This is a genomic window from Achromobacter sp. 01N37 (genome assembly GCF_056399725.1).
Window position 1 is genome coordinate 1 of the sequence record NZ_JBFTRX010000023.1, and the last position, 55,909, is coordinate 55,909.

Here is a 55,909-nt window from a genome sequence, read left to right on the forward strand (position 1 = left end):
CCCGTCCTCCGGCCCCCAGCCCCCAGCTCGCGACGCCTGGCCGCGCTTGCGCGGCAAGCGCGGCTTTTCTCCAGGGTCGCCACTTTTTTGCGTTCAATGTCACAGAATGGTCCGGTGCGCCGTCTTAACAGTAGGATCAACCTACTTGCGACGCCGCCCAAATGCCGCCACCCCTCTCCGACTCCCCCGCCATCCGCCCGGCCATCCCGGCCAATGGCCCGGCCGCCCCGGCCAATGGCCCGGATTCCCTGGCCGACAGCTTCGCCACCAGCTATGCAGGCGTCATGGCGTTCATCGCCGTCGCCGTGGAAGGCAACTTCGCCAAGGCCGGCGACCGGCTGGGCATCGGCCGGTCGGCCGTCAGCCGCAGTGTGCAAAAGCTGGAAGATCAACTGGGCATCCGGCTCTTCGTGCGCACGACGCGCAGCACGTCGTTGACTGCCGAGGGCCAACGTTTCTATGACGAGTGCCATCCGGGCGTGGGCCAGATCATCCGGGCGCTGGACGACATGCGCGACCTGCGTGAGGGGCCGCCCTCGGGGCAATTGCGCGTGTGCGCCACGGTGGGCTTCGGCCGCAAAGTTGTTGCGCCGCTGCTTCACGGATTCCGGCAGGCCTACCCGAACATCTCGGTCGAGCTGTTGCTTGACGATGGGCCAACCGACTTCACCACCGACCGCGTCGACGTGTCGTTCCGCAACGGCCGGATGGAAGACAGTCGCGTGATCGCCAAGAAGGTGATTCCGATGCCAATGATGTTGTGCGCGTCGCCCGCCTATGTGGCCAGGCACGGTCTGCCAGACAGCGTCGAAGCCATCGCCGGCCATCATGGCGTGAACTTTCTGTTCGCGTCGGGGCGAGTCTACGAATGGGAATTCAAGGTGGGCGGCCAGTTGCGCAAGGTGACGCCGCCCGCCATGCTGACGTTCAATGATGCCGATCTGGTGCTGCAATCGGTGCTGGACGGCCACGGCATTGCGCAAATGGCGGGCTACCAGGTCTGCGATCACTTGCGCGCGGGCAGCCTGGTCGCCTGCCTGCCGCAATACGCGCCGGATGACCGCGGACATTACCTGTGCTTCCTCAGCCGCGAACACTTGCCGGCGCGCATGCGCGTCTTCATCGACTACATGACTGACGGTATCCGTGCGCAGGACACGCAGATCAGTTCCTCGGCCACTGCCTTGGGCATGACGGGGCGCGTGCCTGACGCTACTTTTTTGCGCCCGACCGGCTGAACCAGGTTTCGAAGTTGATCTTGCCCAGCCACGGACCGGGGCCTGGCACTAGCGTGTCGTCGTCGAGCAAGGCGCCGAAATAACGGGCGCCGGGGTCTGCCCGCACGTTGCGCGCGTCGCCGGTTTTACGCAGGTAGCGCTGGGCCAGCTCGGCCAGGCGCACCCGTTCGGGACCGGCGATTTCCACCGTGCCGTTCACCGGCGCCGCCAGCGTGGCGTCAGCCATGGCCAGGGCCACGTCGTCGGACGCGATCGGCTGCACGAAGGCGGGTGACAGCAGCACGTCGTCGCCCTGCGTGCCCGATTGCACGATGCCGCCCAGGAATTCAAAGAACTGCGTGCTGTGGACGATGGTGTACGGAATGCCGGCCGCGACGATCAGCGCTTCCTGTGCGATCTTGCCGCGGAAGTATCCGCTTTCAGCCAGGCGGTGCGTGCCAACCACCGATAGCGCGACGTGGTGCCGCACGCCGGCCCGGGCTTCTGCCGCCAACAGATTGCGCCCCGAAACCTGAAAGAATTCCAGCACGGCCTTGTCTTCGAACGAGGGCGAGTTGGCCACGTCGACCACCGTGTCCACGCCCGCGAGCGCTTCATCCAGGCCTTCGCCGGTGATCGTATTGACGCCAGTGGCCGGCGACGCAGCCGTGGCGTCGTGGCCGCGCGCCGTGAGCAGCTTGACGAGTTTGGCGCCGATCAGGCCCGTCCCGCCGATAACCAGGATTTTCATGATGCGTCCTTAGTTGAACGTGGCCTTGTCCAGGCCGTACGCCTTGTCGGCCGATCCGGGGACGGTCCGGAATGCGACGTTCAGGCGATTCCAGCCATTGATCGCCATGACGGCGAAGCTGAGGTCCGAGATTTCCTTTTCGGATAGCTGGGTCCGGACGCGCTCATAGATGTCGTCGGGCACGCCCTGCGCGCCCAGGGTGGTCAGCGCCTCGGTCCACGCCAGGCAGGCGCGTTCGCGCGGCGAGAACTCGGTGGATTCACGCCAGATCGCAACATGGTGCAGGCGCAGTTCGCGTTCACCGTGGATCTTGGCCTGCTTCACATGCATGTCCAGGCAGAAGCCGCAGCCGTTGATCTGCGAGGCGCGGATCTCGACCAAGTCCAGGATGGGCTGCTCGATGGTGCCCGACTTCAAGAGCATGCCGAATTCGACGAATTTCTTGAACAGCTCGGGCGATTGCGCGAAAGCGTTTAGACGTTGACTCATGGTGACTCCCTCGATGGATTTGCGTGTCCCGGCAATGCTGGGCTGGGCGCGGCGCGTGTTTGAACAACGCCCAAATCGTAGGTGCGCAGGGAAATCAGGGGTAGGCCCGGCCAAGGGACCATGATGTTGCCGCATTGGCAACAATCGTCGGGAAGGCGTCGGCCCGCAGCGGTTCAAGCACGCTTTGCGCCGACGCGGATGGGCTTTACGGCCGGAAGAACGCCGTGGGCGTCATGAGCCGGTTTTCCTGGCGGATCAGATAGCCGGCGTCGGCGCTCTTGGTCAGGTAGGTGGCCCAGTCGGGGTCTTTCTGCAGCGCCTGGCGCTTGGCTTCGCGGTCGGCGGCGCTGTCATAGACCCAGATGTGCATGTAGCTGTTGACGTCGCCTGTCTCGGTCTGCATGTAGGCCAGGGGTTTGCCGAGGTGACGGCTTTGCACTTCATAGCCGTGCTCGGCATAAAGCGCCAGATGCTTCCGGATGGTGCCGGCGCGGCAGGTGTAGGTACGTACGTCGTAAAGCATGGGGTTTCCTTAATGAGTGTTGCGAAGGGGGATCGTCATTCGGCCGTGGCCCCGGACTGTTTCACCAGCACGCTCCAGCGCGCCACTTCCTGGTTCACGTATTGCTGGAAGGCGGCATGGCCGTCGCCGACGGGGTCGGCGCCCAGCCCTTTCAGCTTGTCCTGCACGGCGGGGTCGGCCACGCCCTGGGTGATGGCCTGCGACAGCTTTTCCACCACGGGCGCCGGCGTGGCCGCGGGCACGAAGAGGCCGAACCAGGAGCGGGCATTCATGGCCGGGTAAGACGTTTCGGAAAACGCCGGCACGTTGGGCAGAGAGGCGTGGCGCTGCTGGCCCGTGACGGCGATGGGCGTCAGGCGGCCGGCTTGCACCTGCGACAGCACTTCGGGCAGGTTCGCGAACATGATCTGGACTTGGCCGCCCATCAGGTCATTGAGCGCTTGCGAACCCCCTTTGTAGGGCACATGCGTCATCTGCGCGCCGGCCAGCGAATTGAACTGCGCGCCCGCCAGGTGCGATGCCGTACCGGTGCCGCCCGAGGCGTAGTTCACGCGGTTGCCGTTGGCCTTGGCGTACGCGGCCAGCTCTTCGGGCGTCTTGGCCGGCACCGACGGGTTCACCACCAGCAGCAAGGGCACCGACGCCAGGTTCGACAAGCCTGCGAAGTCGCTTGTCAGGCTGTAGTCCAGCTTGTGATACAGCGTGGAATTGATGGCGTGGCTGGACGTGGCCATCAGCAGGGTGTAGCCGTCGGGTTCAGCGCGCGCCGCCATGACGGCGCCGATGTTGCCGTTGGCGCCGGCTTTGTTCTCCACCACCACCGGCTGGCCCAGGCGGGTGGCCATGGATTGCGCCACGGTGCGCGCAATGACGTCGGTGGCGCCGCCCGCGGCGAAGGGCACGATGATGCGCAGGGGGCGTTCGGGATAGCTGGCGGTGGCGGCGGGCGATGCCGCGAACGATGTGGCGCTAAGGGTCGCGGTGGCCAGCATCGCGGCTGCGGCCAGCCGCCGCAGGGGCGGCAGGGGGGTATTCATAGTCTCTCTCCAGTATTGGATATTTTTTTATGTGGGCGCCGCGCGCCGTGCTTGCGGCTGGCGCGCGGCAGTCCGATCCTGGACTTCAGGATGCGGCAAGTTGCGCCTTTTCGCGCAAGCTGGTCAGGGTGGACCGAGGCGTGATCACCTCGGGGTCCAGGCTGAGTTCGATCAGATAGGGAGAACCGCTGTCCAGCGCCCGCGTCAAGGCGGGCGCGAAGCTCTCGTGGCTGTCGACCCGTTCGGCGGGCACGCCGAACGATTCCGCATAGGCCACGAAGTCGGGGTTGCAGAGGTCCGTGCCGATGGTCCGGCCCGGGTAGTTCACTTCCTGGTGCATGCGGATCGTGCCGTACATGCCGTTGTTGAACACGATGAAGACGATGGCCAGGCGGTGTTGTTTGACGGTGGCCAGTTCCTGCGACGTCATCAGGAAGCAGCCATCGCCGGCCAGGCAGACGACCTGCCGTTCGGGGTGGCGCAGCTTGGCCGCAATGGCGGCTGGCACGCCGTAGCCCATGGCGCCGCTGGTGGGCGCAAGCTGGGTGCGGGGATGGCTGAAACGGTAGTAGCGATGCGCCCAGGCGCTGTAGTTGCCCGCGCCGTTGGTGAGGATGGCGCGCGCATCCAGCGCCTCGCGCAGGGCGACGATGACACGTGCCGGGTCCATGCGCAGAGAGTTTGCGGGCGGTTCCGTGTAGCGCAGGTAGCTTTGCCGCAGCGCGTCGAGCCAGCCTCGCCACGGGGCCGCGTCCAGCGGAGCCTGTCCGGCGGCCGCATCCGCGAAGGCGTCCAGCCCCGACGGTATCTTCAAGGTGGGCTGATACACCCGGCCCAGCTCTTCCGGGCTGGCCAGCACATGGATCAACGTCTGCTTGGGCACGGGAGATTGCAGCAGCGTATAGCCGCCCGTCACCATTTCGCCCAGGCGCGCGCCCACCGCCAGGATCACGTCGGCGTTGCGCACGGCGTCGGCCAATTCCGGATTGATGCCGATGCCCACTTCGCCCACGTACTGCGGATGGTGATTGTCGTACAGGTCCTGGCGGCGGAACGAGCACGCCACGGGCAAGCCGTTCAAATTGGCAAAGCGGGCCAAGCTGTCCAGACCCGCGCCAGTCCAGCCCGAACCGCCCACGATCATCAGCGGCCGCCGCGCGCCGGCCAGCAGGGCGCGCATGCTGGCCATGGCATCGGGCGCCGGGTGCGCCTGCGGAAACTGGATCGTCCCGCAGTCCTGGGACGCGGCCAATTCGGTCAGCATGTCTTCGGGCAGCGCCAGCACCACCGGACCGGGCCGGCCTGACATCGCCACCGAGAAGGCGCGGTTCATGTATTCGGTGACACGCGCGGCGCTGTCGATCTGCGCCACCCATTTGGTGAACTGCCCAAACATGCGCCGGTAGTCGATTTCCTGGAACGCCTCGCGCTCCACCATGTCGTTGCCTACCTGGCCCACCAGCACGATCAGCGGCGTGGAATCCTGGAACGCCGTCTGTACGCCGATGCTGGCATTGGTGGCGCCGGGGCCGCGCGTGACCATGCAGATGCCAGGCCGGCCCGTCAGCTTGCCGTGCGCTTCGGCCATGAATGACGCTGCGCCTTCGTGGCGGCAGGACACCAGGCGGATTCGCTCGCGTTCCGTGTACAGCGCGTTCAGCACGTCCAGATAGCTTTCGCCAGGAACGCCGAATACGGTGTCCACGCCGTGTTCCAGCAGCGCGCGCACCACATGTTGGCCGCCCGTCATCAATGTTGGAGTGTCGTTCATCGCAGTTTCAATCAGGCCGCAAAGCGGCGGGTTGGGTCTGGATGAACTTTACGCAGCCCAATGCCGGGCACGTTAGGACAGATCAGAGCTTGTCTTGCACTTTTCCGCGGATACGCCCGGCGCGGCCGTTAGCCGATGGGTCGGTCGTACTTCTTGCGGAAATCGCCGGCGGTGCAGCCGGTGTGCTTCTTGAAGAAGCGAGCAAAGTAGGAGGGGTCTTCGAAGTTCAGTTGGAATGCGATTTCGGCGATGCTCAAGCCCGTATTGCTCAGCAGGCGTTTGGCCTCGAGCGCTATGCGCTCTTGCACCAGCTGGCTGGCGGTGCGCCCCATGCTGCGCTTGACGGCCTCGTTGAGCTGGCGTTCGCTTACGCATAGCGCGTCGGCGTATTGGCGGATGGCGCCGAACGTCAGATAGTGTTCCTCGATCAGCATGGTGAACCGCTTGGCCAGCGAATAGCTGGGGCCGGCGGCGGTCTCGCGCTCGTCGGCCGGGTAAAGGCGCCGCAGCTGCGTCAGCAGGATCAGCAGGTAAGAGCGGACCACGTCGAAGCGCCCGGTCTGGCGGTGGCGCGTTTCGCGTTCGATTTCATTAAGCAGCGGCAGCATGCCGTCGTGCTGCTCGCGTGACAGATAAATGGCGGGCGTGCCGCCCGCCAGGTGGAAGAAGGGAAACTTGGCGATGTCGTCCGCGCGCGGGAACATATGCGCGAAGAAATCCGTGCTGATGTTCAGCACGTAGCCGCGCGGCTTCACGGAAGACGTCCAGGCGTGGATCTGGCCGGGCGACAGGAAGAACACTGAGTGGTCGCGCACCTCGTGCTGCTCGAAATCCAGCATGTGGGTGCCGCTGGCCTCGCTCATCCAGAGCAGGTGGTAGTAGCTGTGCCGGTGCAGAAAGCCGCGCGGAATATCGTCGCGATCTTGCAGGCGCACGAGATCGAAATAGAACGAACCCTCGCCCGAAAAATCGGTGGATTCCAAGGTGGGAAACGGTTCCGGGTAGGACGTATGCGTGCCTGCGGACAAGCTGGAGTCTCCTTGACGGCGCGCGGGGCGCTTATTGCGGCGCAGGCGGCCGTTTCGGCAGAGGATAGTCGAACGTGATGTCGTTCGAGACGATCGGCTGGGCAAGATTGCCGGGGTCGGTCAGCACGGCCGCCGCGCGGTATTTGCCGGGCGCAAGCGCAGGCAGGAACGGAACGTTGCTGTAGCCGTTGTCGTTCACCAGGTAGGCTGGCTTGCCGTTTTCGCCCGTGGCCCAGACGATCGGGTCGCGGGCAAAGCCCAGCGGGTTGGCCGGGTGCAGGGTGTCGCCCTCGCGTTGGTATAGCGGGTGCACGATGCGGTCGCCCTGCGCATTGGTCAGCAGCAACCAGATGCGCGGCGCGTTCAGGGCGACGGGGGCGTCACCGTTGTTGGCCACGCTCACCATGAACAGGCCGCCGTCTTCGCTCTTCCAGTCGGCCAGCGTGTCGGCAAGATCCAGCGCCAGGCCGCCTGGGGAAGATGGCGCCGCAAGCTGATGCTTGTCCACGCGCAGGTCGCCATAGCGCACCCATTTCAGTACGTCGCCCGCCGTCTTGCTGGCGTAGCGCACTTGCAGCCAGTCGGGCGCACGGATGGCCACGACTTCCAGGTGTTCGCCTTCGGCGGCAGTCATGGCGGGCCGGGCGTTGACGTCGGGCGTGTCGTACAAGTCCAGCTTGCTGACCGGCACGGTGCCGCCTTCCAGCGGCGAGCCTTCGCCTTCGATCTCGATGCGTGCGGTGGAACCGTCTTCATTGAAGCGGTAAGTGAGTTCGGCGGCTTCGCTCTCCAGACCGAACAGCGCTTGGGTGGTCCATGACGTGGCGCGCACCGTGCCGTTAGGACGCAACACGTATTCCTCGAAGCCATTGCTGGCGGCTCCATAGCGACACGCCACGTGGATCACGGCCTGCTTGTCGTCGATCACCGGGTTCACGAAGCCCCGGCAAGGGCTCGTCGGGTCGGGATGCGCAATTTCCTGGAAGGTGCCGCTGTCGGGCCGATACAGGAACAGGCGGGCGAAGATTTGCGTGCTGCCGCCGCTTTGCCCCAGCACCAGGTCGCGGTAACCGTCGTGGTTGATGTCCACGGATTGCATCTGGTCGACGGCCTCGTCGAAGCTGCCCAGCGTTTGATCGGGGCCATTGCCCACGCGCACGGTGGCGTGTGGCGCGTCGCCGCCGCTGATCTTGACGACCGCCGACAGGCCGGCCTTGATGGGGTAGGGAAACTCGCGCGGGGCAGATTGGGCAAGCGCGACCTGGCTTGCTGCGCCCAGCGCGGCCAGAGCGGCCGCAAGCAAAATTCGTTTCACCCGCTTCTCCCACGCTTCGATTTGAGTGGGGCAATATACCGCAGCCCATTGCGGGAAAACGAGTAGTGCTTGGCGCGGGGCGGGCCGGCATCCTGAGTAGAATTGATCGTTGGCTGTTGTCCACGCTTATCGAATTTGCGCCGAGCCTTTGCGCGTCAGTCCGCCATGAACCTTCCCTTTCCTATTCGCCAAGAATGTCCGCCGGGCGCCTGTCTGTGCGACCGCGACCGGCTGCTGGCTGATCCGGCGGCCGACGTGCGCATCCTGCGGCTGACGAAGGAAGAGGAAAAGCGCCTGGTCGCGCGGCTGGAAAACATCCGCAGCCTGGAAGACCTGCGCGCCATGCAGGGCCGTATTCAAGATCAGCTGGGTATCGTGATTGTGATTACGCCCAGCGACAACGAGGTGCGCACGTCGCGCGGGATTTCAATTCAGCTGGAAGAGGCGCCCGGCCTGTGCCGCAAGACGCGCACCGCGCTGCCCGCCGCCATTCGGCGCGGCTTCGATAACACCCCGGAAATTGTCTACGCGCTGTTGAACGAACGCGACCTGCTGAGCGGTACCTGATCAGGACGTCTTGCCGGGTTCGCGGCACGGCACAAGCGGTGTGACGGCGGTGGGTGTACGGCCCGCTTCGGGCCGGGTCGCCAGTTTTTTGGCCCCGCGCACGGGGTAGCTCAGCAAGACGGCGGCGCCGGTTTCCAGCTTGGGAGACGTGGCCGATCCATAAGCCACCGTCCAGCCGCGCACAGCCAGCGGCGCCAGCGTGTATTGCAGGGTCGTGCCGTGCGTCACATGCGCGACCTTGCCGGCGAACAGTTCCTGCTGAGGGGTTTCCGTGCCGTCCACGACGGCGTAGGTGACGATGCGGTCCAACGCGGCCGATTCCTCGTGCCGCGCCAGGATGGCGGTTTTGTATTTGCCGTGGGGGATGTCCGTCAGGCTGACGGTGAGCGTATCGGTCGCCTGGCCTGCGGTGTCCAGGCGGACACCCATGACGTCGACGCGGGCAAGTGTGGCCTCGCCCGTGTTGCGCACCCGCACGCTGTACTGCCCCGATGTGCCCGTGACCGTGCAGACTTCCACGCCGGAAGCGCTGGGGGAAGCCTGCGCAGGCCCTGCGGATAGCAGGGCCGCCAAAGACAAGGTCAGGGCAGGGACAGTTCGGGTGGGCACGGCACGCTCCTCTTGGGAGGCAGCGTGCCGGGTGGCGCGTTGCCTGCGTTATTACACCACTTGGCGGGATTGGGCCGCAGCGGCCTGCTCGCGCTTGCCGTTCAGCCAGTTCAGGATCAGCGCCAGCACCAGCAGGCCGGCGATGACAAAGCCCCAGACGATCCAGCCCAGCACCGAGATCAGTGTGCCCAGGCCACCCGCGAACGGCAGGACCTGGTTCAGGCTTTGGGCGGCCCACACCAGAGCGCCTTGCAAACCTTGCAGCCAGGCCGGGTCGAACCAGCCTGCGGCCCACGCGGGCGCGACCCATTGGGACGTGTCCAGCGCAGCGCCCGGCACCTGCGCCGTGGAGATGGTTGACAGGACCCAGTTGGTCAGTTGCAGCGTCAGCGCCACCAGCCCGGTCCAGAGTGCAGCAAGCACGGCGAAAGCGAGCCAGATGAATTTTTTCATTGCAGTGGTACTCCGAGATTCAAAAGAGGGTCCACGATAAAGCGGATTCTATTTCCGAAAAACCAGAGTGGGTGTGACAAACATTAAGAAAAAACCGAAGTCTTAGCGTGGGCGAGGATGGTTTGGACCAAGGGATGGTGCTGGCCGCGGCGGTTGCGGATGGCGTGAATCTCTTCTTGCACGTCGTCGCACCGAGCCAGCGGACGCAAACCGCGCAGCAGGCCGATATCGTCGCCGCCCAGCCGGCTAAGCGGGAAAACGCCCAGTCCGCGCGCGGCAAATACCGACATCAGCGCGCTGTCTTCGAATTCTCCCACCACATTGGGCAGCACGCCGCGTTCGTTGAACCAACGGTCCAGCGTCTGGCGCAGCACCGAGTGCCCGGTGGGCAACAACACGGGCAGGCGCTCCAGGCAGCGCGGGAAGTCCTGCGTGTCGGACTTGCGCACGAGCTTGGCAGGGCCGTACCAGTCCACGGGGGACGACACCAGCCGGTCGCTAGTTAAGCGCAGGTTGGGGTTGGCGGGCGCGCCCTGGCCAGCCAGCACCAAGTCCAGGTGGTGCTGGGCCAACTCGCCCAGCAGTTCTTCCACTTCGCCTTCATGGCAGGTCAGGCGCAGGTCGGGGGTGTCGAGCACCGGCCCCAGCAGCGCGTGCGCGGCCAGCTTGGATATCCCGTCCGACAAGCCCACCGACAGCCGGATGACCGGTTTCGTGGCCGCCGCGCGCACTTCCTGCGGCAGCGTGTGGCCGATCTGAAATATTTCTTCGGCGCGCGCAAAGGCCGCCTTGCCGGCATCCGTCAGCGCCACGCCCCGGCCCGCCGGCTTGAGCAGTTGATGGCCCAGGTTTTTTTCCAATTCACGCACTTGCGCGCTGATGGTCTGGATGGCCATGTCCAGCCGTTCAGCGGCCCGGGAAAAGCCGCCTTCCTTGGCGACCATCCAGAAGTAATACAGGTGTCGGTAGTTCAGCACGATGGGGCTCACTTCGGTTTTTCCGAACCTTAACTCACTTTCAGGCTGATTTCTCGGTTAGCCCAAGATCCGGATGATGGGCACCTTCGAACACAGCGGGGCATTCATGGACACTTTGATCACCTTCTTCATGGCCGATTTTCTGGGGACACCGACCTGGAGTTGGCTGCTATTCATCGGCATCGTCGTGAGCTTGCTGGTCTTTGACCTGGGCGTGCTGCACAAGGAAGACCGCGAAATCGGCGTGCGCGAAAGCCTGCTGCTGTCTGCCGGTTACATCAGCGCCGCGCTCTTGTTCGGCGCCTGGGTCTGGTGGCAGCTGGGCGCCACGAGCGGCATGGCGTACTACACCGGCTTCATGATTGAAAAATCGCTGTCGATGGACAACGTTTTCGTGATTGCGCTGATCTTCAGCTTCTTCGCGATTCCGCGTCAGTACCAGCATCGCGTGTTGTTCTGGGGCATCCTGGGCGTGATCGTGCTGCGCGCCATCATGATTGGTTTGGGCGCTGCGCTGGTTAGCAACTTCGGCTGGCTGCTGTATCTGTTTGGCGCGTTCCTGGTGTTCACGGGCATCAAGATGTGGATGATTGCCGACCAAACGCCGGATATCGCCACCAACCCGATCCTGAAGTTCCTGAAGCGCCATATGCGTGTGACGGAAGGCCTGCGCGGTAACGCGTTCGTAGTGACCGAGACCGACCCGGCCACGTCGAAGAAGGTGCGTTTTGCGACGCCGCTGCTGCTGGCCCTGGTGCTGATCGAGTTTGTGGACCTGGTGTTTGCGGTGGACTCCGTGCCGGCCATCTTCGCCATCACGACCGACCCGTTCATCGTCTACACCAGCAACATCTTCGCCATCCTGGGTTTGCGTGCGCTGTACTTTGCCCTGGCTGCCATGATTCACCGCTTCCATTACCTGAAGTACGCCCTGGCGCTTGTCCTGGTGTTCATCGGTACGAAGATTTTCCTGGTGGGCTTTATCGGCAAGGTGCCTGCCGTGATCTCGTTGGGCGTGACGTTCAGCTTGATCCTGGGCGGGGTGTTGTTCTCGCTGTGGAAAACCCGCTCGGCGGAACTGAAGACCCAGTAATCCTGCTTGAACTTGCAACCCGAAACCCGCCGGCTTGGCCCCGGCGGGTTTTTTCTTTCCGTGAAAGACATATTTATTGAATATGAATAGGCACCTATTTCTATATTTGTAATATGGATAAGCCAGGCGTAGAGTTCAGCCGTACATCGTCGTCCGGCAAGGAGCCGTCATGAGCAACAACAGTTGGTCCGCCAAGCAATACTCCGCTTTTGAAAACGAACGCACCCGGCCGGTGCGCGATCTGGTGGCGGCCGTGCCGAATGACGCGGTCAAGGTTGCGGTGGACCTGGGGTGTGGCCCGGGCAATTCCACTGAGGTGCTGGCCAGCCGCTACCCGGACGCGAAGGTCACGGGTATGGACAGCTCGGAAGACATGGTCCTGGCCGCCCGCAAGCGCCTGCCCGCGCTGGAGTTCGAACTGGCCGATATCGCCACCTGGAATCCGCCGCAACAATACGACGTGATTCTGGCGAACGCCGCGTTGCAATGGGTGCCTGACCACGCCACGCTGTATCCCCGGCTGGTCAGCAAGCTGACGCCGGGCGGCATCCTGGCCGTACAAACGCCCGACAACATGGAAGAACCCGCGCATCGCCTCGCACGCCAGGTGGCTGGTGAAGCGCCGTGGGCCGCGAAAACGGGCGGCGTGAAGCACCCGCCGCGCCACAGCGCCGCCTGGTACTACGAGCTGCTGAAGCCGCATTGCGGCGTGCTGGACGTGTGGCGCACCACGTATCACCACCCGCTGGCGGGCGCTGCGGCCGTCGTTGAATGGTTCAAGGGCACCGCCCTGCGGCCATACCTGGACACGCTGGACACCGCCGAGCAGGCCAGCTTTCTGGCGCGCTATCAGGCGTTGATCGCCGAGGCCTATCCGGCGTTGGCCGACGGCACGGTGCTGCTGCCATTCCCGCGCCTGTTCATCGTGGCGGGGCCGAAGCAGGCGTAAGTGCGCTGCGCAACGTGGGCAGAGGCCGTCAAGCCGGCGGCCCTTCGGACTTGTCAGCGAAGTATCGCGCCGGCGTCTTGCCCAGCGTCTTCTTGAACATCGTGATGAAGGCGCTGACGGATTCATAGCCCAGGTCGTCGGCGGTGCGCTGCACCGACACGCCCGCCGACAAGCGCTGCAAGGCCAGGATCAGGTGCAACTGCTGGCGCCAGCGTCCGAAGCTCATGCCGACTTCCTGCTGCACCAGCCGCGCCAGCGTGCGTTCGCTCATTGCGACGCGCTTGCCCCATTGCGCCACCGTGCTGCGGTCGGCGGGGTCGGCGTTCAACGCGCTGGCGATTTCGCGCAGGCGGGGGTGATCGGAAAGCGGCAGATGCAGATGTTCGGCGGGCATGCGCCGCAATTGTTCGATCAGCACATCGGCCAGCTGGCGGTTGGCGGGCGTTTCCATGTCGGGTTCAGACAACGCGGACAAGTGCACGATCAGCTCGCGCACCAGCGGCGTGATCGTCAGCGTGCAGCAGTGGTCCGGCAGGCCGGCCACGTCGGCCGGCACAAACAGAAAGCACACGCTGGCATTGGCGGTGACGCGATTGCTGTGCGGCATGCCGCCCGGAATCCACACGCCACATTGCGGCGGCACCATCCACAACCCTTGCGGCACCGAGCACGTCACGCCGCCGCGCAGCGCCAGCACCAGCTGACCCATGTTGTGGTGATGCGTGGGGGATTCGTTGTCCCGATCCGCCGCATTCACCGGCATGGCGAAGGTGCGCTGCGTGGGGGAATCGGTATTGAAAGGAGTGGACGGGATGGGGTTCAGGCGCATCGGAAGCCGCGCGTAGTGAGCCACGCTTAGGGTTGGCAGGATTTAAGGATAGTTTGTCATTGTCTCGAAATTCGGTAAAGCCGCGCGTGGGTAAGCTGGGCGGCATGACTCGAAATCCCTCTCCCTCTTTACGTTCCGGCAGCCGGCTGGTGTGGCTCCTGCTGGGCATTCTTTGCATCGCGATGGCGTTGCGCGCGCCGGTGACAGGCGTGGCGCCGCTGATCAGTATGATCCGCGAACAGCTCGGCCTGTCTTCGACGGCGGCCGGCATGTTGATTACCTTGCCGCTGTTGGCGTTTGCGGTGGTCTCGCTGTTTGCTGCGGGGCTTGCGCGCCGCTTCGGGCTGGAGCGCACCTTGTTCGGCGCGCTGCTGCTGATTGCCGCTGGCATCGTTGTGCGCATACAGGGCGCGGCGTGGGGCTTGTATGCGGGCACGGCGATCATCGGTGCGGGCATCGCCATTGGCAACGTGTTGCTGCCCAGCCTGGTCAAGCGCGATTTTCCGCAACGCGTGGCCGGCATGACGTCGGCCTATGTGTTGACGATGGGCATCGCGGCGGGCGTGGCGTCGGCTATCGCGATTCCGCTGGCCAATTTGTCGGCGGACGGCTGGCGCTTTTCAACGCTGTGCTTGTTGGTGGTGCCGGTAGTAAGCATGCTGCTGTGGCTGCCGCAGCTGGCGCAGCACACGGCGCCTGCGTCCACCACCACGCACGCGCCGCACGGCGGCCGTCTGTGGCATTCGCCGCTGGCGTGGCAGGTGACCTTGTTCCTGGGCATCAACTCGTTTGTGTTCTATGTGGGCGTGAGCTGGCTGCCTGCCATTTTGCGCGACGCGGGCTATTCGGCGGAACGCGCGGGGTCGCTGCATGGGCTGCTGCAATTGATGTCGGCGGGTCCGGCGCTGTTTATGGCGCCCGTGGTGCGCCGCATGAAGGATCAGCGCGGTGCGGCGTTCTGCTCGGCCGCGGCGTCAGTCGTTGCATTCACCGGCTTGATCGTGGCGCCCGGCTGGGCCACGTTGTGGATCGTGCTGCTGGGCTTGGGCACGGGCGGCGGCATCATTCTGGGCTTGGCGTTTGTGGGTCTGCGCGCCAGCCATGCGCAACAGGCGGCCGCGTTATCGGGCATGGCGCAATGCGTCGGCTATCTGTTCGCCGCCACGGGCCCCGCGCTGGTGGGGGCCATGCACGACCGTCTGGGCGGTTGGGGCGTGGCGTTGGGCGTGTGCGCGGCCTTGTGCGTGGCGATGGCCATCATCGGCCTGTACGCGGGCCGCGCGATTCAGATCGGCGGGTTCCGCGCGCATTGATGCGGGCGGTGATTACGGCCCCGGCTCCGCATGCGCCTTCCATAGCTGTACCAGCGTGTCGGGCGCATCGGCTTCAGGTACATCGAAACTGATGGCCGTTCCTTCGTCGCGGTCCATCACGATCTCGATATGAAAGTAGCGCTGGTCGCCGCCTGCCTGCCCGCATTCAGGCACCGCCAACGGGGCTGCGCGTTGCAGCACATCGCACACTTCCTGGCGCACGCCGGGCGGGCAGGTGGCCAGATTGATGCTGCGCGGCTGCGTCAGGCCAGGCAGATACGCCACGCCGCCTTCGCGTGTCAGCCGCACCAGCAGCGCAAGATCCAAGGAGGGCAGTTCGATCATGTCAGGACTCCTACGGCGGCCCAGGCTTGTTTGACCGCGCGCTGCATGGCGGCGTCAAAGCGTTCGGTGGCCACGGTGACGGTCAGCGCGGCGAAGGTCTTGAAGTCGGCGTCGTGACGCAGCCGCTTGTCGCACAAGGTGTCGTACCAGACGCGCCCCGCGCTTTTCCACGCAGGGCCGTCCAGCGTTGTGGCGGCCAGGAAAAATGCGCGGTTGGGGATGCCGGAATTGATGTGGACGCCGCCGTTATCGCGTGGCGTGTCGACGTAGTCGCGCATGTGCGCGGGCTGCGGGTCTTTACCCAGCACCGGGTCGTCATACGCGCTGCCGGGTTCTGACATGGAGCGCAGCGCGCGAGCGCTGACTTTTTCTGTGAAGAGCCCCGCGCCCACCAGCCAGTCTGCCTGGCGCGCGGATTGCCCCAGGGAATATTGCTTGACCAGTGCGCCAAAGACATCGCACAGCGATTCGTTCAGCGCGCCAGATTGGCCTTGGTAGAGCAAGGCGGCTTCGGCGTCGATGACGCCGTGCGTGAGTTCGTGGCCGATGATGTCCACCGCAACGGTGAAGCGGTTGAACACTTCACCGTCGCCATCGCCAAACACCATCTGCGCGCCGTTCCAGAACGCGTTGTCGTAGTCATCGCCGTAATGCACGGTGCCCACCAGCGGCAGGCCGTGGCCGTCGATGGAATGGCGTTTGTAGATGTCCCAGAAAAGCTTGYAAGTAGCGCCCAGATGCGCATAGGCCTCGTCTACCGCAACGTCGCCGCTGGCGGGGCGGCCTTCGGCGCGGATCAGTGTGCCGGGCAGCGTGGTGCTGTTGTTTGCATCGTGGACGGCGCGCTGCGGCGTGCCTGGGGGCGAGGGCGGAGTCGTGGGCGCGAGCGTTGCACGCGGCGGCTGCGTGGCCATTTCGCGCAGGCCGCGCTGTTGCTGGTCAATGATCAAGGTCTTGACGGCGGGCATGCTGACACGGGCGTCGGTATGCTGCGCCAGGCGGTCCAGCACATACGGGGGGATCACGCCGATCAAGGGGGTGGACTCGGAAGGACGTGGCATTCGGGTCTCCGTCTTTCAGCGCCGGCGCCATGCCGGCGGGCGAAACTTGACGGTAGCAGATCAAAGAAGGGCGATGACGTAACAGTCTGCGGCCTGATGCGAGCAAAGCGTGCGCCTCGACAGCGGGGCCGCCTTCCGGTACTTTCGCGGGCGTTCCCATGCCGGCCCTTCCCATGCAAACCCCTGATTACCGCATCCACACCATCACGCTGACGCCCACGCATCTGCAATTGACCCTGGCTAATGGCCAGACCTTGTCAGAGCCCATCCAGCGCTACATCCGCCTTGAGAAAGCCACGCCCGCCGAACGCGAGCAATGGCAGTTGGTGGATGACGGCCATGGCGTGGTGTGGCCCGCGCTGTGGGAACCGTCGCCCCAGGGCATGCTGAATGTGCTCGACATCTTATGGGACCAGCGCTATGAAAAAGCGATGGCCGCGTTGCAGGCGGCCGACTGGAAGCTCGACCGCCTGCCCTTGATCGAGCAGGAGCTGGTGGCGCTGTGGCGCATGGAAGCCGACATCAACAATGGCGGCTTCATGCAGTTTCTGTGCAACTGGGGCGACCCGACGTGCCAACTGGCGTTGCAGGCATTAACGAAGATCGGCGCCACGCATATGCTGGCCGTGCTGTCACGCATGCGCGGGCTGATCGACCGCTTTGAAGCCTCGCCCGACGTCATCGAATTGAACGATATCTACGGCGCCATGACCGAGGCGGAGCAAGAGGAAATGGAGACGTTGGACCACGCGTTTTGGGACTATCCCGACGCCTTGTCGCGCCTGGGGTTGCGGCATTACGGAGCCTGAAAACAGCGCTTTTTGCATGCCTCGCAACGTTCGGAAAAGTCTGGCAACAATGGTGGCGTTTTCAATGCGGATTCCGTCCCGATCACGGGATAGAATCCGGTGCTTCTTTCCCGGGGGGGACTCGCGATGCGTTATTTCCTGATCTTGGTGGGGGCGGCCGTGGTCGCCTATTTGCTCGCTCGTGGCATCGCGGCCGTGTTCTCGGACCGTAAACGTACAAAATCAGACAGGGACTCAAAGTGAAGCCGACAGACATCCAGATGGTCAAGACGATCGGCGCGGTCAAACCGCGCAACGTGAAGGTCGCCATTGTGGCCGTCATTCTGTTTTTCCTGATCTTGTTCATGGCGTTCGGTTCGTGGTTCCAGGTGGACCAGGGCGAACGCGGCGTGGTGCTGCGCAATGGCAAGCTCGTGCGCGTGTCGGACCCGGGCCTGGATTTCAAGACGCCCTTCATCGATGACGTGCGCACGGTGTCGGTGCGCGACCACACGTTTGTGTTCGAAAAGCTCGAAGCCTATAGCTATGACCAACAGCCCGCGCACCTGCGCGTGTCGGTCACGTACCGCGTGCCGCCGGAGCACGTGGCCGAGCTCTATTCGGAATACGGCACCATCGACAATCTGCAAATGCGCGTGCTGGAACGCAAGACGCCCGACGCCGTGAAGAACGTGTTCGGCCAGTACACCGCCGTGCGCGCCATTCAGGAACGCCAGAAGCTGGGCCTGGATGTGAACAGCGCGGTGCTCAAGGCCATGGACGGCGCGCCCGTGCAAGTGGTGGGCGTGCAGATCGAAGAAGTGGGTTTCTCGCAAGCCTATGAGCATTCGATTGAACAGCGCATGCTGGCCCAGGTGCAGATTGAAACCACGCGCCAGCAAAAAGAAACGGCGATGATCACCGCCGAGATCCAGGTGGTGAAGGCGAAGGCCGAAGCCGATGCGCGCCGCCAGCAATTCACGGCTGAAGCCGATGGCATCCGCATGCGCGGTGAAGCCGAAGCAGCTTCGATTCGCGCCAAGGCCGAAGCGCTGGCCGCCAACACCAATCTGGTGAGCCTGAACGCCGTTGAGAAGTGGGACGGCGTGCTGCCAGCCACGCAAGTGCCGGGCGCCGCGCTGCCGTTCATCGGCATCAAGTAAGCCATTCGCGCAGACGGGACCTGGTCCCGTCTTGCCGCATCCCTATCTGCCCGCCGTTGCTTTCCCGCTGCTTTTGCCTTGCTTTCCCGGCCTGATTCGCGCCCGGCGCGATCACCCTAGGGATTTCCCTCTGTCAAGAATCGCAAAGCGGGAGCATGGTGAATGCATAAGCACACGGAGCACGCTTTACGATCAAGCAGCGCCGGACCATATCGCGGGGCTGGCGCGCTTGCCAATAAGCTTCAGCATAGGGAGACATGGATGTCTCAGTTGGATTGGACGTCTGGCGATACCGCGCCGGATCGGCAGGGCTACTACGAAACACGCTTCGATACGGGACGCACGGCCATCACGCTATACAGCGTGCTGGGCTGGATGCCGGTGAAGACGCCCGGCAACATGGTGGGATGGCGGCCGTTGCCGCCCGCGGCCGAGAGGGAAGAGGCCGAGCGCCATATCCAGGAACTGCGCGCGGCGCAGAGCCATATCCCGATGGATTACTAGCCGGACCCACCGGGGCTGGAAAACAGCAGTTGCGATAATGAGAATTATTTGTAAAATTCGCAACCCTGTCCTTTCGCGCCCTCCGTCCGGAACATGTCCCGCTCTTCCTCGCCTCGCAGTGGCTGGCTCGCCTATTACGACGAGCTGGTGGGCGTATGGAGCCGCCGCACGGGCAACCGGCACGACGCCGAAGACGCCGCGCATGACGCCGTTGAACGCCTGCTGAAGGCGGACGCCAGCGTGGCGCTCAAGGCGCGCGGCTACTTGTTCCAGGCGGCCGGGCATCGCTTGATTGACCGCTGGCGGCGGCAGGACCGCGCCGAACACGTGCCGCTGGACGAGCTGAACGACGCCGATCAATTGATCGTGGATGACCCCGATGCGCCGGTACGCGCGGCGCGGCTGGCCGACGACCTGGCCAAAGTCCTGGCAGAATTGCCCCCCAAGTGCCGCGAGGCCTTTGTGCTGAACCGCATCGAAGGCTGGACGCAGGCCGAGGTGGCGGTGCATATGGGCCTGTCCAAAAATATGATCGAGCGCTACGTCATGCGCGCCATTGAACATGTGCGCGACCGGCTGCGTGAATACACTCCATGACGATGTCTTCCTTCAACGACCGCGATGATCCGCGCGACCCCGCCACCGCCGCGTGGTGGTTTGCGCGCTGGCATTCGGGCGAACTGACGCGCCGCGACCGGCGCGCGTTTGCCCGGTGGCGTCGCGACCATCCCGAGCGCGCGCGTGAGTTCGACCGCATGCAGCAGTTGGGGGCGGCGGCTGCCGGTTTGCCGCGCGATCAGGTCGAATCTTTGCTGGGTGGCCCGGTGCCGGCGCGGCCGGGGTTGCGGTCGGGCTGGCGATCGGGGGTTCGCGAGGGGTTGCGCGCAGGCGTCAGGCGCAGCCAGCGTCAGTTCGCCCTGCGCGCCGCGTTCGCCTGTGCGGGCTTGGCCGCCGTGGCGTTAGGCGTGTGGTGGAGCCTGCCGGTGGAAGCGCCAACCTTTACCGCCGCGATCAGCACCGAGCGGGGTGAACGCCGCCAACTGACCTTGCCCGACGGCTCCGTGCTGGACATCAATGGCGGCACGCAGGCGCGGGTCTTGCTGTACGCCGCCCGCCGCGACGTGGTGCTGGACAGCGGCGAAATCAACTTTACCGTCAGCCCCGATGCGGCGCGCCCCTTCATTGTTGATGCCGGCAGCGGCGTGGTGCGCGTGACGGGCACGGTGTTCGACGTGCGCCGCGATGCGAATCATGTGGCGGTGCTGGTGGAGTCTGGCACCGTGCAGGTGTCGGGCGGGCATTGGTGGAACCTGGGCCACGCGGTGCTGCGCGCGGGGCATGGCATCCGCGTGCCGGGCAGCGGGGCGATCGGCGTGCCGGCGCCCGCCGATGTGCAAACCGCCACCGCCTGGCGCGACGGCCGCGTGGTGTTCAAGAACGCCACGCTGACGGACGTCGTGTCCGAGATGAACCGCTATCTGGCCACGCCGCTGCGCCTGGCTGATGACAAGGCCGGCCGCTTGCGGGTGTCGGCCTCCTTTACGCTGGACCGCCCCGAAGCGCTGGTGGACGCCTTGCCGTCGATTGCCCCGGTGCGCCTGACGCCGCACCCTGGCGGCCCGATCGACATCCAGCGGCGTCAGGACGACCCCAGCGCTGTTACAAAATAAATGAAAATGAGATTCAGGTTTATCTGCGTTTGAAGCGTTCTACGAAGGAAGGCCCTGGCGCCGTATGTGATTGATTGGCCCGCGCCGCTCCCAACGTCGAACCCAAACAGCAGGTAGTTGTGACTCTCTCAGCAGACAAGACCCCCCAGGCGGTGACCCGCCGCGCCAGCGCAGCCCCGCGCTTCATGCTCTCTTCGCTGGCGTTGGCGCTAGCGTGCGCCTTGAGCGCGGCGCCCGATGCGGCCATTGCGCAAAGCGCTGCCGTGTCGATCAACATCGGCGCGCAGCCGCTGGGCGATGCGCTGATGCAATGGGCGGCGCAGACCAAGGTGCGCGTCTTCTATGCGCCCGACGTGGTCGCGGGCTTGAGCACGCGCGGCCTGAGCGGCAGCCTGGCCCCCGAGGAAGCCTTGCGCGGCCTGCTGCAAGGCACGGGCGTGGCGTACCGCTGGCAGGGCGACAGCATCATCCTGACGCGCGACGGCGGCGTCACCAGCCTGGCGCCCGTGACGGTGCTGGGCAATTCCGATCCGTCGGTGACCGAAGGCACGGGCTCGTACACCACGCCCGCGTCGTCGGCGGCCACCGGGCTGACGCTGTCGCTGCGCGAAACGCCGCAGTCGGTCAGCGTGGTGACGCGCCAGCGCATCGAAGACCAGAACCTGCGTTCGCTCGACGAAGTGATGGGCAACGTGGTGGGCGTGCAGGTGGTCAGTGAAGACTCGGACCGCACCGACTTCTGGTCGCGCGGCTTCTATATCGACAGCCTGCAATACGACGGCGTGCCCACCACCATTGGCCTGTCGATGTATGGCGAGTCGGACAACGATTCCTTCATCTACGACCGCATCGAAGTCGTGCGCGGCGCAACGGGCCTGATGACCGGCGCAGGCAACCCCGGCGCGTCGATCAACCTGGTGCGCAAACACGCCAACAGCAAGACCTTCACGGGCTCGGTCAGCGCGGGCTTTGGCTCGTGGAATCAGTACCGCGGCACGGTCGATATGTCGACGCCGTTAAACGAGGAAGGCACGGTGCGCGCGCGCATGGTGGCGCTGTACCAGGGCCGCGATTCCTACATCGACCTGTATCACGCCAACAAGAAAGTGTTCTACGGCGTGATCGACGCCGACCTGACGCCGAACACGCGGCTGAGCGTGGGTGCAGACTACCAAGACAAGCGCCCGCGCGGGTCCACCTGGGGCAGCTTGCCTGTGGTGTTCAGCGACGGCACGCAGACGGACTGGCGCCGGTCAAAGACCACAGCGGCCGACTGGACCTATTGGCACACCACCAACCAGACGATGTTCGCCACGCTGTCGCACCGCTTTGAAAACGATTGGGAAGTGAAGGCCGACTGGTCGCAACGCAAGAGCAAGTACGACGCCAAGCTCTTGTACCTGTACGGCGCGCTGGACCGCGAAACCGGCACGGGCCTGCGCGCGCTGCCGGGCTACTGGAATTCGTACGCGCAGCAAACGTCGCTGGACCTTCAGGTGAAGGGCCCGTTCAATCTGCTGGGCCGTAAGCACGAAGTGGTGGTGGGCGCGATGCGCAGCCGCTACGGCGAAGACTTCTACCGCTACGGTTTCGATAGCTCCACACTGGCCAGCACCGGCAACTTCTACCAATGGGACGGCTCGTTCGCGCAGCCCACATGGACGGCCTCTACGCTGCGCGACACGGTCACGCATCAAACGGGCACCTATGGCGCGGTGCGCTGGTCGCTGACGGATAACCTCACGGCGATCACGGGCGGCCGGTACGCCACGTGGAAGTCCAAGTCGGACACGCGCGACCAGAAAGACTCGCAGTTCATTCCCTACGCGGGCGTGGTCTACGACATCAACGACACGTACTCCACCTACGTCAGCTACACCGACATCTTCCAGCCGCAAGACAACCGCGACCGCAACGGCACGTACCTGGACCCGGTGCAAGGCAAGAACTATGAAATCGGCGTAAAGGGCGAATACCTGGACGGCAGGTTGAACACGTCCATCGCGCTGTTCAAGGTCAAACAGAGCAAGGTCGCGGTGCTGGATGGCGATGCGCTGGTGCCCGGCTCGTTCGAACAGGCCTACACCACCGCCGATGGCGTCACGACCAAAGGCGTCGAGCTGGAAGTGAGCGGGCAGTTGGCGCCGGGCTGGAACGCCTACGCGGGCGGCACGTACTACACCAGCCGCGATGCCGACGGCGTGTCGGTCAACACCGAGCGCCCGCGCGCCATGGCCAAGCTGTTCACCACTTACCGCTTGCCGGGCGACTGGAACAAGCTGACCGTGGGCGGCGGCGTGAACTGGCAGATCTCGACGTACAGCGAAGTCAGCGCGGCCGGCGGCACCGTCACCGCCAAGCAAAAGGCCTACGCCATCTACAACCTGATGGCGCGCTACGACTTCAACTCGACCTTGTCCGCGCAGGTGAACTTGAACAACCTGTTCGACAAGAAGTACTACCTGGGCGGCGTGGCCAACCAGGTCTACTACGGCGAACCCCGCAGCGTATTTGTGAACCTGACCGCGAAGTTCTGACGATGCGCGGGGCGGCGTGATTCGGGGCCGGATCACGCCGCCGTCAGCGGGAGGGGGCGGGCGTCAGGCGGCTACGGCGGGCAGGAAAGCCTGCCCTTGAAAACGATTCGAAGATATCTATAATTGCGAATCATTTTCATTTTGTTTGAGCATCTGGCGGCGACGCCGGGGGCGCACCCGCCATGTCTTCTCCTTCCTACGCCCCGCATGCCGAGGTGCAAACCGTCTATCAGGCGCATCACCAGTGGCTGCGCGGCATGCTGCAACGCAAGCTGGGTAATGCGTCCGATGCGGCTGACGTGGCGCACGACACGTTCGAACGGCTGATCCGCGCCAATGTGCGCGAACCGCTCGCCGAACCGCGCGCCTATCTGCGCACCATCGCCACGCGCCTCCTGATAGGCCGCGCCCGCCGCGCCGCGCTGGAAACCGCCTATGCGGAATCCCTGGCGTTGCAACCGGTGGCGGTGGAACCTTCTGTTGAAGCGCGCGCCTTGATCCTGGAAGCGCTGGAGCAAGTCTGCGAATTGCTCGACAGCCTGCCCATGACCAGCCGCCGCATCTTCCTGATGGCGCAGGTAGATGGCATGTCTTATGCCGAAATCGGCGAGCAATTGGGCCTGACACCGAACGCGGTGCAGAAGTCGCTGGCGCGCGCGCTGGTGCATTGCTACACGGCGGTGTACGGGTGAGCCACGGTTTGATGGAAGGCGCCAAGCTGCTGCGCCCACATGCGCCGGAAGCCGGCCGGATTGATCCCAAGATCGTGCGTCAGGCGGCCGACTGGTGGGCGCGTTTGCGCGAAGATGCCAGCGACGACGACCGCGCAAATTTCGAACGCTGGCGGCACGCGCAGCCGGCGCATGAACTGGCCTGGCTGCGGCTGGTGGCGTTGACGCGCGATGTGGATGCGGGCGTGGCCGAAGCGGGCCAAGACGTCGCGGGCCGCACCTTGCGGCAGGCGCCGCTGATCCAGTCGCGCCGCAACGCCATCCGCTGGATGGTGTCGGCGGCCGGTCTGGGCTTGGGCGCCTGGGCGGTGGGCGAACGCGGCACGATCCGCCGCCTGTCGGCCGACTTGCGCACGGGCACCGGCGAACGGCGGGCGTTGACCTTGCCAGACGGCACGCGGCTGGAACTGAACACAGCCAGCGCCGTTGACTTTCGCTACACCGCCAGCCAGCGCGAAGTGGTGCTGCGCGAAGGTGAAATTCTTGTCACTACCGCGCAAGACCGGCAGGGCCGGCCCTTCACGGTGCGCACGCGCAGCGGCATCCTGACGCCGGTGGGCACGCGGTTTGTGGTGCGGGATCTGGACGACGGCCGCGCCGTGCGCGTGGCGGTGCTGGAAGGCGCGGTGGATGTGCGGGGCCTGGACGCCGCCGATGCGCTCCGGCGCGTGCGGGCCGGCGAGCAGGCCGACTACTCGGCGGCAGGCGGCTTTGCGTTGCAAGCGCTGGAGCCCGCCACGTCCGCGTGGATCACCGGCATGTTGATCGCCAATGAAATGCCGCTGGCGGAGTTCCTGCAAGACCTCTCGCGCTATCGGCCGGGCCGGCTGAGCTGTTCGGACGAGGCGGGGGCGTTGCGCGTGGTGGGCGCGTTCCCATTGGCGGACAGCGACAAGGTGCTGGCCATGCTGCAAGACGTGCTGCCCGTGCGTGTGCGCCAAATCACCCGCTATTGGGTGCGGGTGGGCCTGGCCTGACCCGGCGGCCCCGCCCGCAAGCAATGAATGTGTAACCGAAACGGCGGAACTCCCGATCTCGCGCTTCATGTAAGGAAAGCAGTCCGGATGCCTCCCACCACCCGAGCCTGCGCCCCTCCTTCTTGAGCCAGGAATCCCTTGATGTCTTCTCGCCCTGTACGCGCGGCGTCGCTTGCCCGCCTGCCTTCATCGCCTGTCCGTTTTTTGCCTGTCCGCATGTTGCCTGCCCGCATGTCGCCGCGCACCCGGTTGAGCATTGCGCTGCATCTGGCGCTGCCCGCCGTTGTGCTGGCGGCGCCGTGGCCGTCCGCCGTGCACGCGCAGGCAGCCGGGGCGCTTCGGCAATCGGTGAGCTTCAACATTCCGGCCGGCCCGCTCAGCGCCGCGCTGGGCGCGTTTGGTGTGCAGGCGGGCGTCATGGTGGCGTCCGACCCGGCGTTGACGGCCAACGCGCGCACCGAAGGCGTGTCGGGCACGTATGCGGTGGACGCGGCGCTTGAACGTTTGCTGGTCGGCACCGGCCTGCAAGCCGTGGCGCGGCCCGATGGCGGGTATCGCTTGCGGCAAGCGTCCACGCCGGGCCAGGCGGCCACGCTGGCGCCCGTGACGGTGACGGGCAGCTACAACGCCACCACTGATGGCACGGGTTCGTACACGACGCCCGCCGTCACCATTGGCAAGAGCACGCAGGCGCTGAAAGACATTCCGCAGTCGATCACCGTGTTGACGCGCCAGCGCATGGACGACCAGATCATGACGAGCCTGCCGGACGCCGTGAACAACACGGCCGGCATGGTGGGCGTGCAGGGCGTGGGGCCGGGGGTGGCGATCAATGCGCGCGGCTTCCCGGTGGACCTGCTGCAATACGACGGCGTGGCCTTGCTGCGCAACAGCTACAGCCTGGGCAACTGGGAGCAGGACTCGCTGGTGTTCTATGACCGCGTGGAAATCCTGCGCGGCGCGGCCGGCCTGCTGCAAGGCGCGGGCAGCCCTGGCGGCGCAATCAACCTGGTGCGCAAGCGCGGCGGCGCGGAACCGTCGGTAGTGCTGTCGGGCAAGGCCGGTTCGTGGGACCACTACGGTTTGACGCTGGATGCGGGCGGCCCGCTGAACGCGGCGGGCACCTTGCGCGGCCGCGTCGTGGTGGACGAAGACCAAAGCCATTCCTTCGTCGACTACGTCTGGGACAAGACGCGCAACCTGTACGCCGCGCTGGACTTTGACGTTACCGAAGACACGACGGTGGGCATCGGCATCAGCAACCGGTACAGCCGCTCGCGTCCGATGTTCGTGGGCTATCCGCGCTATGCGGATGGCGGCGACATCGACCTGCCGCGCTCCACCTTCACCGGCTCCACCTGGAACCGCGCGAAGAACGATCAGACCATCTTCAACGCCGACGTCACCCATCGCTTTAACGACGCGTGGCGCTTCAAGCTGGCCGGCGTGGCCATGAACGAAAAGAACACGACGGTGCACCAGCGCGTGGCCGGAGAAGTGGAACCGGACGGCAGTGGTTTGTCGTACGGCAATTTCGGGGTGGACTTCAACAGCAAGCAGCGCGGGCTGGACATGTCGGTAAACGGCAACTTCACCGCGCTGGGCATGCAGCAGGAAGTGGTGCTGGGCGCCAACTATTCGAAGCTGACCACGAACGACCGCTTCACGCGGGCGTGGGAAGACGGTGGCAACATCTTCGACCTGGATCACCATCGCCCCTGGCAGGACATCGATTCCATCGCCGCCGCCAGCGGCTATGACTCGCGCAGCAGCTACGACATCCGCCAGAAGGGCATCTACGGCACGTGGCGCGTCAAGCCCACCGAGTCCCTGGCGCTGATCGCGGGCGGCCGCGTCGGCTGGTTCGACTACACCTACACCGGCGGCGGCAGCTCCACGACGTCCAGCACGTCGGGCAAGTTCATTCCCTACGCCGGCATCGTGTATGCGCTGACCGATAACTGGTCCGCCTACACCAGCTACACCACCGTGTTTGAGCCGCAGACCGAACGCAGCCTGGACGGCAGCCTGCTCAAGCCCATCGAAGGCAACAACTACGAAGTCGGCATCAAGGGTGAGCTGGCCGATGGCCGCATCAACACGATGCTGGCGCTGTTCCGCTACGACCACAAGAACCGTGCGGTCAACGACTACGCCGCCGGCTTTGCGTGCGACGGCTGGTACTGCTCACGCGCATCGGGCAAGGTGCGCAGCCAGGGCGTGGAAGCCGAAGTGTCGGGTGAAGTGGTCAAGGGCCTGGAGCTGTACGCGGGCTACACCTACAACACCACCAAGTATCTGAGCGACCCCGACAACCAGGGCAAGGTCTTCAACACCTGGACGCCCAAGCACATGCTTCGCCTGTGGGCCAACTACAAGTTGCCGGGCATGATGAACCGCCTGAGCGTGGGCGCGGGCGTCAACACGCAGACCGACACGATCAGCTCGGACCGCGAGTTCAAGCTGGCGGGCTTCACGATCTGGAATGCGCGCGTGGGCTATCAGGCTACGCCGGAACTGAGCATCGGCCTGAACGTCAACAACGTGTTCGACAAAAAGTACTACGTGCCGTCCTACAACACGTTGAGCAGCAATAACTACTACGGCCAGCCGCGCAACTTCATGCTGACGTTCCGCTACGCGCCGAAGCTGTGAACGCGGTGGCCGCCGCAGGGGTGCAGACGCCGACGCAGACGCCGACGCAGAGGCAAACGCAGAGGCAAACGCAGAGGCAAACGCAGACGCAGCCGTGACCCTGCGGACGGGTCAGGCGGGGATCAGCGCGTGCACCTGGCGCGCCAGCTCGTCCAGAGAGAAAGGCTTGGGCAGCGTCGGCGCGCCGGGCTCGTCGCCTGCGCGGGCGCCCGATCCGGTGATGAAGAGCACCTTCAGATCCGGACGCAGCATGCGCCCCGCGTCGGCGACCTGGCGGCCGTCCATGCCACCGGGCAGGCCAATGTCGCAAATCAGCAGATGGATCGGGGCGGGCGCGGATAGCAGGCGCAGCGCGCTGGCCCCATCCACGGCGCTTAAGACGATGTAGCCCAGTTCGCTCAACGTTTCGCTGACGACGGCCATCACCGCCACATCGTCTTCCGCCACCAGCACCGTCAAGCCGGATGCGGCGCGCGGAGTTTGGCGTGGTACGCCGGGCTCGATGGGCGCTAACGCGGATTCCCCCCGCGGAAAGTACAGGCTCATCGCCGTTCCCATGCCCGGGCGCGACGTCACCTGCACCTGGCCGCCCGATTGCCGTACGAATCCGTAGAGCAATGACAGGCCCAGCCCGGTGCCTTGCCCCGCCGACTTGGTGGTGAAGAAGGGTTCGAAAATACGATCCACGGTCTGCGGCGTCATGCCGCAACCCGTGTCCGTCACGGTCAGGCGCAGATAGTCGCCCGCCGGCAGCCCGCGCTCGTGCGCCTGGGCGTCGGCCAGCGTGACCTTGGCGGTTTCGATGCCCAGCCTGCCTTGGCCGGCCATCGCGTCACGCGCGTTCAGGCACAGGTTGAGCAGCGCGTTTTCAACCTGATGGGGGTCGACCCAAGCGGGCCATAGGTTGGGCTCGCAGTCCAGGTCGACGATGATGCGCGGGCCGACGCTTCGGCGCACCAGATCGTCCATGCCGCGCACCAGCTGATTGATGTCCACCGCCTGGGGATTCAGCGGCTGGTTGCGCGCAAACACCAGCAGGCGCTGCGTCAGCGCCGCGGCGCGGTCGGTATTGCGCCGGGCGGTGTCGATGTGCCGTTCCAGTTCCCCCAGCCGGTGCTGGGACAGCCGCAGGTTTAGCAGCTCAAGGCTGCCGGCGATTCCCATCAGCAGGTTGTTGAAGTCGTGCGCCAGCCCGCCCGCCAGCTGCCCGATGGCTTCCATTTTCTGGCTCTGCCGCAGGTTGTCTTCGGTCTGGCGAAGCGCTTCGGCCTGCGCGCGTTCGGCCAGGATGCGCGACGTGGTTTCAATGACGGTGTCGATCATGCCGACCACGACGCCATGCTCGTCGCGCACGGGGCTGTAGCAGAACGTGAAGGTGGCTTCCTCGGCCTGGCCCGACCGCTGGAGGACCAGCGAATAGTCTTCGATGAACGTCGCTTCGCCCGCGAAAGCGCGGTCGGCGATGGGGCCGATCATGGGCCACGCTTCGCTCCAGACGTCGCTGAAGGGCCGGCCCAACGCCTCGGGTTTCGTACCGAGAATGGGCCTGAACGCGTCGTTGTACAGCGTGATCAGTTCCTTGCCCCAGACCAGGCAACAGGGGAAGCGGGACGACAGCACCATACCGGCCGCTACGCGCAAGGCGCTGGACCATTCGGCGATTGGCCCAAGCGGCGTACAGGCCCAATCAAAGGTGGCGACCCGGCGTCCCATCTCGCCGCCGCCAGCGAGAAAGGAAAGCTCCGAGGATTCGTTCTGCATGACGTCATCAAGGCGGGAAAGGGGGCACTGATTTTATCCGAGCGCGGTTCGCAAAGGGGCGCGGAGCGTGGATAGGCGCTAGGCCGTCGATCATATAAAATAAAAATCGTTCCCATTTACAAATACCCGCTTGGTGCGCCGTGTCTCCGCCCGACTCCTCCCTGCCCGCCGAAACCGTCACGACGCTCTATCGTGACCACCATGGCTGGCTGTCGACCTGGCTGCGCAAGAAATTGGGCAATTCGTTCGACGCCGCCGACCTGGCCCACGACACCTTTGTGCGCCTGATGACCGGCCGCCGCAAGGCCGGCGCGGGCGCCGAGCCGCGCGCGCTGCTGACCCATATTGCGAAAGGCCTGGTGGTGGACCATTGGCGCCGCCGCGCGGTGGAAGACGCCTATCTGGCCGTCGTTTCCCAACTGCCCGCGCCCGAGGCGCCGTCGCCCGAAGTCCGGGCGCTGATCCTTGAAACGCTGCACGCCATTGACGCGACCTTGCGCACCTTGCCCGCCAAGACCCGCGAGATTTTTCTGCTGTCGCAATTCGACGGCATGGCCTATGCCGACATCGCGGCGCATCAACGCGTGTCGCTGGCTACCGTCAAGCGCCACATGCAGAAGGCGCTGACCGCTTGCCTGATCGCCTATCAGGTGCATGCATGAGCGGCGTCATTGACCCGGCGATCCTGGAAGAAGCGGCGGGCTGGCTCGTGCGCTTCCAGTCCGAAACCCTGTCCGCGTCCGACCAAGCGGCGTTTGAGAGATGGCGGCATCGCAGCGCCGCACATGGCGCCGCCTGGCAGCGCGTGGAAGCCATGCTGCGCGGCTTCGGGCAGGTGCCGCCCGGCATTGGCCGCGATACCTTGCGCCGGCTGGACCGCCCGGGCCGCCGGCAAGCCATGCGTGCGCTGGGGGCGTTGCTGGTGCTGGGGCCGGCGGGCTGGCTGGGATGGCGCGCGCTGCCGTGGCGTGAATGGGCGGCGGACGTGCGCACGGCCACCGGGCAACAGCGCCACCTGGCGCTGGCCGACGGCACGCGGCTGGTGTTGAACACGGCCAGCGCGGTCGACATTCAATTCACCCCCGAGCAGCGCGTGCTGTGGCTGCGCGCAGGAGAAATCCTGTTGACGACAGGCAACGACCCGTCGCCCACCTATCGCCCCTTCATCGTGCGCACCACGCAAGGCACCATCCGCGCGCTGGGCACGCGCTTCATGGTGCGCGACGAGAGCGCCAGCATACGCGTGGCGGTGTTTGACGGCGCGGTAGAGATTCGCCCGCAGGACGCGGGCGCTGCGGCGGTTGTGCTGCCGGCCGGGCAGCAGACGGTGTTCAACGCGCACGCCGTGGAGCCGCAGGCGGCGGTGGACGCGGGCGCGGCGTCGTGGGAGCAAGGCATGCTGGCCGTGCGCAACGGGCGGCTGGCCGACCTGGTGGACGAGTTGGCGCGGTATCGCCGGGGCGTCTTGCGTTGCGATCCGGCGGTGGCCGACCTGCGCGTATCGGGCGCGTTCCCGCTGGCCGACATCGATGGCAGCCTGCGCCTGCTGGAAAAAACGCTGCCGGTGCGGATCAGCCGGGTCACGCCGTTCTGGACGACGGTGGCGCCACGCGCCGCCGTTACACATTAATTGCCCACTGGCTGATACTTTTTTTCGCTTCGTCCGGTGTACCGGGTGAATCGTCGCAACACGCGAGTCACCCCGTCATCAACGAAGGATCGTTTCATGGTTTCCCGACTTTCCCATTTGCCGCGCCTGCCCCGTAGCAAGGCCGTTCTGTCGCCGCTGGCGGCGATGACCCAGGCCACCGGAATGGGGCTGATACTGCTGGCGGTGGCAGGCGCGCCAGCGACGGCGGAGGCGGCGAAGCCGGCAGCCGATGCATCGGCTGCCGACGCTGCGGCGGCCGGTGCTGCGGCAGCCGGTGCGACAGCCGGTGCTGCGGCGGATGCGCCATCGGCTGCGGCTCGCCAGACATACACCATTGCCGGTGGCCCGCTGGGTGACGTGCTGGCGCAGTTTGCAGCCGCGGCCGGCGTGCCGCTGTCGTTCGACCCGGCGCTGGTGGCGGGGCGACACAGCGCGGGCTTGTCGGGCGCCTACACCGTGCGCGAAGGCTTCGCGCGCCTCTTGGCCGGGTCGGGCTACGCCTTGGCCGAGCAGGGCGCGGGCGCATATTCGCTGCGCAAACTGCCGGCAGACGAGGGCGATGCCGCGACCCTGCTGCCCAGCATCACCGTGGCGGGCGCGGGGGTCAGCCCGTCGGCATTGCCTTCTGAATACGCAGGCGGCCAGGTCGCGCGCGGCGGCCGTCTGGGCCTGCTGGGTAATCGCGACGTCATGGACACGCCGTTCAACATCACCAGCTACACGTCGGAATTGCTGGCGAACCGCCAGGCCGTGACCTTGGCCGACGCGTTGAACGCCGAACCCTCGGTGCGCTTTACCGGCCAGATCGGCGGCGTGACCGATTCGTTCTACATCCGCGGCTTTCCCATCGGCGAAGGCAATCTGGGCGAAATCGCGTTTGACGGCGTGTACGGCGTGGCGCCGAACTATCACGTCTTCACCGACTACATCGAACGCGTCGAAGTGCTGAAGGGGCCGGCGGCATTGCTCTACGGCATGTCGCCCAACAGCGGCGTGGGCGGTGTCATCAACATGGTGCCCAAGCGTTCGCTGCCGCAAGACCTGACGCGCCTGTCCGCCGACTACGTGGGCGATTCGCAATTCGGCGGACGCGTTGACCTGAGCCGCCGTTTTGGCAACGACGGCGAATGGGGCGTGCGAGTGAACGGCATGCATCGCCAAGGCGACACGCCGCTGGACAACCTGTATTCCCGCACCGACATCGGCGCCTTGTCGCTGGACTATCAGGGCGAGCGCCTGCGCGCATCGCTGGACCTGCTGGTGCAGAACGAAAAGGTGGATGCGCCGACTCGGCCGTTCCTGGTGGCATCCGGCATCGACGTGCCACGCGCGGCCGATGGCCGCCGCAACGCAACGCAGGCGTGGGGCTGGTGGAAGTCCGAAGGCGAATCGGCGCTGCTGCGCGTGGAATACGACATCAGTGACCGCCTGACCGTATTCGCCGATGCGGGCGGATCGGACACCAGGGTGTCGCGCCTGTCAGACCAGACGCCCACCATCGTCAACAGCGCGGGCGATACGGTGGTCACGCCCAATAACTTCCGCTTCCAGGTGAACCGCAGCACCTATAACGCAGGCCTGCGCGCCAAGCTGGACACGGGGCCGGTGCGTCACGCCATCAGCTTCATGGGCAGCATGTATAGCGACCGCAACCTGCAAGCCAGCGTGTCCGGCACGCCGCTCACGTCCAACATCTATCACCCCATTGCGCGCCCCGAGCAGAACATTCCGGCGCCGGCCAATGTGCCCAAGGTGTCGTCGTCGGACCTGTCCGGCCTGGCGCTGGCGGACACGATGAGCATTCTGGATGAACGCGCGCAGCTGACTGTGGGCGTGCGCCAGCAACGCATCGAGTCGCGCAACTTCAACGCCACGACCGGCGTGCGCACGGTCAGCTATGACGAAAGCGCGACCACGCCGCTGGCGGGGCTGGTCATCAAGCCGTGGAGCAATGTGTCGCTGTACGCGAACTACATCGAAGGCCTGAGCAAGGGTGACGTGGCCCCGGCAACCGCGACCAACGCGGGCCAGGTGTTCAAGCCCTACAAGGCCAAGCAGAAGGAAGTGGGCATCAAGGTAGACCTGGACGACGCGATGCTGACGTTCAGCGCCTTTGAAATCACCAAGCCCAGCGGCCAGCTGACCAACGGCGTGTACGGCGCCGACAGCGAACAGCGCAACCGCGGCCTGGAATTGAACCTGTCTGGCGAACCCGTGCGCGGGCTGCGCTTGCTGGGCGGCGTGACGTATCTGAACGCCGAACTCACGCGCACCAACAACGCCGCCACCGTCGGCAACCAGCCGGTGGGCGTGCCGAAGTTCTCGGCCAATCTCGGCGCGGAATGGGACACGCCGTGGGTGGCAGGCCTGACGCTGACGGGCGGCATGATGTACACCGGCCGCGAATACGTGAACCAGGCCAACACGCAATCAGTGCCGTCGTGGACGACGTTTGATGTGGGCGCACGCTACGCCACCAAGATCCAGGGCAAGGACGTGACTTTCCGCGCGAATGTGGTCAACGTGACCAACCGCGCGTACTGGTCCGGCGTGGCGTCGTATGGCACGGTATCGCAGGGCGTACCGCGCACGCTGATGCTGTCGGCGTCGATGGATTTTTGATCAGGCGCGGCGGCGGGCGAACACCATGCAGACGGGGCTGCCCACGCGCAGTTCATAGCCGTCGCGCATCAACGTGCCGTCTTGCGCATTGACGCGAAAGCGCACGAGCGTGTCGCTGTCTTCGTTCAACGCGAACAGGAATCGGCCGTCAGGCGATAGCGTGAAAAAGCGTGGGGTCTTGCCGCCGCTGGCGGCGTGTTGCACCGGCGTCAGGCGGCCGCTGACGGGGTCTACGCCGAACACCGCGATGCTGTCATCGCCCCGGTTCGACACATACAGGTGGCGGCCATGCGCGTCCGTCGTGATGCCGGCTGCGCGGCTGTTGCCCGTGCAGGTGTCGGGCAGCGTCGGCAGCACCTGGAACGGGCGCAGCACATCATCTTGCAGCGTGTACGCGGCCACGGTGTTGTCCAGCTCATTGACCACATACAACCAGCGGCCGGCCGGATGAAACACCGCATGGCGCGGACCTGCGCCTTCGCGCGTGCCGGCCACGCTGACGGGTTCTGCGCCCGCCCCATGCGCGTTTAGCGCAAAGAGAAACACGCGGTCCAAGCCCTTGTCCGGCACCACCACATAGCGGCCCGACGGGTCCACCAGGTTGTAGTGCGGCTTGGCGAAAGGTTGCTCCTTGCGGTGCGGGCCGGGTTCGCCTGTCATGGGCAAGGCTTGTGTGACGGGGCCGAGCGCGCCGTCGGCGGCAACGGGCAGCACGGCGAGCGTGCCGGTCAGGTGGTTGGATACCATCAGATAGCGGCCCGACGGCGCCAGCGCCAGATGCACCGGGTTGCGGCCTTCGCACGGCTGCTGATGCCACGGCGTCAATGCGCCGCTGTGCGTGTCGCGATGCAAGGCGCTGACTTCATGGCTGTCGCCATGCACGGTGTACAGCACGGGCAGCGTGGGATGCGGCAACAGGTACGACGGGTTCAGCAAGCCGCCGACGACTTGCGTCAAGGTCAGCGCGCCGGTGTCGGGCGCGTAGTTGAAAACGCTGATGCCATCCCCGCGGGCATGGCGTTCGCGGGTGGTGCGCGAACCGATATAGACGTGCATGACGCTAGCCTTTCAGGATGCCGCTGATGCGGACCAGGTTATCCAGCGTGCTGCGCAGATGGCGGGACAGCGCGGCGGCCGCGTCCTCGTTGCGTTCACGTTCCAGCAAATCCAGAATGGCCAGGTGCTGGTCGCAATGCTGGCGGTAGCGGCTGCGGTCTTGCATGGAGCGGTACGACAGCAGCCGGCGCACGCGGTTCACGCGCTTGATCGTGTCGATGAAAAACGGGTTGCCCGAGGCCACCACCAGCGATTCATGAAACCGCACGCCGCGATCGTGCAGCTGGTCGGCCGTGTCGGTGGCAATGCCGCCATCCAGCAAGTGTTTTTCTGCTGCGCGGCAACGTTCGATCACGCTCTTTTCAATACGAAAAGTCGGCTCCAGCAAGGCGGCAGGTTCCAGCGCCAGGCGCAGCCGGTACGACTGCAACAGGCTGTCGGGCGTGGTCATCATCGATGAGAATTCCCAGCCATACCCTGGGCGGCGCTGCGCCCAGCCTTCCTGCGAAATGCGCGCCAGCAAGGCCTGCGTCTGCGCATGGGTCAAGGCATAGCGCACACGCAACTGGGCCTCGCTGCATTGCATGGGCAGTTCCCCCCGCAGCAATTCATCGGCCAGCTTGAAATAGCTTTGCGTGACGATGTCGTCCACGGACGGCGCGGCCAGTTCGGCCGGCGCGCCGGGCAGGGCGTCGAAATCCTGTTGCAGAAAATAGCCGCGGTTGGGTTTGCGCGCCACAATGCCGTGCTGCTCCAGAATGCCCAGCGCATCGTTGACGGGCGAGCGCGACAGCCGCAAGCGGTCTGCCAGCTTTTGCGCAGTCAGGTGCGCGCCTTCTGGCAGGCGGTCTTGCCGGATCAGTTCCAGAATTTTGGTGACGGTATTGGTTTGCGCGTTCATGGGGTCGTGGCCGGCCGGAGGGAATCCGATAGGATAGCGGGAATGACGCCGCCCATCCGCAACAGGCGAACCTCAAGCTGGGTCTCGACGGCGGCAGTGGCTTGCAAGGTCTCCACCGTGCCCTCCGCGCGCAAAATTCGCACCGCGACAGGCAGGCGCGGCGCCATCGTCGCGGCCGGGGCGTCGATCTCGATGCGGTCGCCCGACTGTACGTTGAGCGTGTCGGGCGTCACGCCTTCGGGCAGGCGCAACGGCAAGATGCCCATGCCGATCAGGTTCGACCGATGGATGCGTTCGAAGCTCACCGCCAGCACGGCGCGTATGCCCAGCAGCCGTTGGCCCTTGGCGGCCCAGTCACGCGACGACCCCGTGCCAAAGCGCGCGCCGGCCAGCAAGACGACCGGCTGCGCGTCCTGCCGATAGTGCTCGGCGGCTTCCCAGATGGGTTCGACGCGGCCGCTGGGCGCATGCCGGGTGTGGCCCACGGGCGCGTCCGGGCACAGCAGATTCTTCAGGCTCTTGCTGTAGAACGCGGCGCGCATCATCACTTCCCAATTGCCCCGGCGCGATGCGAACACATTCAGATCGTTGCGGTCGTCGCCACGCGCGACGAGGAAGTCGGCGATAAGACTGTCCGGCGCAATGGCGCTGGCGGGCGACAGGTGATCCGTCGTGACGTCGTCGCCCAGCACCAGCAGCGGATGCGCCACGTAATGGCCCAGTTGGCTGCCGGCATCCGTGGATGCAAATGGCGGACGGCGCAGCGCGGTCGAAGCCGGGTCCCACGGAAAGCGCGGCGTGTCCGGTGATTGCAGGGCTTGCCATGCCGGATTCGCGCTGGCGATCTTGAACGCGGCGCGGAAGTCGCCGGGCTGCAAGCCTTGCGTCAGCGCAGCGGTGATGTCGGCGTCATCCGGCCACAGGTCGCGCAGGTAAACGGGCTGGCCGCCGGCGTTGATTTGGACGGGCTCGTGGCTCAGGTCGCGCTCGGCATCGCCTGCCAAGGCGAACGCGATGACCAGCGGCGGCGACATCAAAAAGCCCAGGTCCAGGTCGGGATGAATGCGGCCCGTGAAATTGCGATTGCCCGACAGCACGGCCACCGGATGAATCGCGCCTGCCTCCATGGCGGCGCGCACCGGCGCGGGCAAGGGGCCGGAGTTGCCGATGCAGGTGGTGCAGCCGTAGCCCACGATGTCAAAGCCGACGGCGGCCAAGTCGTCGAGCAGACCGGCGCGGGCCAGGTAGTCGGCCGCCGCGGGCGAGCCGGGGCCGAGCGACGTCTTGACCCAGGCCGGCACACGCAAGCCCGCCTGCCGGGCCTTGCGGGCCAGGAGGCCGGCGGCCATCAGCAGGCGCGGGTCGGACGTGTTGGTGCAACTGGTGATGGCGGCGATGGCGACGGGGTGGCGCGGCAGCCCGGGCGTGGATTGCCCGGCGGGCGTGAAGTTCAACGCCGCCAGGATCGCCTTGGTGTCGGCGTAAGGGTGCAGGTCTTGCGGGCGCTTGGGGCCGGCGACATGCATCCGCACCTGATCCAGCGCAATCTCGATGACGCGGGTGTAGCGCGGCGATGCGTCCGGGTCCAGCGCAATGCCGATGCGTTTGGCATACGCGCCAATGCGCGCGATATGGGATTCGCTTCGGCCCGTTTGGCGCAGGTACGCCAGCGTTTCGCCGTCGATGGGAAAGTAGCCGGTGGTGGCGCCGTATTCGGGCGCCATGTTCGCCACCACGCAGCGGCTGCCGGCCGATAGCGTGCTGACGCCGGGGCCGAAGAATTCCACGAACTCGCCCGACACCCCGATGGCGCGCAGCCGTTGCGTGACGGTCAGCGCCAGATCGGTCGCCGTGACGCCGGGGGCCAGCGCGCCGGTCAGCCGCACGCCGATCACTTCGGGAATGCGCAGCAGGGTGGGCATGCCGAACATCACCGTCTGCGCTTCCAGCCCGCCCACGCCCCAGCCCAGCACGCCAATGCCGTTGATCATGGGGGTGTGGCTGTCGGTGCCGATCATCATGTCGGGATGCAGCGCGCCATTGCCGTCATCACAGACCACCGTGGCCAGCTGCTCCAGGTTGATGGTGTGCATGATGCCGGTGCCGGGCGGATGAATGCGCACATTGGACAGGGCCTTGGACGCCCAGCGCAGAAAGCGGTAGCGCTCGGCGTTGCGGCGCAATTCCAGGTCCAGGTTCAGCGTGGCCGCGTCGGGCTGCGCATACGCCTCGACGGCCAGGGAATGGTCTACCGATACATCCACCGGCAGCACGGGGTTGAGGACGGCGGGGTCCATGCCGGCCTCGGCCAACGCGTCGCGCATCGCGGCGATGTCGACCAGCGCGGGCGTGCTGGTGGTGTCGTGCATCAGCACGCGGCCGGGTTGGAAGGCGATCTCGGCGTCACTGGTGCCGTGATCCAGCCATGCAAACAGCGCGGCGACGGCGGCGTCGCGTTCGTCTCCCTGCATGTTGCGCAGCGCGTTTTCCAGCAGCAGGCGCAGCACGACGGGCAGGCGAAAGTAATCGACGCCGAACAGCGTGGGCAGATCGATGAAGGTGTAGCGGGCGTCCTTGAAAGCATCGCCGTCCAGCGTCAAAACGGTCTGGGGCAGAGGCTGAAACGCGGGGCGCAGGCCAGCATTGGTGTTTTCCATAGCTGCCAGTTTTGCATATTGAATCTATAAAATGCAATTAAGTAAAAACCCGGCTGTCATTCGAACAGGCCGCACAGGAGACAAACCATGCCCCAGATCCGACCCCGCACTCGGCCTCTTTTTTCGTCTCTTTTTCCGCCCCTTCTGCGGCCTCGTAGTCGATCCCTTCTTCGGCCCCTGGCCGCCGCCGCGGCGCTGTCCTTGGCGGCGCTTGGGGCCTTGTCGCCCGCCCATGCCGCTGACGCTGGACGCCCCGTTACGCTCATCGTGCCCTTTGCCGCCGGCGGCGGCGTGGACGGCATGGGCCGCTTGCTGGCCGAACGCTTGCGTGCCGACATGCCGCAAGGCGTGGTCGTTGAAAACAAGCCCGGCGCCAGCGGCATGCTGGGCGCGCAGGCGGTGCTGCGGTCAGCGCGCGACGGCACGACGCTGCTGCTGGGTTCAGCCGGCGAAACCGCCATCAATCCGCTCGTCTTCAAGGGGAAAATGCAGTACCAGCCGGACAAGGACCTGGTGCCGATAGCGCTGATTGCCCGCGTGCCGAACGTGCTGGTCGCCAACCCCAAACTGCCGGTGGCCAACGTGGAGCAACTGGTGGCCTATGGGCGCGCGCATCCCGACAAGCTGACGTACGCGACCAGCGGCGTGGGCAATCCGCAGCATCTGAACGGCGAATTGCTGCAATCGCTGGCGGGAATCAAGATGGTGCATGTGCCGTACAAGGGGGCCTCGGCGCAGTTGGTGGACGTGGCCTCGGGCAGCGTTGACCTGACGTTTGTGAGCCTGGCGGGCGCGTTGCCCTTCATCCAGAGCGGCAAGGTCAAACCCTTGGCGGTCACGTCGGCCAAGCGCGCGTCATTCGCGCCCGACATCCCCGCCATCGCCGAAACCGCAGGGCTGAAGGACTATGCGCTGGAAAACTGGTTTGGCGTCTTCGTCGCCGCCGGCACGCCGCCTGCCGCGCAGCAAAAGCTGGCCGACGCCATCAACCGCGCCTTGCGCGACGAGAAGTTCGTGGCCAGCATTCGCGACCTGGGCGGGGAAGTGCAGCCGATGAGCCAGGCAGAGTTCAGCGCGTTCATCAAGGCGCAGACGGGGGTGTTTGCGAAAGTGGTGGCCGACGGCCACATCACGGCCGAGAACTGAAAACACTGCGCGCTTAGCGCAACACGGCATCCAGTGCGCTGAGCGCGGGGGGAATCATCGCCAACAGGCGCGCCTTGCCTACGCCGTCGCGGGCCTGCACCGACAGGCCGTGCAACACGACGGCGTAGTAGTCGCCCAAGGCCTGGACATCAGTGCCGGGCTTGAGTTCTCCCTGTTGCAGGGCGGTGTCCAAGCGGTCAATGATGCCTTGCGTGCGGGCTTTGCGATGCGTGGTCAGCCAGGCCATCACGTCTTCATTTTCGGCGGCGTAGTTGGTGGCGGCGCTGACCACCATGCATCCTTGGGGCCGGCCGCGGCGGGTGTAGGTCAATACCGCGTCGGTCAACAATTTCTCGATGGCGGCTCGCACATCCGCCGGCGCTTCCAGCGCCACTTCCGCGAACGATCCGTCGCCCGCTTCATAGCGCGCCACCGCTTCGCGAAACAGTTCCTGCTTGGACCCAAAGGCCGCATATAGCCGCGCCGAGGCCAGGCCCGTGGCCGCCACCAGGTCCGCCATCGACGTGCCTTCGTATCCCTGTTTCCAGAACGCCAGCATGGCCTGCTGAAGTGCGAGGTCGCGGTCGAATTCCCTGGGTCTGCCTGCCATCACGGTCTCGGTGAAATGAACTGCACGCAGTGTAACGCCGGCCCGCGCATTTGCATCGCCGCAATTTATCGCCTATTCTTTGTCGATCGACAAACAATTAAGGAATCGATGTGAAGACGATCAAAGGACCCAGCCTGCATCTTGCGCAATTCAGCGACGCCGTCGCGCCGTTCAACAGCCTGCCGGCCATTGCCGAATGGGCGGCGGGCGTGGGCTTCAAGGCGTTGCAGATTCCCGCATGGGACAAGCGCTTTTTCGACGCCGGCACCGCGGCCGTCAGCCAGGACTACTGTGATGAGATCGTGGGCACGCTGGCCGCGCACGGCCTGGTCATCAGCGAGCTGACCACGCACATCTTCGGCCAGTTGCTGGCCGTGCATCCGGCGTATGACGCCATGGCCGACAACTTTGCGCCCGTTGAGGCTCGCGGCAATGCGCAGGCCAGAACGGCGTGGGCCCGGCAAGGCCTGTTGAATTCGGCGCGCGCCTCCAAGCGCCTGGGGCTGACGGAAATGGGCACGTTCTCGGGTTCGCTGGCGTGGCCTTATCTGTTCCCGTTTCCGCAGCGTCCCGAAGGGCTGATCGAGACCGCCTTTGATGAACTGGCCAAGCGTTGGCTGCCGGTGCTGAACGCGTGCGATGAGCAGGGCGTGAACCTGTGCTTTGAGATCCACCCCAGCGAAGACCTGCATGACGGCGTTACGTTCGAGATGTTCCACGAACGCGTTGGCGGGCACGCGCGTTGCGCCATTCTGTTCGATCCCAGCCACTTCGTTTTGCAGCAGTTGAACTACCTGGAGTATCTGGACATCTACAAGGACCACATTCGCATGTTCCATGTGAAGGATGCCGAATTCAATCCGACGGGCCGCCAAGGCATCTATGGCGGTTATCAATCGTGGATCAACCGTGCCGGCCGCTTCCGTTCGCTGGGCGATGGGCAGGTGGACTTCAAGTCAATCTTCTCAAAACTCGCCCAACACGATTACGCGGGCTGGGCCACGCTGGAGTGGGAGTGCTGCTTGAAAGACCAGGAAACCGGTGCGCGCGAAGGCGTGGAGTTCATCAATCGGCACATCATTCCGGTGACATCCAAAGTGTTCGACGACTTTGCGGGCGCCGCCATCGACAAGCAACAAATTCACGCCCTGCTGGGCATGGCGTAGGCGAAACGAGTTCATCATGACGCATCAAATCAGCGCTTTTTTTACGGCCGCCGACGCGGTATCGCATCAGTATGTGCAGGTGGATGGCAAGCGCATCCATTGCGCGGTCATGGGCGAAGGGCCGCCCGTGCTGCTTGTTCCCGGCTGGCCGCAAACCTGGTTCACATGGCGCCACATCATGAAGTCGCTGGCGCAGGCCGGCTACACCGCCATCGCCGTGGACCCGCCCGGCACGGGGGATTCCGACCGCCCCGCGCACGGTTATGACACCGGCGCCGTCGCCCGCGTGCTGCACTGCCTGATGGGGCAACTTGGGCACCCGGTTTATCAGGTCATCGGCCACGACATCGGCATGTGGGTGGCCTATGCGATGGCCAGCGATTATCCCGACGCCATCCGCCGGCTGGTGCTGACCGAGGCCGTGATTCCCGGCCTGGCGCCAGCCCCCCCGATATTCGTGCCGCCCGAGGACAACATCTTCTTGTGGCACTTCCTGTTCAACCAGCTGCATGATCTGCCGGAGGCGCTGATCACCGGACGCGAGCGCGTCTACTTGAGCTTTATGTTCGACAAGTGGTCGCATCGCCGCGACCGCGTAGCGGCCGACGTCTATATCGACGCGTATTCCTCGCCGGGTGCATTGCGCGCGGGCTTTGCCTATTACCGCGCCATTCCGGAGACCATCCGCCAGAACCTGGAACGGTCCAAAACGCCTTTGTGCATGCCCACGCTGGCCATCGGCGCGGAACACGCCACGCGCGATGCGCCGCTGGTCACAATGCGCGATAACGCGAGCGATCTCACCGGCGTGATCATTCCCGACTGCGGCCACTTCGTGACCGAGGAATGCCACGAGGCGTTCTCCGAACACGTGCTGGCATTTTTGTCGCCGCAGGGGTGAAAGCGGCGCTAGCGTCCGTCGTGCAGCACCACTTCCAGGCCCACGCGCTCGCCCGATCGCACCCGGCTGATGGCTTGCCGGGCCGTGACGCGATACACGTTGTGCGCGCCCTGGACCGGGCGATGCGAGACGGCGATGACGGCCGCATCGCCTTGTTGCAGAGGCAGCACCATCGGACGCGATTGCATGCGGGGGCGCTGTTCGGTCATGACGAACTCGCCACCGGTGAAGTCCGCACCCGGGTCTGACAGCAGCGCGACCAGTTGCAGCGCAAAGATATGTTCACCGTCGGCGTGCTGCATCAGCGGCTGCCCGTCGCCGGGCTGATGACGATGCACCGCGGAAAGCGGGCGTGTCTGCCCGGCGGCGCGGTTGCCATCCAGCCAGGCGTTGAAGTCGTCGGGATAGACGACATCGCTTTGCAGTGCAGTCGCCCAAGCGCGGGCTAGGGTAAGCAGGCGCGGGTACAGGTCGCGGCGCAGCGCCTCAAGGGCGTGCGTGGTGGCAGCTTCACAAGACGGTTGCGACAGCTGTTGCGCGGCCGCTTGCGCAAAGAACCCCGGCAGCAGCGCCCAGCCTTCGGCGTCCAGGTCGCGCGCGACACGGTTCCAGTCGTAATGATCCAGCGGGGTGTGTTCTTGGGGCATGGGGCATGGGGCATGGATAGGGATAGGGGGCGTCATGCAATGGGCATGGGCAATAGCAATAGCAATATCAATATCAATAGCCATAGCCATAGCCATAGCCATAGCGATAGCGATAGCGATAGCTTATGCGCTGGCCTCGGGGCGCGTCACTCCGAAGCTTGCGCCGCTTCACCGCTTTACGCTTTACCCCTTTTCGCTTTAACCCTTCACGCTTTACCGCTTTACCGCTTTACCGCTTTGCCAGTTTCCAGCTGCCGGCGATCCATGCAGTATGCTTATCCGCTTCACGAACCCCCTCCATGCCCCCGCAATGACTGATTTTCCCTTTGACGCCGTGCTTTTCGACTGCGACGGCGTGCTGGTTGATTCCGAACCTATCACCAGCGATGTGCTGACCCAGATGCTGAATGAACTGGGCTGGAACATTACGCATGACGAGACGATGCGTATCTTCACGGGGAAAGCCGTGCGCGATGAACTGCCGCGCATCGAAGCCGAAACCGGCGCCAAGCTGGGGCCCGAATGGTTCGACGAATTCCGCCAGCGCCGCAACGCCGCGCTGGACCGCGACTTGCTGGAAATTCCCGGTGCGCCGGACGCCGTGCGCGCCTTGCACCAGACGTTGGGCGGGCGCATCGCGGTGGCCTCGGGTGCCGACCGCCGCAAGGTGGAACTGCAACTGGCCAAGGTTGGCATCGCGGAATGTTTTGATGGACGCGTCTTCAGCGGCCACGAAATGCCGCGAAGCAAGCCGTTTCCTGACGTGTACCTGGCCGCCGCCCAAGCGCTGGGCGTGGACCCTGCGCGTTGCGCCATCGTGGAAGACACCGTCACGGGTGCAACGGCCGGCGTGGCGGCAGGCGCCACCGTGTTCGGCTACAGCCCCGACGCCAACGGCCACAGCGGCGCCGAAGCGCTGCGCAGCGTGGGCGTGGCGCAGGTGTTCACCGATATGAAGCAGCTGCCGGCGTTGCTGGCCGGCTGGCAAGCGGCGGCACGCTAGTTCGTCGATTCGCCCGTCGCTGGCCGGCACGCGTGAGGCGTGGCGCACTGGGCGCCATGCACTACGGCGCCATGCACTACGCGCCATGCTCCACGCGCCTGACCTGGTGCCTGACCTGTTTAGCGCGCGTGGTTCGCGTACTGCTCGCCACCATCCAGATCAATCACCGTGCCGCTTAAATAGCCGGCACGGGGCGATGCGCCGAACACAATCATGTCGGCCACTTCTTCGGGTTCCATCAAGCGGCTGAACGGCAGGTCGGACAAGGTTTCCTGCCAGCGCGATTCGTCGCCCCAACGGGCGTGCGCGCGCTGGCGCGCCAAGGTCAGCACGCGGTCGGTGCGGGTGCGCGACGGGTTTACGCCAAAGACGCGCACCCCGTGGCGCGGCGCTTCACCGCCCAACGCGCGGGTGAAAGCGATGAGCGACGCATTGGCCGCCGCCCCGCAGATGTAGTCGGCACGCGGCGCCGCGCCCGCCATGCCGATGATGTTGGCGATGACGCCGGCCCCGGCGTCCCGCATGTGGGGGTAGTAGTGCCGCGCCAGGCTGATGTAGCCGTGCACCTTCAGCTCCCATCCCGCACGCCAGCGTTCGTCTTGCACCTGATCCAGCGCGCCGCCCGGCACCGCGCCCGCGTTGTTCACCAGGATGTCGATAGGGCCGGTTTCCTTCGCCAGCTTTTCGGCCGCGCCCGGCACGGCCAGGTCCATCGTGACGGCGCGCGTGTCGCGGCCGCTCTGTTCGCGAATCGACGCCGTGGCCTGATGCAGCGCAGCGTCATCGCGCGCCACCAGGATCGGGTCCGCGCCTTCGCGCGCGAAGGCGATGGCGCAGGCCAAGCCAATGCCCTTGGATGCGCCCGTGATGAGCACGCGTTTTCCGGCCAGCTGCAAGTCCATGAAAACCTCCTGTTGATTCACGCCCGCACGCGCGGCGCACTCGATGGTTGTAAACCAGATGCGACTTTCCTGTCAGCCTGAAAGCGTCATGGCGTTGCGCCTGGGCTGCCTGCTATGCTGCTTTTCACTTGTGCCCCGAGGAAGCGGCGATGACGGAAATCTGGCTGGAAATCTGGTCCACCGTGCGTAGCGAGTTTGCGGATATTCCTGACGTGGGCGAAGCCACGCGCATCGTGCTGCGCTTGGGTATGGCGGTGATATTGGGCGGCTTGCTGGGGTACGAGCGCGAACGCAGCGGCAAGGCCGCGGGCTTGCGCACGCACATGCTGGTGGCGTTGGGCGCCGCCATCTTCGTGTTGGTGCCGTTGCAAGGCGGCATGCAGGTGGGCGACATCAGCCGCGTGCTGCAAGGGGTGATCGCCGGCATCGGCTTTTTGGGCGCGGGCGCCATCATCAAGCTCAGCAACGAGCGCGAGATCCATGGCCTGACCACATCGGCCAGCATCTGGATGACGGCGGCCATTGGCGTCGCGGCGGGCATGGGCCGCGAGGCCACGGCGCTGGTCAGCACCTTGATGGCGTTATTTGTGCTGGCGGTGTTGCGCCGCGTTGAAGCGCGCATTTCCGCCAAACAGGAAAAAACCGTGATCGCGTCTGATGGCAAACCCGTGCGCAATGGTTGACAGGCGTCGCGCCCGACGGCAAGCCGGTGCGCAACGCTTGAACGGCCTTAGCTGCCGCCGGACACGTCGATGAACGAACCGCTGGTGTAGCCCGCTTCGTCAGAGAACAGCCACATTACCGCGCCCGCCACTTCGTCCACCGAACCGCCCCGGCGCAGCGGGATCACGCTTTTCAGCCGATCGACCCGGCCGGGTTCGCCGCCGCTGGCATGCATGTCGGTGTAGATCGTGCCGGGGCGTACGCCGTTCACCCGGATGCCTTCTGGCGCCACTTCCTTGGACAGCCCGATCGTCAGCGTGTCCAGCGCGCCTTTCGATGCGGCGTAATCCACGTATTCATTCGGTGAACCCAGACGCGCCGCGGCGGATGACACGTTGACGATGGCGCCGCCTTGGCCACCATTGCGCGTCGACATCCGGCGCACGGCTTCGCGCGCGCACAGGAATGCGCCGATCACGTTCGTGGACAGCACGCGCATCAGCCGGTCGGCATCCATCTGCTCCAGCCGCATCTGCGTTTCAAGAATGCCGGCGTTATTGACCAGTGCATCCAGCGGGCCCAGCCGCTCGTCCAGCGTGTGGAACATGTGGACCACCTGATCTTCCTGCGACACGTCGGCCTGAATGGCCAGGGCGTTGCCGCCTTCGCGCYGAATCTCGGCCACCACCGCATCGGCAGCATCGGAGTGGGTGCGGTAGTTGACGCCCACGGCGTAGCCGCGGCGGGCGGCAAGTTTGGCGACGGCAGCACCGATGCCCCGGCTGCCGCCGGTGACAAGCATGACTTTGGACATGATTTTCTCCTGCGTGTCTGTCACGGTAGCAGAACGGGCAACGCCTATGGTCAACGTCTGGGCCAGGCTCACGGCCACCGTCACGCCCAACGTCAGATCCAGACGTCAAACCCAGACGTCAGATCCAGACATCAGGTCCAGACATCAGATCCAGACATCAGATCCAGACGTCAGACCCAGACGTCAGACCCAGACGTCATTCGGGGCGCTGCGCTCGCCGCCCTGATCGCCGGTATTGACGACGCCACAGGGTTCGACCAGCATCAGATGCGCTTCCTCGACGGCGCAGGGCTTGTGCTCCACGCCTTTGGGGATGACGGCCATTTCGCCGGGGCCTAGATCGATATGGCCGTCGCGCAAGTCGATGCGCAGCCGGCCGCTGATGACAATGAACGTCTCGTCGGTATCCGCATGGCTGTGCCAGACGAATTCCCCCTGGACCTTGACGACCTTGAACTGGTAGTCGTTCATCTGCGCGATGACCTTGGGGCGCCACTGCTCAGAAAACAGCGACAGTTTGCCGGCGATGTTGATGGCGGGAATGGGGGACATGGGCGCACCTGCTGAAGTGGAAGATGCCTCAGCATAGGGCGCGGCCTGGCGCGCCGTCTTGTACGTTCTTGCAGGTTTTCGCGCGAACCCCGCCTGCGCTACGCGTGCAGCATGCGCCGCCAGCGGTCGGGCGTCATGCCGTAGGTTTGTACGTGGCGGTGCGTCAGATGGCTCTGGTCGGTGAAGCTTTGCACGCCCGACAGCGTGCGCCCGATGGCGTACGTGTCGTGGCGGTGCATGTCGTAACCATGGCCGCCGAAGTAGGCTTCGATGCGTTCCACGTGGCCACAAGGCGCGGCGCGGAGTATCCAGTCCTGTTTCGGTGTGGCGGCTGCCATGGCGGACGTGCGAAGGGCTTACTTCTTCACCTGCACCAGTACGAATTCGTTTCCGTACAGGTCGATGAAGTGGGCGTAAACCGTGGTGTCGTCATGGACGGGCTCTTTGGTGAAGCGCACGCCGCGGGCGGCGAAGTTGCTGTGGTCGCGGACCACGTCGTCGGTGTAGAACACGCCCACCGGCTGGCCACCGGTCTGGTCGCCGACGCGGTCGCGTTGCGCCTGGGTCAGCGCTTGCAACAGCCAGACGCCCACCGCGGGTTGTTCCGGCAGGCGCAGGTGCACATACCGTTGCTGGCCCACGGGCATATCAACGAACACCTCCATGCCCAGCTTGTCTTGATAGAAGGAAATGGCGGTGTCGTAGTCGTTCACGAGAAGGACGAGACGGCCCAGCGAATGCATGTCAGGACTCTCTTTGAGGTTAAGCGTGCGGCTATGCTAACCCGTCGGGCGGGCTTTCCCTTAATCGGCCTCGCGCAATAGCCGCAGGCCGACCAGCGGGTAACGGGTTTCCTGGGTATTCCAATTGCGGTAGGACGAGCGCGTGTACAGCGCCCAGGTATGCCAGGAGCCGCCGCGCCGCACCCGCACATTGCCGCTGTCCGGACCTTTCGGGTCATCGGTGGGCGAGTGCGCGTAGTAGTCTTCGCCGTACCAGTCCGACACCCATTCCCAGGCGTTGCCATGCATGTCGTACAGGCCGAAGGCGTTGGGCGCATAGCTGGCCACGGGCGCCGTGAACGTATAGCCGTCGTGGCGGGGCGAGGCAAAAGCGTGCCATTTTGGCCACAGCGGTTCGGCGTCGGCGTCAAAGCCGTTGCCGGCGTCGGGCATGTTCAAGGGGTCATCGCCGTTCTGATACCGCGTGCGGGTGCCGGCGCGGCAGGCGTATTCCCATTCGGCTTCGGTGGGCAGGCGGTAGACGTGCCCCTCTTTCTGGGTCAGCCAGCGGGCCAGCGCGGTGGCGTCGTTCCAGCTGATGTTGACGACAGGGTGGTCATCCGTTTGCGCAAAGCCGGGGTTCTTCCAGGAATAGCGCCGGTCGCGCCCTTCGAAGGCGTCGCCGCGTTCGGATTTGTCGGGGTCGTAGGCGGCGTTGTAGCCGTAGCCGCCCGTGCCGTCGGCCTCGGACTCCGGCACATATCCCGACGCTTCGATAAAGCGGCGGAACTGTCCCACGGTGACTTCGGTGCGCTCCAGATAAAACGGGCGGGTGATCCGCACGGTGTGCACGGGCGCTTCGTCAAACAGCTGGGTGAACCGGTCTTTGGGATATTGCGGGTAGTCGCGGGCCAGGGTCTCGGCCGATTCGTCGCTGCCCATCTGAAAAGTGCCGGCCGGCACATGGATGAAGCGCATGCCCAGCGAATTTTCGATCAGAGCGGGGGGCTCGGCGGCCCAGGCCGGGGCCGATAACAGCAGACAGGCAAGCAACAGACGGGGGCGGGGGCGCAGGAAAGGCATGGGAATGTCGTGAGCGCGCGGGCGCTGGGCCAAAGGTGCGCCATAGTATTGCCGCCGCGCGGACGCTGCCAGACGCGGGGAACCCTGATAGTCAGCCCGCTTTGCGCAGCGTGAAGTTGATGCGCTGGCTGCCCAGCTTGGGGTGCGGCAGGTCTTTCATGGGCATGACGCCGTGATAGCGCAGCCGGTCCACCCCGCCCCAGACCACCACATCGCCATGAAACAGCGGCACGCGCCGGGTCTTGTCCGACCGCTCGTTGCCGCCAAACAAAAACACCGCCGGCATGCCCAGCGACACCGACACGATGGGCGCATCGTAGTCGCGTTCGTTCTTGTCCTGATGCAACGACAGCCGCGACCTCGGCTCGTACCGGTTCACCAGGCAGGCATCCGGCGCAAAGCCCGGAAAACCGGCCTCGGCTGCCGCCGCCTGAGCCAACCGCAGAAAAGCGTCGGGCAGATCGGGCCAGGGGTGACCGGTCATAGGATCGATGCGCGAGTACCGATAGCCGCGCGCATCCGTCGTCCAGCCCAGCTGTCCGCAATTGGTCAGCGCGACCGACATCGTGTAGCCGCCCGGGGTGTCCATATGCCGGAAGGGAGATTGCGCGGTCACGTCGTCCACGCCTTGCATCAGCGCGTCTGCATAGGGCAACGCAAAGCTGCGCAGCACGAAGGATTGCGGGCCGATCGCTTCGCGCCCGTGCTGCGCGGTGTCGTCGTCGCCAAACAGATCAAGCGTTGGAGCCATGGCTATTGAGCGTCGTGAAAGATCAGGCCCAGCGTGTGGCGCCGCCCGGTGCGCAGGGTGCTGACCCCGTGCCGCATGGCGGTCTTGCGCCAACCGCGTGTGCCCGGCACCGGCCGTTGGTTCACGGTGAAGATCAGCGCGTCGCCCTGTTGCAGCGGCAGGACCTCGGCGCGCTGTTCGCGGCTGCTGGTTTCGGTCATGACAAATTCGCCGCCCGTGAAGTCCTGCCCCGGGCGCGACAGCAGAATGGCGACTTGCAACGGAAACACGTGTTCGCCATACAAATCCTGATGCAGGCAGTTGTAGTCACCGGGGCCGTATTGCAGGATCAGGGGCGTGGGCCGCCGTTGTCCGGCGCTGTGGCAGCGTTGCAGGAACGCAGCGTGATCGTCGGGATACTGCACGGCGATGCCCATCTGCCGGTTCCAGCGGTTGGCAATCGGCGCCAGCCGCGGATACAGCGCCGTGCGCAAGTGTTGCAGCAGGGGCGGCAGCGGATAGGAAAAATACTTGTATTCCCCGCGCCCGAACCCGTGGCGCGCCATCACGATACGGCTGCGGTAGCGGTCCGCCGCTGAATAGCCGCCGGCCAGTTCGCTGCATTGCGCAGGCGTCAGCAGCGCGGGCGCAATGGCATTGCCGTGCGCATCCAGCGAGTGGGTGATCGCGGTCCAGTCCAGGTCAGGCAAGGGGGCGGCGGGCAGGGCGGTCATGGGGGGGGCGCTGAGGGTTTGCTGAGGTTTCGCGAGCCGCTTAGCTGCGCCAGGCGACGGCTAGTTGCGGCAGGTCGCGGCAAGTTGTGGCAGGTCGTGGCAAGTTGCGGCAGAAGCGTTCAGTCTACGCCCGCGCTGCTCGCGCCGAACTCCGCTTGTTGCGACGGCTTCACAGCAGCGGCTCCAGCGGCAGCAGCGACACGAACCAGACGGAAAACCGTTTCCACATCGTCGTGCCCGGTTCGGTGTCATGGCGAATGGTCTTGCCGTCGCGTTGTTCGAGCCAGTAGAGATCGCCTTTGTCGTCCAGGCAGACGCGGTACGCCACGTTCGGGATGTCCTGCTTGAACGCCTGAGCGATGTGACCGGCCAGCGTGGGGCTGTCAATCACGAATCCCAGCTCTGTGTTCAGCGTGGCCGAACGCGGGTCAAAGTTGAACGACCCCACAAAAATGCGCTCTCCGTCCACGGCGAAGGTCTTGGCGTGCAGGCTGGAGCCCGAGCTGCCGAACGGACCCATGCTTTTGTTGCGCTCCACACCCCCCGCCTTGCGCTTCATTTCAAACAGCTCGATGCCGCTTGCCAGTAAATCCTTGCGGCGCTTGGCGTAACCGGAATGCACCACGGCCACGTCGGTCGCCTCTAGCGCATTGGTCAGCACCTGCACCTTGACGCCGCTTTGCGCCAGCTTCGCGAAAGCCTCCGTGCCGGTCGCCGTCGGCACAAAATAGGGCGACACCAGTTCCAGGTCGGTCTTGGGCGCGCCGATGATTTCATGCAGCTGATGCGGCAGCATGGCCTCGGGCGGCGCGGTGCCGAGCGTTTTGCGCGGGTCGTCGCTGACCATGCGGGTGGTCGCCCATTCCAGGCTGAGATCGCCTTGCATCAGTTGCCGGATGAAGGGCAACTGCCGCATGGCTTCAGCGTAGGCGGCGGCTTCGGGCGAGCGCTCGACCTTGCTGGCCTGCTGCTCCAACGCCTGTAGCGCACCGGGTTCCGCCGGCTTCAACAAAAGATCCACCGGGTAGGCGGAATCGCTGGCCCAGTAGCGGTCGAAATCCATCGACACGTCATTGACCGCCGCGCCGATGGCCAGCACGTCCAGGTCGGTGAACAGCACATTGGTGGTCGCCCCGAAATACTCGTCGCCGATATTGCGGCCGCCGATGATGGTGGCCTGATTGTCGGCGGTGAAGGACTTGTTGTGCATGCGCCGGTTCAGCCTGCTGAAATCCGTGACGTATCCCAGCGGCTTCGGCCAGCGCAGCACGAAGGGGTTGTACAGCCGCACCTCGATATTGGCGTGCTCGTTCAGCGCGGACAGCACCGGGTCCAGCCCGGCGGTGCCGTTGTCATCCAGCAGCAGGCGCACGCGCACGCCACGGTCAGCGGCTTCGTGCAGCGCTTCCAGCAGCATGGTGCCGGTCATGTCGTTGTGCCAGATGTAGTACTGCACATCCAGGCTGCGCTCGGCGGCGCGCGCCAGCATCATGCGCGCGGCGAAAGCGTCATAGGCGTTGGGCAGCGGGTGGATGCCCGACTTGCCGGGATGCGCCGCCGCCACAGGAGCGATGCCGCGGCCCAGCGGCGTATCCGCGGATTGTTCGGGCGTCAGCGCGGCAGATTCGCTGCGCTTGTCCAGCGGGGGCAGGCTGCACCCGCTTAAAAACGAAAGGCAGAGGGCGGTCATGAGGAGGGGTTTGGCCAGAAGCATGCCGTATTGTGCCGAAATTTTCCGCCCCGCCTGGTGCTTGACAGGTTTTCGTATTTGAGAGAAATTCCCGGATATGGAAAATACGAATCTCGACACTGATCTGGACCGCCGCATCGCCCAGCGCCTGAAAGCCCTGCGCCAAGAGCGTGGCTGGTCGCTGGACGAACTTGCGGGCGTGGCGGGCGTCAGCCGCGCCACCTTGTCACGGCTGGAGAACGCCGAGGTCAGCCCCACCGCCGCCGTGCTCGGCAAGCTGTGCGCCGCGCACGGCCTGACCATGTCGCGCCTGATGATGATGGTCGAAGACGACTTCGCGCCTCTGGTGCCCGAACACGCGCAAGCCGTGTGGGTCGACGACAGCGCAGGCTTTCGCCGCCGCTCGGTGTCGCCGCCCGCCCAGCAACTGGCGGGCGAAGTCCTGGCCTGCGAACTGGCCCCCGGCGCGCGCATTGCTTACGAACAATCCCCCCGTCCGGGTCTTGAGCACCATCTGCTGATGCTTGAGGGCGAACTGCGCATCACCGTCGATGGCCAAACGCATGACCTGGCCCCCGGCGACTGCCTGCGCTACCAGCTCTTTGGCGCCAGCTTGTTTGTCACCCCGCCGCAACGCGGCGCCCGTTATCTGCTCTTCATCGTCTGAACCCGCCATGAGCCTAGACCACGCCAATACTGAAGTGACCCGGATCGCAGTCAGCCCGATTGAGGTGACTCTGCTGTCAGCCCAGGCCGCCCGGACCTGCCTGAATGAACTGGGCGATGTGCTGCACGCCTGCGTGCACGGCGGCGCCAGCGTCAGCTTCGTCCTGCCGTATTCGCCTGAAGACGCCGAAGCCTTCTGGCGCAACAAAGTCCTGCCCGCCGTGGAAGGCGGCAAGCTCTTGCTGTGGGTTGCCCGCCAGAACGGCCGCATCGCGGGGGCCGTGCAACTGGACATCGACACGCCGCCCAACCAACCGCATCGCGCCGAGATCCGCAAACTGCTCGTCCACCCTGACTTTCGCCGCCAGGGCATCGCGCGCGACCTGATGCGCGCAGCCGAAGCGCAGGCGGTCCAGCTTGGCCGCAGCCTGATCACCTTGGACACCCGCACGGGCGACAGTGCAGAACCCTTGTACGCGTCGCTGGGCTATGTGGCGGTAGGCCAGATCCCCGGCTTCAGCCGCGACCCGCATGACGCGGGCAAGCTGGATGCGACAACGATCATGTACAAGCGCGTGTGACCGGGGCAAGGGGATCGGCAAAGCCACAGAGCTCGTCGATCTCTTTGGGGAAGGACGTGTAGGGCACGTTGTATTCGATGAACTCGGCGAGGCTGTCGGGGAAAACGATGCAAATCAGTGCGAGGATTTTCGCGGGGATCAACAGCGGCGCCCATCGCTTGCCCTTTGGCGTGGCAAGGTCACGGCGGAACTTGTCGGCCCAATTGCGGTAGAAACGCAGGAAGGTTTTCTTGCGGGACAGGCGCGGCGGGATGGGGGGCGGTTTTGGCAGGCTGCTTTGGCCGTGCTCCATGAAGGTTTGGAGGTAATCCCAGAGCTGTCTGGCAGAGTCGCCATCGTCACGCCAGCCCAGGTTGCCGCATGACACGCAGATTTCTTTTGGAGGAGATCGGGTCCAGTCGGTCGCGATCAGGTAGAGGGGGTAGCGGCTGGTGTAGCCCGCTGCGCTGATGATGGGGATGTATCCGGCCAGGGCTTGGAGTGCGTCCCAGTCGAGCGTCAGCAGGCGTTCGTCGCGTGGAGTGACGAAGTAGAGTTTGCGGGTGCCACGATGGATGCGGATGAAACCGCCGCGGAATTTGCTGAATAGGCGGCGTGTACACAGGTATAGCAACGCGGAAAGAGCAACCGCGATGAACGAAAGGCCGATAGGGATGATGGCGAGCCGCCAGGATAGCGGTTCAGAAACAATACTGAGTCCAACGATGGATAGGCTAGACATCATCACGATGGTTCTGCCTATGCCGCTGGCATAGACATTCCGAACCGAATTTCCGAATGGCTCCAATTCCACGCAGTGCTCATTCATCCTGCGCACGCCGAGCTCGCCGCTGATGAGATAGGGGTCGGTTGGAATTTGACACTTTTCTACTCGGCCACGATGAAATTTTTTTGCGCCGATCAACAGAGTCCGAGGAAGCCGTTCTACCGTGGGAGCGTGGTCATGAATCAACGCGTTCACCATTCAGCCGCATGATCGGAACGCGCTTTTCCACGAAGCCACAGAGTTCGTCGATCTCTTTGGGGAACGAGGTGTATGGCACGCCGTAGTCAATGAACTCCCCGACGCTATCGGGAAACACGATGAAGATCAGCGCGAGGATCTTGGCGGGAATGACCACCATCGCCCATCGCTTTCCTTTTGGGGTGGCGAGGTCACGGCGGTACTTTGCCGCCCAGTCGCGATAGAAGCGCAGAAAGGTCTGTTTTCGGGATAGGCGGCGGGGAATAGGAGGCGGCTTGGGCAACGCGTCGGGCCCGTGCTCCATGTAGATCCGCAGGCAATCCCATAGCTGCTGGGCGGAGTCTCCATCGTCGCGCCAGCCAAGGTTGCCGCATGACACGCAGACTTCCGTGGGGGGTGTTTGAGTCCAGTCAACGGCGATCAGATAAAGAGGATATTGGCTGCTATATCCTGCTGCGCTGAACGTGGGTACGTAGCCGGCCAGAGCTTGAATTTGGTCCCATTCAAGCGTCAGCAAGCGCTCGTCTTGAGGCGAGACAAAGTAAAGCCTGCGTGTGCCGCGGTGGATGCGAATGAAACCGCCACGGAATTTTCCCCAAGAGTGGCGAGTGATAACGTAAGGAATACTGCCGAATGCCGCCGCAATCAAGGGATTCAGAAACAGCAGCAACACCACCGAAGGCGTGACTGACGGCGGGGCGAGGATCGCAAGGAGCGTCGAGATTATCGTGCCCAATACCAACATCGCACCGATGCCGCCGGCGAACGCATTGCGCATCAGATTGCCAAAGGGTTCCAGCTCTATGGCATGTTCGTTGATACGCCGTATCGCGAACATGCCTTCGCTTTCCGCATCAATGGGTTTTGGACGGCGAACGTCACGATACGCTAGCCCCTTAGCACCGATCAGCAGCGACCGAGGAAGTCGTTCCACAATTTGAGTGTGATCATGAATCAATGCGTTCACCATTCAGCCGCATGATCGGAACACGCCTTTCCTCGAAGCCACAGAGTTCGTCGATCTCTTTTGGGAACGACGTGTAAGGCACGTCGTATTCAATGAACTCCGCGATGCTGTCGGGGAACACCATGCAGATCAGCCAGAGGATTTTGGCGGGGGCCCACAACGGCGCCCAGCGCTTGCCTTTAGGCGTGGAGAGGTCGCGGCGGAATTTGCTCGCCCAATCTCGATAGCCGCGCAGGAAAGTCTGTTTGCGCGATAGCCGGGGAGGAAGAGGCGAAGGCTTTGGCAATGCGGCGGGGCCGTGTTCCATGAATATTTGCAAGCAATCCCACAGTTGCTTGGCGGAAATACCATCGTCACGCCAGCCGAGGTTGCCGCAGGAAACACAGATTTCCTTTGGTGGGGTTTGGTCCCAGTCGATGGCGATCAGGTAAAGGGGATAGCGGCTGGTGTATCCCGCAGCGCCAACAATGGGGATGTACCCCGCCAGTGCGTGAATCTGATCCCATTCGAGCGTCAGCAGACGATCATCGCGCGGGGTGACGAAGTAAAGCTTGCGGGTGCCGCGATGGAGCCGGATGAATCCGCCCCGGTATTGGCCGAAGAGCCTGCGTGTGCAGAGATACATGACGCCACCGAAAGCAGCCATGGCCAAGGGCGCGGTTAACAGTAGAAGCCAGAGCTCAATGCCAAGCGGGGCGGGCGTAATAGACCAAAGAAACGCTGCCGCTGCCGTACCCATGACAAAAAACACGCCAATGCTGCTTGCGTAAACGTTCCGTATCAGGTTGCCGTAGGGTTCCAGCTCTATGCACTGGTCATTGACCCGACGTATTCCGAGAATCTCGGAAAGTGGCGTTCCGCCTGTCGGCGCATCGTCAGCCTTAAGGTGACGACGAACAAATCTCTTGGCGCCAAACAGAAGACTGGGGGGGAGCCGATCAACGATGTCGTTTTCCTGGCTCATTTTGGTGCCCTGACGGGAGCGAGCTTGGCGGGGTCGATGGAGTCAAAGAGAAAGCTCGATGATGTGAACACCAGCGGTTCTGGTGCGCCAGGTTGTTCCAGGCCAATTGTCGGCAGTTCTATTGGATCGGGCCGGTAGAGATACTCCAGTTTGACCTTGGCATCCTCGTGCATGCCGATACGCCATCCGCGCTCAGCGCCCTTGTCATCGGTCAATGGGCCGATAACGTACTGCGTATGGAGATCCACGCAAGCTCCGGGCGTGCAGAAAGCGATGGTGTCATCCACGCGTTCCAAGCCCTTGCCGTAAAGCGTGACGTGGAGTTTGGATTGAAAGTCGTCATGCCCGGCCATTTCGGGCAGTGTGCAGCGCAGACGCAAGGTGCCAGCAATTCCGCGCAGGGC

Annotated in this window: 55 protein-coding genes and 1 pseudogene (1 of these 56 cut by a window edge); 24 read left to right on the forward strand and 32 right to left on the reverse strand. The window is 64.8% G+C overall.

Translation table 11 applies throughout. The features are described 5' to 3' along the window. The first annotated feature begins 284 nt into the window (after positions 1-284). Positions 285-1,238: a LysR family transcriptional regulator gene (locus AC1DSJ_RS28690; RefSeq protein ID WP_338060060.1), complete on the forward strand. Its 954-nt coding sequence runs from the start codon at positions 285-287 to the stop codon at positions 1,236-1,238. Here AC1DSJ_RS28690 and AC1DSJ_RS28695 read toward each other — a convergent pair. The 7 genes from AC1DSJ_RS28695 to AC1DSJ_RS28725 form a co-directional block, all read right to left on the reverse strand. Next, positions 1,213-1,968, reverse strand: a complete 756-nt coding sequence (locus AC1DSJ_RS28695; protein WP_054422747.1) for an SDR family oxidoreductase — start codon at positions 1,966-1,968, stop codon at positions 1,213-1,215. The two genes, AC1DSJ_RS28690 and AC1DSJ_RS28695, sit on opposite strands and share 26 nt — an antisense overlap. A gap of 9 nt (positions 1,969-1,977) precedes the next feature. Next, positions 1,978-2,457: a carboxymuconolactone decarboxylase family protein gene (locus AC1DSJ_RS28700; RefSeq protein ID WP_441372680.1), complete on the reverse strand. Its 480-nt coding sequence runs from the start codon at positions 2,455-2,457 to the stop codon at positions 1,978-1,980. A gap of 205 nt (positions 2,458-2,662) precedes the next feature. Continuing rightward, complete coding sequence (locus AC1DSJ_RS28705) at positions 2,663-2,980, reverse strand: NIPSNAP family protein (protein ID WP_054422744.1); 318 nt, start codon at positions 2,978-2,980, stop codon at positions 2,663-2,665. Between the two features lie 35 nt (positions 2,981-3,015). Next, positions 3,016-4,017 (reverse strand): Bug family tripartite tricarboxylate transporter substrate binding protein, encoded by a 1,002-nt coding sequence (locus AC1DSJ_RS28710; RefSeq protein ID WP_441372679.1) that lies wholly within the window; start codon positions 4,015-4,017, stop codon positions 3,016-3,018. A gap of 85 nt (positions 4,018-4,102) precedes the next feature. After that, the gene (locus AC1DSJ_RS28715; protein WP_441372678.1) at positions 4,103-5,788 is read right to left on the reverse strand and encodes a thiamine pyrophosphate-binding protein; all 1,686 of its coding nucleotides are present in this window, start codon (positions 5,786-5,788) and stop codon (positions 4,103-4,105) included. 128 nt (positions 5,789-5,916) lie between these two features. Next, positions 5,917-6,816: a helix-turn-helix domain-containing protein gene (locus AC1DSJ_RS28720; protein ID WP_054422738.1), complete on the reverse strand. Its 900-nt coding sequence runs from the start codon at positions 6,814-6,816 to the stop codon at positions 5,917-5,919. Positions 6,817-6,847: 31 nt separating this feature from the next. Next, complete coding sequence (locus AC1DSJ_RS28725) at positions 6,848-8,131, reverse strand: XAC2610-related protein (protein WP_441372677.1); 1,284 nt, start codon at positions 8,129-8,131, stop codon at positions 6,848-6,850. A 165-nt stretch (positions 8,132-8,296) separates the two neighbouring features. Between AC1DSJ_RS28725 and AC1DSJ_RS28730 the strand changes: the two genes are divergently transcribed. Continuing rightward, positions 8,297-8,698 (forward strand): hypothetical protein, encoded by a 402-nt coding sequence (locus AC1DSJ_RS28730; protein ID WP_054423317.1) that lies wholly within the window; start codon positions 8,297-8,299, stop codon positions 8,696-8,698. Here the strand turns inward: AC1DSJ_RS28730 and AC1DSJ_RS28735 are convergent, their stop codons facing one another. The 3 genes from AC1DSJ_RS28735 to AC1DSJ_RS28745 all read right to left on the reverse strand — a co-directional run bounded on the left by AC1DSJ_RS28735 (position 8,699) and on the right by AC1DSJ_RS28745 (position 10,737). After that, positions 8,699-9,307 carry a hypothetical protein gene (locus AC1DSJ_RS28735; RefSeq protein WP_054422736.1) on the reverse strand — a complete coding sequence of 203 codons (609 nt, stop codon included), beginning with the start codon at positions 9,305-9,307 and terminating at the stop codon, positions 8,699-8,701. It lies immediately after the preceding gene. A gap of 51 nt (positions 9,308-9,358) precedes the next feature. Further along, complete coding sequence (locus AC1DSJ_RS28740; RefSeq protein ID WP_427946338.1) at positions 9,359-9,760, reverse strand: hypothetical protein; 402 nt, start codon at positions 9,758-9,760, stop codon at positions 9,359-9,361. An 83-nt stretch (positions 9,761-9,843) separates the two neighbouring features. Next, complete coding sequence (locus AC1DSJ_RS28745) at positions 9,844-10,737, reverse strand: LysR family transcriptional regulator (protein WP_054423316.1); 894 nt, start codon at positions 10,735-10,737, stop codon at positions 9,844-9,846. Positions 10,738-10,843: 106 nt separating this feature from the next. On the opposite strand from AC1DSJ_RS28745, the gene AC1DSJ_RS28750 reads away from it, so the two are divergent. Further along, complete coding sequence (locus AC1DSJ_RS28750) at positions 10,844-11,830, forward strand: TerC family protein (RefSeq protein WP_175170124.1); 987 nt, start codon at positions 10,844-10,846, stop codon at positions 11,828-11,830. A gap of 169 nt (positions 11,831-11,999) precedes the next feature. Continuing rightward, positions 12,000-12,779 (forward strand): trans-aconitate 2-methyltransferase, encoded by a 780-nt coding sequence (tam, locus tag AC1DSJ_RS28755; protein WP_427946340.1) that lies wholly within the window; start codon positions 12,000-12,002, stop codon positions 12,777-12,779. 28 nt (positions 12,780-12,807) lie between these two features. On the opposite strand, the gene AC1DSJ_RS28760 is transcribed toward tam, so the two are convergent. Then, the gene (locus tag AC1DSJ_RS28760; protein ID WP_427946343.1) at positions 12,808-13,608 is read right to left on the reverse strand and encodes an AraC family transcriptional regulator; all 801 of its coding nucleotides are present in this window, start codon (positions 13,606-13,608) and stop codon (positions 12,808-12,810) included. Positions 13,609-13,712: 104 nt separating this feature from the next. On the opposite strand from AC1DSJ_RS28760, the gene AC1DSJ_RS28765 reads away from it, so the two are divergent. Beyond that, positions 13,713-14,921 (forward strand): MFS transporter, encoded by a 1,209-nt coding sequence (locus AC1DSJ_RS28765; RefSeq protein WP_441372676.1) that lies wholly within the window; start codon positions 13,713-13,715, stop codon positions 14,919-14,921. Between the two features lie 12 nt (positions 14,922-14,933). Here the strand turns inward: AC1DSJ_RS28765 and AC1DSJ_RS28770 are convergent, their stop codons facing one another. Continuing rightward, positions 14,934-15,266, reverse strand: coding sequence for a protealysin inhibitor emfourin (locus tag AC1DSJ_RS28770; protein WP_175170121.1), 333 nt, complete (start codon positions 15,264-15,266; stop codon positions 14,934-14,936). Then, the gene (locus AC1DSJ_RS28775) at positions 15,263-16,327 is read right to left on the reverse strand and encodes a M4 family metallopeptidase (RefSeq protein ID WP_476760444.1); all 1,065 of its coding nucleotides are present in this window, start codon (positions 16,325-16,327) and stop codon (positions 15,263-15,265) included. Before AC1DSJ_RS28775 ends, AC1DSJ_RS28770 begins: the two co-directional genes overlap by 4 nt. Positions 16,328-16,500: 173 nt before the next feature. On the opposite strand from AC1DSJ_RS28775, the gene AC1DSJ_RS28780 reads away from it, so the two are divergent. From AC1DSJ_RS28780 to AC1DSJ_RS28820, 9 genes are all read left to right on the forward strand, one after another. After that, positions 16,501-17,136 (forward strand): DMP19 family protein, encoded by a 636-nt coding sequence (locus AC1DSJ_RS28780; protein ID WP_441372675.1) that lies wholly within the window; start codon positions 16,501-16,503, stop codon positions 17,134-17,136. Positions 17,137-17,396: 260 nt separating this feature from the next. Further along, positions 17,397-18,278 (forward strand): prohibitin family protein, encoded by an 882-nt coding sequence (locus AC1DSJ_RS28785; RefSeq protein WP_156336569.1) that lies wholly within the window; start codon positions 17,397-17,399, stop codon positions 18,276-18,278. 261 nt (positions 18,279-18,539) lie between these two features. Beyond that, positions 18,540-18,782 (forward strand): hypothetical protein, encoded by a 243-nt coding sequence (locus AC1DSJ_RS28790; protein ID WP_054422718.1) that lies wholly within the window; start codon positions 18,540-18,542, stop codon positions 18,780-18,782. Between the two features lie 93 nt (positions 18,783-18,875). Further along, the gene (locus tag AC1DSJ_RS28795; protein WP_175170118.1) at positions 18,876-19,379 is read left to right on the forward strand and encodes an RNA polymerase sigma factor; all 504 of its coding nucleotides are present in this window, start codon (positions 18,876-18,878) and stop codon (positions 19,377-19,379) included. Further along, positions 19,376-20,452, forward strand: a complete 1,077-nt coding sequence (locus AC1DSJ_RS28800; protein WP_441372674.1) for a FecR family protein — start codon at positions 19,376-19,378, stop codon at positions 20,450-20,452. The genes AC1DSJ_RS28795 and AC1DSJ_RS28800 overlap by 4 nt, the downstream gene beginning before the upstream one ends. Before the next feature lie 185 nt (positions 20,453-20,637). Beyond that, the gene (fhuE, locus tag AC1DSJ_RS28805; RefSeq protein WP_175170296.1) at positions 20,638-22,989 is read left to right on the forward strand and encodes a ferric-rhodotorulic acid/ferric-coprogen receptor FhuE; all 2,352 of its coding nucleotides are present in this window, start codon (positions 20,638-20,640) and stop codon (positions 22,987-22,989) included. 182 nt (positions 22,990-23,171) lie between these two features. After that, complete coding sequence (locus AC1DSJ_RS28810) at positions 23,172-23,681, forward strand: sigma-70 family RNA polymerase sigma factor (protein ID WP_175170116.1); 510 nt, start codon at positions 23,172-23,174, stop codon at positions 23,679-23,681. Further along, on the forward strand, positions 23,678-24,697 hold the full coding sequence (locus AC1DSJ_RS28815) for a FecR domain-containing protein (protein WP_346551222.1): 1,020 nt from the start codon (positions 23,678-23,680) through the stop codon (positions 24,695-24,697). The genes AC1DSJ_RS28810 and AC1DSJ_RS28815 overlap by 4 nt, the downstream gene beginning before the upstream one ends. A gap of 141 nt (positions 24,698-24,838) precedes the next feature. Further along, a complete protein-coding gene (locus AC1DSJ_RS28820; protein WP_441372673.1) occupies positions 24,839-27,352 on the forward strand; it encodes a TonB-dependent siderophore receptor in 2,514 nt (837 codons plus the stop codon). Positions 27,353-27,463: 111 nt separating this feature from the next. On the opposite strand, the gene AC1DSJ_RS28825 is transcribed toward AC1DSJ_RS28820, so the two are convergent. Next, a complete protein-coding gene (locus AC1DSJ_RS28825; RefSeq protein ID WP_346551218.1) occupies positions 27,464-29,113 on the reverse strand; it encodes an ATP-binding protein in 1,650 nt (549 codons plus the stop codon). Between the two features lie 140 nt (positions 29,114-29,253). On the opposite strand from AC1DSJ_RS28825, the gene AC1DSJ_RS28830 reads away from it, so the two are divergent. The 3 genes from AC1DSJ_RS28830 (at position 29,254) to AC1DSJ_RS28840 (ending at position 33,386) form a co-directional block, all read left to right on the forward strand. Further along, the gene (locus AC1DSJ_RS28830) at positions 29,254-29,775 is read left to right on the forward strand and encodes a sigma-70 family RNA polymerase sigma factor (protein WP_175170114.1); all 522 of its coding nucleotides are present in this window, start codon (positions 29,254-29,256) and stop codon (positions 29,773-29,775) included. Further along, entirely contained in the window at positions 29,772-30,743 is a 972-nt protein-coding gene (locus AC1DSJ_RS28835) for a FecR domain-containing protein (protein WP_441372672.1), read from the forward strand. Before AC1DSJ_RS28830 ends, AC1DSJ_RS28835 begins: the two co-directional genes overlap by 4 nt. Positions 30,744-30,839: 96 nt before the next feature. Then, positions 30,840-33,386, forward strand: coding sequence for a TonB-dependent siderophore receptor (locus tag AC1DSJ_RS28840; RefSeq protein WP_441372671.1), 2,547 nt, complete (start codon positions 30,840-30,842; stop codon positions 33,384-33,386). On the opposite strand, the gene AC1DSJ_RS28845 is transcribed toward AC1DSJ_RS28840, so the two are convergent. From AC1DSJ_RS28845 to acnA, 3 genes are read right to left on the reverse strand one after another with little or no spacing between them, the layout of a single operon-like run. Further along, positions 33,387-34,442 (reverse strand): lactonase family protein, encoded by a 1,056-nt coding sequence (locus AC1DSJ_RS28845; RefSeq protein WP_441372670.1) that lies wholly within the window; start codon positions 34,440-34,442, stop codon positions 33,387-33,389. A gap of 4 nt (positions 34,443-34,446) precedes the next feature. Then, complete coding sequence (locus tag AC1DSJ_RS28850; protein ID WP_441372669.1) at positions 34,447-35,343, reverse strand: GntR family transcriptional regulator; 897 nt, start codon at positions 35,341-35,343, stop codon at positions 34,447-34,449. Continuing rightward, complete coding sequence (gene acnA, locus AC1DSJ_RS28855) at positions 35,340-38,000, reverse strand: aconitate hydratase AcnA (RefSeq protein ID WP_441372668.1); 2,661 nt, start codon at positions 37,998-38,000, stop codon at positions 35,340-35,342. The genes AC1DSJ_RS28850 and acnA overlap by 4 nt, the downstream gene beginning before the upstream one ends. A gap of 201 nt (positions 38,001-38,201) precedes the next feature. Between acnA and AC1DSJ_RS28860 the strand changes: the two genes are divergently transcribed. After that, positions 38,202-39,146, forward strand: coding sequence for a Bug family tripartite tricarboxylate transporter substrate binding protein (locus AC1DSJ_RS28860; RefSeq protein WP_441372667.1), 945 nt, complete (start codon positions 38,202-38,204; stop codon positions 39,144-39,146). 13 nt (positions 39,147-39,159) lie between these two features. Here AC1DSJ_RS28860 and AC1DSJ_RS28865 read toward each other — a convergent pair whose 3' ends face one another. After that, a complete protein-coding gene (locus tag AC1DSJ_RS28865; RefSeq protein WP_346551204.1) occupies positions 39,160-39,756 on the reverse strand; it encodes a TetR/AcrR family transcriptional regulator in 597 nt (198 codons plus the stop codon). A gap of 110 nt (positions 39,757-39,866) precedes the next feature. Between AC1DSJ_RS28865 and AC1DSJ_RS28870 the strand changes: the two genes are divergently transcribed. Both AC1DSJ_RS28870 and AC1DSJ_RS28875 read left to right on the forward strand, forming a co-directional pair. Next, a complete protein-coding gene (locus AC1DSJ_RS28870) occupies positions 39,867-40,922 on the forward strand; it encodes a sugar phosphate isomerase/epimerase family protein (RefSeq protein ID WP_441372666.1) in 1,056 nt (351 codons plus the stop codon). 16 nt (positions 40,923-40,938) lie between these two features. Continuing rightward, a complete protein-coding gene (locus AC1DSJ_RS28875; protein ID WP_441372665.1) occupies positions 40,939-41,823 on the forward strand; it encodes an alpha/beta fold hydrolase in 885 nt (294 codons plus the stop codon). Between the two features lie 8 nt (positions 41,824-41,831). On the opposite strand, the gene AC1DSJ_RS28880 is transcribed toward AC1DSJ_RS28875, so the two are convergent. Beyond that, entirely contained in the window at positions 41,832-42,470 is a 639-nt protein-coding gene (locus AC1DSJ_RS28880; RefSeq protein ID WP_441372664.1) for a 2OG-Fe(II) oxygenase, read from the reverse strand. Between the two features lie 310 nt (positions 42,471-42,780). Between AC1DSJ_RS28880 and AC1DSJ_RS28885 the strand changes: the two genes are divergently transcribed. After that, positions 42,781-43,473 carry an HAD family hydrolase gene (locus AC1DSJ_RS28885; protein WP_346551198.1) on the forward strand — a complete coding sequence of 231 codons (693 nt, stop codon included), beginning with the start codon at positions 42,781-42,783 and terminating at the stop codon, positions 43,471-43,473. A gap of 119 nt (positions 43,474-43,592) precedes the next feature. Here the strand turns inward: AC1DSJ_RS28885 and AC1DSJ_RS28890 are convergent, their stop codons facing one another. Further along, positions 43,593-44,375 carry an SDR family oxidoreductase gene (locus tag AC1DSJ_RS28890; protein WP_054422687.1) on the reverse strand — a complete coding sequence of 261 codons (783 nt, stop codon included), beginning with the start codon at positions 44,373-44,375 and terminating at the stop codon, positions 43,593-43,595. A gap of 149 nt (positions 44,376-44,524) precedes the next feature. Between AC1DSJ_RS28890 and AC1DSJ_RS28895 the strand changes: the two genes are divergently transcribed. Then, positions 44,525-45,058: an MgtC/SapB family protein gene (locus tag AC1DSJ_RS28895; RefSeq protein WP_441372663.1), complete on the forward strand. Its 534-nt coding sequence runs from the start codon at positions 44,525-44,527 to the stop codon at positions 45,056-45,058. 47 nt (positions 45,059-45,105) lie between these two features. Here AC1DSJ_RS28895 and AC1DSJ_RS28900 read toward each other — a convergent pair whose 3' ends face one another. The 8 genes and pseudogenes from AC1DSJ_RS28900 to AC1DSJ_RS28935 form a co-directional block, all read right to left on the reverse strand. Beyond that, positions 45,106-45,852 (reverse strand): SDR family oxidoreductase, encoded by a 747-nt coding sequence (locus tag AC1DSJ_RS28900; RefSeq protein ID WP_476760445.1) that lies wholly within the window; start codon positions 45,850-45,852, stop codon positions 45,106-45,108. A 183-nt stretch (positions 45,853-46,035) separates the two neighbouring features. Beyond that, positions 46,036-46,404 (reverse strand): cupin domain-containing protein, encoded by a 369-nt coding sequence (locus tag AC1DSJ_RS28905; protein ID WP_441372662.1) that lies wholly within the window; start codon positions 46,402-46,404, stop codon positions 46,036-46,038. A gap of 182 nt (positions 46,405-46,586) precedes the next feature. Beyond that, positions 46,587-46,742 (reverse strand): annotated as a pseudogene (locus AC1DSJ_RS28910) (AraC family ligand binding domain-containing protein); the annotation flags it as partial. A gap of 18 nt (positions 46,743-46,760) precedes the next feature. Then, positions 46,761-47,147 carry a VOC family protein gene (locus AC1DSJ_RS28915; RefSeq protein WP_054422682.1) on the reverse strand — a complete coding sequence of 129 codons (387 nt, stop codon included), beginning with the start codon at positions 47,145-47,147 and terminating at the stop codon, positions 46,761-46,763. 60 nt (positions 47,148-47,207) lie between these two features. Then, complete coding sequence (locus AC1DSJ_RS28920) at positions 47,208-48,209, reverse strand: formylglycine-generating enzyme family protein (RefSeq protein ID WP_441372661.1); 1,002 nt, start codon at positions 48,207-48,209, stop codon at positions 47,208-47,210. Between the two features lie 91 nt (positions 48,210-48,300). Then, on the reverse strand, positions 48,301-48,960 hold the full coding sequence (gene alkB, locus AC1DSJ_RS28925; protein ID WP_441372660.1) for a DNA oxidative demethylase AlkB: 660 nt from the start codon (positions 48,958-48,960) through the stop codon (positions 48,301-48,303). A gap of 2 nt (positions 48,961-48,962) precedes the next feature. Next, positions 48,963-49,673, reverse strand: a complete 711-nt coding sequence (locus AC1DSJ_RS28930; protein WP_054422680.1) for a 2OG-Fe(II) oxygenase — start codon at positions 49,671-49,673, stop codon at positions 48,963-48,965. Positions 49,674-49,842: 169 nt separating this feature from the next. Then, a complete protein-coding gene (locus tag AC1DSJ_RS28935; protein ID WP_054422679.1) occupies positions 49,843-51,387 on the reverse strand; it encodes a phospholipase D family protein in 1,545 nt (514 codons plus the stop codon). Positions 51,388-51,460: 73 nt separating this feature from the next. Here AC1DSJ_RS28935 and AC1DSJ_RS28940 point away from each other — a divergent pair, with 73 nt between their 5' ends. After that, positions 51,461-52,030, forward strand: a complete 570-nt coding sequence (locus AC1DSJ_RS28940) for a helix-turn-helix domain-containing protein (protein WP_054422678.1) — start codon at positions 51,461-51,463, stop codon at positions 52,028-52,030. 7 nt (positions 52,031-52,037) lie between these two features. Beyond that, entirely contained in the window at positions 52,038-52,610 is a 573-nt protein-coding gene (locus AC1DSJ_RS28945) for a GNAT family N-acetyltransferase (RefSeq protein WP_441372659.1), read from the forward strand. Here the strand turns inward: AC1DSJ_RS28945 and AC1DSJ_RS28950 are convergent. The 4 genes in view from AC1DSJ_RS28950 to AC1DSJ_RS28965 are tightly spaced (each overlapping or abutting the next) and all read right to left on the reverse strand, a layout consistent with a single transcriptional unit that may run on beyond the window. Then, positions 52,591-53,574, reverse strand: coding sequence for a DUF6708 domain-containing protein (locus tag AC1DSJ_RS28950; protein WP_441372658.1), 984 nt, complete (start codon positions 53,572-53,574; stop codon positions 52,591-52,593). The genes AC1DSJ_RS28945 and AC1DSJ_RS28950 overlap by 20 nt on opposite strands. Then, positions 53,552-54,544 carry a DUF6708 domain-containing protein gene (locus AC1DSJ_RS28955; RefSeq protein WP_441372657.1) on the reverse strand — a complete coding sequence of 331 codons (993 nt, stop codon included), beginning with the start codon at positions 54,542-54,544 and terminating at the stop codon, positions 53,552-53,554. Before AC1DSJ_RS28955 ends, AC1DSJ_RS28950 begins: the two co-directional genes overlap by 23 nt. Next, on the reverse strand, positions 54,522-55,505 hold the full coding sequence (locus tag AC1DSJ_RS28960; RefSeq protein WP_441372656.1) for a hypothetical protein: 984 nt from the start codon (positions 55,503-55,505) through the stop codon (positions 54,522-54,524). The genes AC1DSJ_RS28955 and AC1DSJ_RS28960 overlap by 23 nt, the downstream gene beginning before the upstream one ends. Beyond that, positions 55,502-55,909, reverse strand: partial view of a toxin VasX gene (locus AC1DSJ_RS28965; RefSeq protein ID WP_441372655.1) — the 3' end only. 2,406 nt of this gene lie beyond the right edge of the window; 408 of the gene's 2,814 nt are visible here — the last part of the coding sequence; its start codon lies beyond the right edge, outside the window; it ends in the stop codon at positions 55,502-55,504. Before AC1DSJ_RS28965 ends, AC1DSJ_RS28960 begins: the two co-directional genes overlap by 4 nt.

Coding starts and splice junctions, on each gene's coding strand:
- AC1DSJ_RS28690 (WP_338060060.1), top strand. CDS start 285: ATGGCGTTCATCGCCGTCGCCGTGGAAGGCAACTTCGCCAAGGCCGGC.
- AC1DSJ_RS28695 (WP_054422747.1), bottom strand. CDS start 1,968: ATGAAAATCCTGGTTATCGGCGGGACGGGCCTGATCGGCGCCAAACTC.
- AC1DSJ_RS28700 (WP_441372680.1), bottom strand. CDS start 2,457: ATGAGTCAACGTCTAAACGCTTTCGCGCAATCGCCCGAGCTGTTCAAG.
- AC1DSJ_RS28705 (WP_054422744.1), bottom strand. CDS start 2,980: ATGCTTTACGACGTACGTACCTACACCTGCCGCGCCGGCACCATCCGG.
- AC1DSJ_RS28710 (WP_441372679.1), bottom strand. CDS start 4,017: ATGAATACCCCCCTGCCGCCCCTGCGGCGGCTGGCCGCAGCCGCGATG.
- AC1DSJ_RS28715 (WP_441372678.1), bottom strand. CDS start 5,788: ATGAACGACACTCCAACATTGATGACGGGCGGCCAACATGTGGTGCGC.
- AC1DSJ_RS28730 (WP_054423317.1), top strand. CDS start 8,297: ATGAACCTTCCCTTTCCTATTCGCCAAGAATGTCCGCCGGGCGCCTGT.
- AC1DSJ_RS28740 (WP_427946338.1), bottom strand. CDS start 9,760: ATGAAAAAATTCATCTGGCTCGCTTTCGCCGTGCTTGCTGCACTCTGG.
- AC1DSJ_RS28750 (WP_175170124.1), top strand. CDS start 10,844: ATGGACACTTTGATCACCTTCTTCATGGCCGATTTTCTGGGGACACCG.
- tam (WP_427946340.1), top strand. CDS start 12,000: ATGAGCAACAACAGTTGGTCCGCCAAGCAATACTCCGCTTTTGAAAAC.
- AC1DSJ_RS28760 (WP_427946343.1), bottom strand. CDS start 13,608: ATGCGCCTGAACCCCATCCCGTCCACTCCTTTCAATACCGATTCCCCC.
- AC1DSJ_RS28765 (WP_441372676.1), top strand. CDS start 13,713: ATGACTCGAAATCCCTCTCCCTCTTTACGTTCCGGCAGCCGGCTGGTG.
- AC1DSJ_RS28770 (WP_175170121.1), bottom strand. CDS start 15,266: ATGATCGAACTGCCCTCCTTGGATCTTGCGCTGCTGGTGCGGCTGACA.
- AC1DSJ_RS28780 (WP_441372675.1), top strand. CDS start 16,501: ATGCAAACCCCTGATTACCGCATCCACACCATCACGCTGACGCCCACG.
- AC1DSJ_RS28785 (WP_156336569.1), top strand. CDS start 17,397: ATGGTCAAGACGATCGGCGCGGTCAAACCGCGCAACGTGAAGGTCGCC.
- AC1DSJ_RS28790 (WP_054422718.1), top strand. CDS start 18,540: ATGTCTCAGTTGGATTGGACGTCTGGCGATACCGCGCCGGATCGGCAG.
- AC1DSJ_RS28795 (WP_175170118.1), top strand. CDS start 18,876: ATGTCCCGCTCTTCCTCGCCTCGCAGTGGCTGGCTCGCCTATTACGAC.
- AC1DSJ_RS28800 (WP_441372674.1), top strand. CDS start 19,376: ATGACGATGTCTTCCTTCAACGACCGCGATGATCCGCGCGACCCCGCC.
- fhuE (WP_175170296.1), top strand. CDS start 20,638: ATGCTCTCTTCGCTGGCGTTGGCGCTAGCGTGCGCCTTGAGCGCGGCG.
- AC1DSJ_RS28810 (WP_175170116.1), top strand. CDS start 23,172: ATGTCTTCTCCTTCCTACGCCCCGCATGCCGAGGTGCAAACCGTCTAT.
- AC1DSJ_RS28820 (WP_441372673.1), top strand. CDS start 24,839: ATGTCTTCTCGCCCTGTACGCGCGGCGTCGCTTGCCCGCCTGCCTTCA.
- AC1DSJ_RS28825 (WP_346551218.1), bottom strand. CDS start 29,113: ATGCAGAACGAATCCTCGGAGCTTTCCTTTCTCGCTGGCGGCGGCGAG.
- AC1DSJ_RS28835 (WP_441372672.1), top strand. CDS start 29,772: ATGAGCGGCGTCATTGACCCGGCGATCCTGGAAGAAGCGGCGGGCTGG.
- AC1DSJ_RS28840 (WP_441372671.1), top strand. CDS start 30,840: ATGGTTTCCCGACTTTCCCATTTGCCGCGCCTGCCCCGTAGCAAGGCC.
- AC1DSJ_RS28845 (WP_441372670.1), bottom strand. CDS start 34,442: ATGCACGTCTATATCGGTTCGCGCACCACCCGCGAACGCCATGCCCGC.
- AC1DSJ_RS28850 (WP_441372669.1), bottom strand. CDS start 35,343: ATGAACGCGCAAACCAATACCGTCACCAAAATTCTGGAACTGATCCGG.
- acnA (WP_441372668.1), bottom strand. CDS start 38,000: ATGGAAAACACCAATGCTGGCCTGCGCCCCGCGTTTCAGCCTCTGCCC.
- AC1DSJ_RS28865 (WP_346551204.1), bottom strand. CDS start 39,756: ATGGCAGGCAGACCCAGGGAATTCGACCGCGACCTCGCACTTCAGCAG.
- AC1DSJ_RS28875 (WP_441372665.1), top strand. CDS start 40,939: ATGACGCATCAAATCAGCGCTTTTTTTACGGCCGCCGACGCGGTATCG.
- AC1DSJ_RS28880 (WP_441372664.1), bottom strand. CDS start 42,470: ATGCCCCAAGAACACACCCCGCTGGATCATTACGACTGGAACCGTGTC.
- AC1DSJ_RS28885 (WP_346551198.1), top strand. CDS start 42,781: ATGACTGATTTTCCCTTTGACGCCGTGCTTTTCGACTGCGACGGCGTG.
- AC1DSJ_RS28890 (WP_054422687.1), bottom strand. CDS start 44,375: ATGGACTTGCAGCTGGCCGGAAAACGCGTGCTCATCACGGGCGCATCC.
- AC1DSJ_RS28895 (WP_441372663.1), top strand. CDS start 44,525: ATGACGGAAATCTGGCTGGAAATCTGGTCCACCGTGCGTAGCGAGTTT.
- AC1DSJ_RS28905 (WP_441372662.1), bottom strand. CDS start 46,404: ATGTCCCCCATTCCCGCCATCAACATCGCCGGCAAACTGTCGCTGTTT.
- AC1DSJ_RS28915 (WP_054422682.1), bottom strand. CDS start 47,147: ATGCATTCGCTGGGCCGTCTCGTCCTTCTCGTGAACGACTACGACACC.
- AC1DSJ_RS28920 (WP_441372661.1), bottom strand. CDS start 48,209: ATGCCTTTCCTGCGCCCCCGCCCCCGTCTGTTGCTTGCCTGTCTGCTG.
- alkB (WP_441372660.1), bottom strand. CDS start 48,960: ATGGCTCCAACGCTTGATCTGTTTGGCGACGACGACACCGCGCAGCAC.
- AC1DSJ_RS28930 (WP_054422680.1), bottom strand. CDS start 49,673: ATGACCGCCCTGCCCGCCGCCCCCTTGCCTGACCTGGACTGGACCGCG.
- AC1DSJ_RS28935 (WP_054422679.1), bottom strand. CDS start 51,387: ATGCTTCTGGCCAAACCCCTCCTCATGACCGCCCTCTGCCTTTCGTTT.
- AC1DSJ_RS28940 (WP_054422678.1), top strand. CDS start 51,461: ATGGAAAATACGAATCTCGACACTGATCTGGACCGCCGCATCGCCCAG.
- AC1DSJ_RS28945 (WP_441372659.1), top strand. CDS start 52,038: ATGAGCCTAGACCACGCCAATACTGAAGTGACCCGGATCGCAGTCAGC.
- AC1DSJ_RS28950 (WP_441372658.1), bottom strand. CDS start 53,574: ATGGTGAACGCGTTGATTCATGACCACGCTCCCACGGTAGAACGGCTT.
- AC1DSJ_RS28955 (WP_441372657.1), bottom strand. CDS start 54,544: ATGGTGAACGCATTGATTCATGATCACACTCAAATTGTGGAACGACTT.
- AC1DSJ_RS28960 (WP_441372656.1), bottom strand. CDS start 55,505: ATGAGCCAGGAAAACGACATCGTTGATCGGCTCCCCCCCAGTCTTCTG.